Source organism: Streptomyces prunicolor NBRC 13075 (assembly GCF_000367365.1).
In the GTDB taxonomy this organism is placed as follows: Bacteria; Actinomycetota; Actinomycetes; order Streptomycetales; family Streptomycetaceae; genus Streptomyces; species Streptomyces prunicolor.
In genome coordinates this window covers 1-57,671 of the sequence record NZ_BARF01000102.1, presented here as the reverse complement: position 1 = coordinate 57,671, position 57,671 = coordinate 1, and the positions used below count along the sequence as shown (strand labels likewise).

General features: G+C 69.7%; 51 protein-coding genes and 2 tRNA genes (1 of these 53 running past the window's edge). 9 read left to right on the top strand and 44 right to left on the bottom strand.

Annotated features, from left to right (window positions below; genetic code table 11):
- A protein-coding gene (gene leuS, locus SPR02S_RS43175) for a leucine--tRNA ligase (protein ID WP_019063268.1) crosses the window boundary here: on the bottom strand, positions 1–1,827 show its 5' portion. Its footprint begins 1,053 nt before the window's first position; 1,827 of the gene's 2,880 nt are visible here — the first part of the coding sequence; its start codon is at positions 1,825–1,827; the stop codon falls past the left edge of the window.
- Positions 1,828–2,271: 444 nt separating this feature from the next.
- On the opposite strand from leuS, the gene SPR02S_RS43170 reads away from it, so the two are divergent.
- On the top strand, positions 2,272–3,594 hold the full coding sequence (locus tag SPR02S_RS43170) for a ferric reductase-like transmembrane domain-containing protein (RefSeq protein WP_019063267.1): 1,323 nt from the start codon (positions 2,272–2,274) through the stop codon (positions 3,592–3,594).
- The gene (locus SPR02S_RS43165; RefSeq protein ID WP_019063266.1) at positions 3,591–5,204 is read left to right on the top strand and encodes an NADH-quinone oxidoreductase subunit NuoF family protein; all 1,614 of its coding nucleotides are present in this window, start codon (positions 3,591–3,593) and stop codon (positions 5,202–5,204) included. Before SPR02S_RS43170 ends, SPR02S_RS43165 begins: the two co-directional genes overlap by 4 nt.
- Before the next feature lie 125 nt (positions 5,205–5,329).
- On the opposite strand, the gene SPR02S_RS43160 is transcribed toward SPR02S_RS43165, so the two are convergent.
- From SPR02S_RS43160 to SPR02S_RS43145, 4 genes are all read right to left on the bottom strand, one after another.
- Positions 5,330–5,402 (bottom strand) — tRNA-Ala (locus tag SPR02S_RS43160).
- A 133-nt stretch (positions 5,403–5,535) separates the two neighbouring features.
- Positions 5,536–5,769: a hypothetical protein gene (locus SPR02S_RS43155; RefSeq protein WP_003976229.1), complete on the bottom strand. Its 234-nt coding sequence runs from the start codon at positions 5,767–5,769 to the stop codon at positions 5,536–5,538.
- A 3-nt stretch (positions 5,770–5,772) separates the two neighbouring features.
- Positions 5,773–5,946 carry a hypothetical protein gene (locus SPR02S_RS64175; protein ID WP_019063265.1) on the bottom strand — a complete coding sequence of 58 codons (174 nt, stop codon included), beginning with the start codon at positions 5,944–5,946 and terminating at the stop codon, positions 5,773–5,775.
- A gap of 69 nt (positions 5,947–6,015) precedes the next feature.
- Positions 6,016–7,392, bottom strand: coding sequence for an MFS transporter (locus SPR02S_RS43145; protein ID WP_019063264.1), 1,377 nt, complete (start codon positions 7,390–7,392; stop codon positions 6,016–6,018).
- 208 nt (positions 7,393–7,600) lie between these two features.
- On the opposite strand from SPR02S_RS43145, the gene SPR02S_RS43140 reads away from it, so the two are divergent.
- Positions 7,601–8,446: a helix-turn-helix transcriptional regulator gene (locus SPR02S_RS43140; protein ID WP_020684273.1), complete on the top strand. Its 846-nt coding sequence runs from the start codon at positions 7,601–7,603 to the stop codon at positions 8,444–8,446.
- A gap of 70 nt (positions 8,447–8,516) precedes the next feature.
- Here the strand turns inward: SPR02S_RS43140 and SPR02S_RS43135 are convergent.
- From SPR02S_RS43135 to SPR02S_RS64165, 7 genes are all read right to left on the bottom strand, one after another.
- Positions 8,517–8,589 (bottom strand) — tRNA-Ala (locus SPR02S_RS43135).
- Between the two features lie 94 nt (positions 8,590–8,683).
- Positions 8,684–9,349, bottom strand: a complete 666-nt coding sequence (locus SPR02S_RS43130; RefSeq protein ID WP_019063262.1) for a histidine phosphatase family protein — start codon at positions 9,347–9,349, stop codon at positions 8,684–8,686.
- On the bottom strand, positions 9,346–9,789 hold the full coding sequence (gene rsfS / locus SPR02S_RS43125) for a ribosome silencing factor (RefSeq protein WP_019063261.1): 444 nt from the start codon (positions 9,787–9,789) through the stop codon (positions 9,346–9,348). The genes SPR02S_RS43130 and rsfS overlap by 4 nt, the downstream gene beginning before the upstream one ends.
- Before the next feature lie 169 nt (positions 9,790–9,958).
- Positions 9,959–11,674 carry an LCP family protein gene (locus tag SPR02S_RS43120; protein ID WP_019063260.1) on the bottom strand — a complete coding sequence of 572 codons (1,716 nt, stop codon included), beginning with the start codon at positions 11,672–11,674 and terminating at the stop codon, positions 9,959–9,961.
- A 16-nt stretch (positions 11,675–11,690) separates the two neighbouring features.
- Positions 11,691–12,380: a nicotinate-nucleotide adenylyltransferase gene (gene nadD, locus SPR02S_RS43115; RefSeq protein ID WP_026151393.1), complete on the bottom strand. Its 690-nt coding sequence runs from the start codon at positions 12,378–12,380 to the stop codon at positions 11,691–11,693.
- A gap of 67 nt (positions 12,381–12,447) precedes the next feature.
- On the bottom strand, positions 12,448–12,609 hold the full coding sequence (locus SPR02S_RS64170; protein WP_019063258.1) for a hypothetical protein: 162 nt from the start codon (positions 12,607–12,609) through the stop codon (positions 12,448–12,450).
- Between the two features lie 131 nt (positions 12,610–12,740).
- Entirely contained in the window at positions 12,741–12,902 is a 162-nt protein-coding gene (locus tag SPR02S_RS64165) for a hypothetical protein (RefSeq protein ID WP_019063257.1), read from the bottom strand.
- Positions 12,903–13,003: 101 nt separating this feature from the next.
- On the opposite strand from SPR02S_RS64165, the gene SPR02S_RS43100 reads away from it, so the two are divergent.
- On the top strand, positions 13,004–14,128 hold the full coding sequence (locus SPR02S_RS43100) for a M48 family metallopeptidase (protein ID WP_019063256.1): 1,125 nt from the start codon (positions 13,004–13,006) through the stop codon (positions 14,126–14,128).
- 85 nt (positions 14,129–14,213) lie between these two features.
- Here SPR02S_RS43100 and SPR02S_RS43095 read toward each other — a convergent pair whose 3' ends face one another.
- The 17 genes from SPR02S_RS43095 to SPR02S_RS43015 form a co-directional block, all read right to left on the bottom strand.
- Positions 14,214–15,302, bottom strand: a complete 1,089-nt coding sequence (locus SPR02S_RS43095) for an SCO2583 family membrane protein (protein WP_026151392.1) — start codon at positions 15,300–15,302, stop codon at positions 14,214–14,216.
- A gap of 100 nt (positions 15,303–15,402) precedes the next feature.
- On the bottom strand, positions 15,403–15,984 hold the full coding sequence (locus SPR02S_RS43090; RefSeq protein WP_019063254.1) for an SCO2584 family spore wall biosynthesis protein: 582 nt from the start codon (positions 15,982–15,984) through the stop codon (positions 15,403–15,405).
- A 120-nt stretch (positions 15,985–16,104) separates the two neighbouring features.
- Positions 16,105–17,391 (bottom strand): glutamate-5-semialdehyde dehydrogenase, encoded by a 1,287-nt coding sequence (locus SPR02S_RS43085; RefSeq protein ID WP_019063253.1) that lies wholly within the window; start codon positions 17,389–17,391, stop codon positions 16,105–16,107.
- A 103-nt stretch (positions 17,392–17,494) separates the two neighbouring features.
- A complete protein-coding gene (locus SPR02S_RS43080) occupies positions 17,495–17,953 on the bottom strand; it encodes a DUF8830 family protein (RefSeq protein ID WP_019063252.1) in 459 nt (152 codons plus the stop codon).
- 235 nt (positions 17,954–18,188) lie between these two features.
- Positions 18,189–19,295 (bottom strand): glutamate 5-kinase, encoded by a 1,107-nt coding sequence (proB, locus tag SPR02S_RS43075; RefSeq protein ID WP_019063251.1) that lies wholly within the window; start codon positions 19,293–19,295, stop codon positions 18,189–18,191.
- 266 nt (positions 19,296–19,561) lie between these two features.
- A complete protein-coding gene (locus SPR02S_RS43070) occupies positions 19,562–20,752 on the bottom strand; it encodes a glycosyltransferase family 2 protein (protein ID WP_026151391.1) in 1,191 nt (396 codons plus the stop codon).
- 177 nt (positions 20,753–20,929) lie between these two features.
- A complete protein-coding gene (locus SPR02S_RS43065) occupies positions 20,930–23,014 on the bottom strand; it encodes a CDP-glycerol glycerophosphotransferase family protein (protein ID WP_026151390.1) in 2,085 nt (694 codons plus the stop codon).
- Between the two features lie 59 nt (positions 23,015–23,073).
- Positions 23,074–24,567 (bottom strand): bifunctional cytidylyltransferase/SDR family oxidoreductase, encoded by a 1,494-nt coding sequence (locus SPR02S_RS43060; RefSeq protein ID WP_019063248.1) that lies wholly within the window; start codon positions 24,565–24,567, stop codon positions 23,074–23,076.
- Positions 24,568–24,715: 148 nt separating this feature from the next.
- A complete protein-coding gene (locus tag SPR02S_RS43055; protein WP_026151389.1) occupies positions 24,716–25,879 on the bottom strand; it encodes a hypothetical protein in 1,164 nt (387 codons plus the stop codon).
- 125 nt (positions 25,880–26,004) lie between these two features.
- Positions 26,005–27,555, bottom strand: a complete 1,551-nt coding sequence (locus SPR02S_RS43050) for an alkaline phosphatase D family protein (protein WP_026151388.1) — start codon at positions 27,553–27,555, stop codon at positions 26,005–26,007.
- Positions 27,556–27,780: 225 nt separating this feature from the next.
- Positions 27,781–29,217, bottom strand: coding sequence for a GTPase ObgE (gene obgE, locus SPR02S_RS43045; protein ID WP_019063245.1), 1,437 nt, complete (start codon positions 29,215–29,217; stop codon positions 27,781–27,783).
- 185 nt (positions 29,218–29,402) lie between these two features.
- Positions 29,403–29,657, bottom strand: a complete 255-nt coding sequence (gene rpmA / locus SPR02S_RS43040; protein ID WP_019063244.1) for a 50S ribosomal protein L27 — start codon at positions 29,655–29,657, stop codon at positions 29,403–29,405.
- 14 nt (positions 29,658–29,671) lie between these two features.
- Complete coding sequence (gene rplU / locus SPR02S_RS43035; RefSeq protein ID WP_006374708.1) at positions 29,672–29,992, bottom strand: 50S ribosomal protein L21; 321 nt, start codon at positions 29,990–29,992, stop codon at positions 29,672–29,674.
- Positions 29,993–30,222: 230 nt separating this feature from the next.
- Positions 30,223–34,242, bottom strand: a complete 4,020-nt coding sequence (locus SPR02S_RS43030) for an Rne/Rng family ribonuclease (protein ID WP_026151387.1) — start codon at positions 34,240–34,242, stop codon at positions 30,223–30,225.
- Positions 34,243–34,505: 263 nt separating this feature from the next.
- A complete protein-coding gene (locus SPR02S_RS43025; protein ID WP_019063242.1) occupies positions 34,506–35,273 on the bottom strand; it encodes a TIGR03936 family radical SAM-associated protein in 768 nt (255 codons plus the stop codon).
- A 46-nt stretch (positions 35,274–35,319) separates the two neighbouring features.
- Positions 35,320–36,429 carry a hypothetical protein gene (locus SPR02S_RS43020; protein ID WP_019063241.1) on the bottom strand — a complete coding sequence of 370 codons (1,110 nt, stop codon included), beginning with the start codon at positions 36,427–36,429 and terminating at the stop codon, positions 35,320–35,322.
- 15 nt (positions 36,430–36,444) lie between these two features.
- On the bottom strand, positions 36,445–36,984 hold the full coding sequence (locus tag SPR02S_RS43015) for a GNAT family N-acetyltransferase (RefSeq protein WP_019063240.1): 540 nt from the start codon (positions 36,982–36,984) through the stop codon (positions 36,445–36,447).
- 294 nt (positions 36,985–37,278) lie between these two features.
- Here SPR02S_RS43015 and SPR02S_RS43010 point away from each other — a divergent pair, with 294 nt between their 5' ends.
- Entirely contained in the window at positions 37,279–37,830 is a 552-nt protein-coding gene (locus tag SPR02S_RS43010; RefSeq protein ID WP_019063239.1) for a cysteine hydrolase family protein, read from the top strand.
- A 142-nt stretch (positions 37,831–37,972) separates the two neighbouring features.
- Complete coding sequence (locus SPR02S_RS57595) at positions 37,973–38,857, top strand: hypothetical protein (RefSeq protein WP_019063238.1); 885 nt, start codon at positions 37,973–37,975, stop codon at positions 38,855–38,857.
- 13 nt (positions 38,858–38,870) lie between these two features.
- On the opposite strand, the gene SPR02S_RS43000 is transcribed toward SPR02S_RS57595, so the two are convergent.
- A complete protein-coding gene (locus SPR02S_RS43000) occupies positions 38,871–39,635 on the bottom strand; it encodes an SDR family oxidoreductase (protein WP_052347138.1) in 765 nt (254 codons plus the stop codon).
- A 161-nt stretch (positions 39,636–39,796) separates the two neighbouring features.
- On the opposite strand from SPR02S_RS43000, the gene SPR02S_RS42995 reads away from it, so the two are divergent.
- Positions 39,797–40,645 carry a helix-turn-helix domain-containing protein gene (locus SPR02S_RS42995; protein WP_019063236.1) on the top strand — a complete coding sequence of 283 codons (849 nt, stop codon included), beginning with the start codon at positions 39,797–39,799 and terminating at the stop codon, positions 40,643–40,645.
- Between the two features lie 5 nt (positions 40,646–40,650).
- On the opposite strand, the gene SPR02S_RS42990 is transcribed toward SPR02S_RS42995, so the two are convergent.
- Positions 40,651–41,388 carry an SDR family oxidoreductase gene (locus SPR02S_RS42990; RefSeq protein WP_019063235.1) on the bottom strand — a complete coding sequence of 246 codons (738 nt, stop codon included), beginning with the start codon at positions 41,386–41,388 and terminating at the stop codon, positions 40,651–40,653.
- 156 nt (positions 41,389–41,544) lie between these two features.
- On the opposite strand from SPR02S_RS42990, the gene SPR02S_RS42985 reads away from it, so the two are divergent.
- The gene (locus tag SPR02S_RS42985; RefSeq protein ID WP_019063234.1) at positions 41,545–42,030 is read left to right on the top strand and encodes an RrF2 family transcriptional regulator; all 486 of its coding nucleotides are present in this window, start codon (positions 41,545–41,547) and stop codon (positions 42,028–42,030) included.
- A gap of 662 nt (positions 42,031–42,692) precedes the next feature.
- Here SPR02S_RS42985 and SPR02S_RS42980 read toward each other — a convergent pair.
- From SPR02S_RS42980 to SPR02S_RS66005, 3 genes are all read right to left on the bottom strand, one after another.
- The gene (locus tag SPR02S_RS42980) at positions 42,693–43,217 is read right to left on the bottom strand and encodes a P-loop nucleotide/nucleoside kinase family protein (RefSeq protein ID WP_019063233.1); all 525 of its coding nucleotides are present in this window, start codon (positions 43,215–43,217) and stop codon (positions 42,693–42,695) included.
- A 76-nt stretch (positions 43,218–43,293) separates the two neighbouring features.
- A complete protein-coding gene (locus SPR02S_RS66010) occupies positions 43,294–43,431 on the bottom strand; it encodes a S1 RNA-binding domain-containing protein (protein WP_306305758.1) in 138 nt (45 codons plus the stop codon).
- Between the two features lie 131 nt (positions 43,432–43,562).
- Positions 43,563–43,832, bottom strand: a complete 270-nt coding sequence (locus SPR02S_RS66005) for a hypothetical protein (protein WP_306305757.1) — start codon at positions 43,830–43,832, stop codon at positions 43,563–43,565.
- A 239-nt stretch (positions 43,833–44,071) separates the two neighbouring features.
- Here SPR02S_RS66005 and SPR02S_RS42970 point away from each other — a divergent pair, with 239 nt between their 5' ends.
- The gene (locus SPR02S_RS42970; protein WP_019063231.1) at positions 44,072–44,770 is read left to right on the top strand and encodes a DUF899 domain-containing protein; all 699 of its coding nucleotides are present in this window, start codon (positions 44,072–44,074) and stop codon (positions 44,768–44,770) included.
- Positions 44,771–44,783: 13 nt separating this feature from the next.
- Here SPR02S_RS42970 and SPR02S_RS42965 read toward each other — a convergent pair whose 3' ends face one another.
- From SPR02S_RS42965 to folC, 10 genes are all read right to left on the bottom strand, one after another.
- A complete protein-coding gene (locus tag SPR02S_RS42965; protein ID WP_019063230.1) occupies positions 44,784–46,751 on the bottom strand; it encodes a TIGR03960 family B12-binding radical SAM protein in 1,968 nt (655 codons plus the stop codon).
- Between the two features lie 86 nt (positions 46,752–46,837).
- The gene (locus SPR02S_RS42960; RefSeq protein WP_019063229.1) at positions 46,838–48,409 is read right to left on the bottom strand and encodes a CYTH and CHAD domain-containing protein; all 1,572 of its coding nucleotides are present in this window, start codon (positions 48,407–48,409) and stop codon (positions 46,838–46,840) included.
- Between the two features lie 106 nt (positions 48,410–48,515).
- Entirely contained in the window at positions 48,516–49,712 is a 1,197-nt protein-coding gene (gene rodA, locus SPR02S_RS42955; protein WP_019063228.1) for a rod shape-determining protein RodA, read from the bottom strand.
- Positions 49,709–51,973 carry a penicillin-binding protein 2 gene (mrdA, locus tag SPR02S_RS42950; protein ID WP_019063227.1) on the bottom strand — a complete coding sequence of 755 codons (2,265 nt, stop codon included), beginning with the start codon at positions 51,971–51,973 and terminating at the stop codon, positions 49,709–49,711. Before mrdA ends, rodA begins: the two co-directional genes overlap by 4 nt.
- A gap of 151 nt (positions 51,974–52,124) precedes the next feature.
- Entirely contained in the window at positions 52,125–52,793 is a 669-nt protein-coding gene (gene mreD / locus SPR02S_RS42945; protein ID WP_019063226.1) for a rod shape-determining protein MreD, read from the bottom strand.
- A 12-nt stretch (positions 52,794–52,805) separates the two neighbouring features.
- Positions 52,806–53,747, bottom strand: a complete 942-nt coding sequence (gene mreC / locus SPR02S_RS42940; RefSeq protein ID WP_019063225.1) for a rod shape-determining protein MreC — start codon at positions 53,745–53,747, stop codon at positions 52,806–52,808.
- A gap of 184 nt (positions 53,748–53,931) precedes the next feature.
- On the bottom strand, positions 53,932–54,951 hold the full coding sequence (locus SPR02S_RS42935) for a rod shape-determining protein (protein WP_019063224.1): 1,020 nt from the start codon (positions 54,949–54,951) through the stop codon (positions 53,932–53,934).
- 276 nt (positions 54,952–55,227) lie between these two features.
- Positions 55,228–55,641, bottom strand: a complete 414-nt coding sequence (ndk, locus tag SPR02S_RS42930) for a nucleoside-diphosphate kinase (RefSeq protein ID WP_019063223.1) — start codon at positions 55,639–55,641, stop codon at positions 55,228–55,230.
- Positions 55,642–55,755: 114 nt separating this feature from the next.
- A complete protein-coding gene (locus tag SPR02S_RS42925; RefSeq protein WP_019063222.1) occupies positions 55,756–56,121 on the bottom strand; it encodes a DUF4233 domain-containing protein in 366 nt (121 codons plus the stop codon).
- Between the two features lie 6 nt (positions 56,122–56,127).
- On the bottom strand, positions 56,128–57,615 hold the full coding sequence (folC, locus tag SPR02S_RS42920; RefSeq protein WP_019063221.1) for a bifunctional tetrahydrofolate synthase/dihydrofolate synthase: 1,488 nt from the start codon (positions 57,613–57,615) through the stop codon (positions 56,128–56,130).
- Positions 57,616–57,671: the final 56 nt, after the last annotated feature.

The following is a 57,671-nucleotide window of genomic DNA, read 5'->3' as shown; positions in this document are numbered from 1 at the left end:
ACCCGCCCAGTTCGGCATGGTGTTGGTCTCGCGGCGGTACTTCTGGGGGCCGCGGCCGTCGCCCAGGTCCAGGGTGACGGCGACCCAGTCCTCGTTGCGGGACAGGGGCGTCTCCGGGGACGTGTTCGCGTCGTCCGGGTCGAAGGTGCGCGGCGAGTAGTCCTCGACCTCCGGCAGCTCCAGGGGCAGCATCGACTCGGGCAGCGAGTGCGCGATGCCGTCCTCGTCGTAGACGATCGGGAAGGGCTCGCCCCAGTAGCGCTGGCGGCTGAACAGCCAGTCGCGCAGGCGGAAGTTGACGGTGCCCTCGCCGATGCCCTTGCGGGCCAGCCACTCCGTGATGCGGGCCTTGGCCTCGGCGACGGGCAGGCCGTCCAGGGAGATGTCGCCGTTCGAGGAGTTGATGATCTTCGCGTCGTACGACCCGAAGGCGTTCTCCCATGTCGACGTGTCGGTGCCGCGGCCGTCGGTGGGCTCGACGATGCAGTGGATCGGCAGCTCGAAGGCGCGCGCGAAGTCGAAGTCGCGCTGGTCGCCGCAGGGGACGGCCATGATCGCGCCGGTGCCGTAACCCATCAGTACGTAGTCGGCGATGAAGACGGGCAGCCGCTCGCCGTTGACCGGGTTGGTCGCGAACACGCCGGTGAAGACACCGGTCTTGTCCTTGGCCTCGGCCTGCCGCTCGATGTCGGACTTGGTGCCGGCCTGCGCGCGGTACGCGGCGACGGCCTCCGCCGGGGTGGCGTGCCCCCCGGTCCACACGTCGTGCGTGCCCTCGGGCCAGGCGGCCGGCGTGAACTTGTCGACCAGCGGGTGCTCGGGCGCCAGCACCATGTAGGTCGCGCCGAACAGGGTGTCGGGGCGGGTGGTGAAGACGGTGATGTTCTCGCCGTCCACGGGGAAGTCGACGCGGGCACCCTCGGAACGGCCGATCCAGTTGCGCTGCTGCAGTTTGATGGCCTCGGGCCAGTCCAGCCCGTCCAGGTCGCCCAGCAGCCGGTCGGCGTAGGCCGTGATGCGCATGTTCCACTGGCGCAGCTTGGCCTTGAAGACGGGGAAGTTGCCGCGCTCGGAGCGGCCGTCGGCGGTGACCTCCTCGTTGGCCAGGACGGTGCCCAGGCCGGGGCACCAGTTGACCGGCGCGTCGGAGGCGTACGCCAGGCGGAACTCGCCCAGGACGTCGGCACGTTCGGTGGCGCTCAGCTCGGGCCACGCGCGCGTGTGCCCCGGTACGGCTCGCTCACCGGTCTCGAACTGGGCGATCAGCTCGGCGATCGGGCGGGCCCTGTCGGCCTCGTCGTCGTACCAGGAGTTGAAGATCTGGACGAAGATCCACTGGGTCCACTTGTAGTACTCGGGGTCGATCGTGGCGAACGACCGGCGCTTGTCGTGGCCCAGGCCCAGCGCGCGCAGCTGGGACGTCATGTTCGCGATGTTGGCCTCGGTGGACACGCGCGGGTGCGTGCCGGTCTGCACGGCGTACTGCTCGGCGGGCAGGCCGAAGGCGTCGAAGCCCAGGGTGTGCAGCACGTTGTGGCCGGTCATCCGCTGGTACCGGGCGAAGACATCGGTGGCGATGTAGCCCAGGGGGTGGCCGACGTGCAGGCCCGTACCGGAGGGGTACGGGAACATGTCCATGATGAACTTCTTGGGGCGGGCCGCCAGTTCGGGGTCGCCGGCCAGGTCACCGGTCGGGTTCGGCGCCTCGTAGGTGCCCTGGGCTTCCCAGAAGTCCTGCCAGCGTGCCTCGATGTCCGCGGCCATGGCGGCCGTGTAGCGGTGCGGGGCGACCACCTCGGCGGCGGCAGCGGGGTTCGTCTCGCTCATGATCCTCAAAGCTCCATCGATCGTCTCTGCCGGCGGCTGCGACTTTCAGGCTGTGACATCCACCATGTGACATCCAGCAAATGAAAAATCCCCTCGCACAGGAGGGGACGCCGCGCCGATTCCGACCTCACCGTTCGCCGGTGGTCGGGACTGATCAGCGCGGCTCGCTAAGCAGAAGGCGTACAGCACGCATGGCATGAGGGTACCGCAGCCCTTGAGCACAACGCGACGCGCTTCCGTATCACCCTTGGCACCCTGTCCACAGCGGCGTGGACCGACCCCAGTTCGAGGATTACCTTCGCGTACCACCCACTACAGGACATGACAGCAAGCGCATAGTCGTTTGATAACAACGCAATAACTCAAACCTCGTACCCACCGGTATGGAGCCACTTAGAGTTCGGCAGCGGGACCGCTTTCCCGATACTGCTCGGAGTTGCCCCCATGAACCCTCGTCGTAGTACCAGTTCGCTCCCCAAGCCGGGCCGCTCGGCCTATGGCGTGGTGAGCCTCGTCGTCCTGATCTTCATACCCGTGTTCGTGCTGGCCGGAGGCAGCCAGGTACAGGACTTCCTCAACTTCGGTGCGGGCGTTCTCTCGCTCGTCTCCCTCTCCTGCTCGGTGATCTGGGGGCTCGTCGCCCAGGACCGGGTCATCCTCAACATCCGCCAGCGGATCGTGGCGCAGGGCATCCACCGGGTGACCGCCGTCGGCTCGATCGCGTTCCTCGTGATCCACATCACGGTCAAGCTGGCGCTCGACCACACCGTCCTGATCGCCGCGCTGATCCCGTTCAGCCTCGGTGTGAAGGGCAGCGCCGGGCTGATCGGCCTCGGCTCCCTCGGCGGCCTGCTGATGATCTTCGTGGGCATCACCGGCGCCCTGCGCAACCAGTTCGCGTCCCCCGCGCCGGTCGCCGCCCGCTGGCGCGCGATGCACATGCTGGCCTACCCGGCCTGGTGCGCGGCGCTGATCCACGGCCTGTTCGCGGGCCGCGCGGCGAAGCCGTTCTTCATGATCTCGTACGAGCTGTGCCTGGTCGGGGTCGCCGCCGCCCTGGCCCTGCGCTCGGCGCCCCGCCCGTTCAAGCGCAAGTTCGCCGACAAGGTCGCCAGGCTCCTGGGCAACGAGGAGCGGCCGGGTCTCGACGAACTCGACGCGAGCCGCGGTCGCGTGGGCGAGTCGTCGCTGCCGGGCTTCGAGAAGCGCGAGAGCCGGCGGCCGGCGCAGCCCTCGTTCACCGAGACCGGGTCGATCCCGCGCGTGGACTCCAACGCCATGTACGAGACGAGGTCGATGACCCCGGAGGCGGCCAAGAACGATTTCGCCGCCGCCTACCGCACCGCCGACCCGTCCACCGGTCAGATGCCGTTCGTCACCGACCAGACCTCGCGCATGAACATGCCGATGGACATGCAGAACACGCAGGCGGCCCCCCGCGCGGACAACGGCGGCAGCACCTCCGGCAGCTGGCCGGTCCCCTCGCCCCCGCCGGTCGGCGAGGCGCCCGCGTCGGCGTACGACCCGCTCCAGGACACCGGGTACAACAACATCCCGACGTACAACAACAACGCGAACACGGGCGGGTACGGCGAGGGATACGTGTACGACACCGGTGAGTCGAACGGTGCCTCCGGTACGTACAACCCCAATGACACGTACAACAGCGGTCCCGCCACTGATCAAACGCCCAACGCTTCGTACGACTTCGACGCGCAGGGCGGCTCGGGCGAACCTTGGAACACGCCTTCCGGAGGCTATAGGTGAACGAGGCCCTGCCCGACGTCCCAGAAGTCCGCGTGGTCGGCCTTCCGCAGCTCACGTCTGGCTTCGACCTTGTCGAGAGACTCGACCTGCCCATGCACCTGAAGGTGCACGGGCCACTCGAACCGATGGGCGGGGAGCAGCTCGCGAAGCTCTCCGAGGCCATCAACCTGAAGGGCCGCGGCGGCGCGGGCTTCCCCTTCCACAAGAAGCTGCGGTCGGTCGCCGAGGCGGCGATCAAGCGCGGCGTACGACCGGTCGTCGTCGTCAACGGCAGCGAGGACGAGCCGGCCTGCCGCAAGGACACGGTGCTCATCAACCGTGCCCCGCACCTCATCCTGGACGGCGCCCTCCTGGTCGCCGAAGCTCTGGGTGCCCGCACGCTCGTGGTGGGGGTCACCCGTGAGTCGACGCAGCGCTCCATGGAGGCCGCGCTCTCCGAGCGCGGCCTGAGCAACACCCGCCGCTCGGCACTGAAGGCGTTCGTCCAGCGCAACCCGATCCGCATGGTCACCGGCGCCGCCGCGTCGCTGATCCGCTCGATCGACGGCGGCCCGGCGATCCCGCCCGGCCGCAAGGTCAGCGCCTCCCAGAACGGCGTCGGCGGCGCCCCCACCCTGCTCTCCAACGCCGAGACCTTCGCCCAACTCGCCATCGCCGCCCGCATCGGCCCCGAGCGCTACGGCAACACCGGCCTCTACGACGAGCCCGGCACCGTCATGCTCACGGTCTCCGGGGCGGTCGCCCGCCCCATGGTGATCGAGGTCCCGACAGGTGTACCGCTGCGCTACGTCCTGCAGTTGGCCGGTGCCCCGCCGGTCCCCCAGGGTGTGCTGACGGGCGGTTACCACGGCAAGTGGATCGACGCGGCGACGGTCAACGAGGCGATCGTCTCCCGCAACTCCCTGGACGCGGTGGGCGGTGCGCTCGGCGCGGGCGCCATCATGCCGATCACCCAGGAGACCTGCCCGCTGGGCGAGTCACTGCGCGTGGCCCAGTGGCTGGCCGACGAGAGCGCGGGACAGTGCGGTCCCTGCTACCTCGGTCTGCCCGCCGCCGCGCGCGGCATGGAGGACATCCTCAACGGCGGCGGCCCGGCCGCCCTGGAGGCGCTCAAGCAGGTCGCCAAGGCCGTGAAGCGACGCGGCGCGTGCTCCCACCCGGACGGCTCCGCGATGTTCCTGGAGTCGACCATCAAGGCGTTCACGGACGACCTCGCCGCCCACGTCCTCGGAAACGGCTGCGGAAGGCCCGTGGAGGGCGTTCTGCCGCTCTTCGAGGCCGGCCAGCTCCCTGCGGGCATCACGAGTGGCGCGGAGGCCGAGGAGAGCGGTCCCAGCCGTCAGAAGATCTACGTCGACTGGACACTGTGCCGGGGCCACGGTCTGTGCGCGGACATCCTCCCGGAGGTCTTCGAACTCGGCGCCGACGGCTTCCCCACCGTCGCGCAGGCCCAGGTGCCGCGGTACGCAGAGGCGAAGGCGCTCCGCGCGGTGCGCCGTTGCCCGGCGCTCGCCCTGCGCCTGGAGGAGGAGACGGCGCGGGACAAGGGCCCGTCCCGCAACCTGCCGGTCCTCTCCCAGGGCCGCGGCCGACGGGCTCTGGGCCGCTGAGCACACGAGCAGCGGGCCGCCCCTTCTTAAGAAGAGGGCGGCCCGCTGCTCCATGAACGGCATCAACTGCCCCTGAACACACCGAAGGCGGGTCATCCTCTCGGATGACCCGCCTTCGACTTCTGTGGAGCTAAGGAGAATTGAACTCCTGACCTCCTGCATGCCATGCAGGCGCTCTACCAACTGAGCTATAGCCCCGCGCAGGGTGCTACCGGGTCTCCCCGGTGGCGACGCCAACATTACCGGTGGACCCGGTGCACCACCAAATCGTTTCCGTCGGCGTGACGGTGACCGTGATCGCCGGGACCTCCTCGCGGGGTCCCGGCCTCGGTCAAGCGGTGACGAACGAATAGAACCGTTTCAAAGTGCAGTGCTCTTCCAGGAGTCGACCGTAGATCGGCTCACCCTCGAGCTCGCGGTACGTCTCGATCGGATCGCCTTTTATGATCAGCGCCCGCGCGCACTCCTCGCACCAGTACTGGTAGTCGGGATTCACCGGTTCCATGTCACGGACGATCGGCGTCCCACTGCCGCACCAGTCGCACTTTCGCCTGTGTGCACCCATCGATCAGCTCCAGCTGTGGCCGCAGGCCGTGCACACGTAGGAAACTCCGCCGTTGTCACCAAGGACTTGGGCCACGTGGGCGGAACCGCAGGAAGGGCAGCTCAGGCGGGTGATCGTATCCCGTATCAACGCCGCATCGAAGAGGTGGTCGACCTCCTCGATGATGCTCGCAGGCATCGCTACTCCCTCCCGTCGGGCCGCGCCCCCTTCCGGCCGTTTGATTCTGCCACGGCCGGACCAATACGGTCAGCGACGCCTCAGTACCAGTCCGGACACGGCACCCACCGCGGCCGTCCCCGCCAGCGCGAACACGCACGCCAAAAGCGCCTTCGCAGAGGTATACGCCCCCGGGGCCCCAAGTGACTCAAGCCGGTTCAAGAACAGTGTGCCGAAAACCGCGACCCCGATCAGCTGACCCAGCTGCGCGACCGTGGACAGCAGCCCGCTGGCGTCCGCCGCGTCCTCGGGCCGCACGGTCGCCAGGGCCCGGGTCAGCGTCGGACTGAAGGCGAGCGCGAGCCCGGCCCCCACGCCGACGTACGCCACGTACAGTACGGCCCCGCCGCGGTCGCCGCCTTCGAACGCCAGGCCGACTCCCACGACGGCCGGCACCGTGATCACGAAGCCGAGCGGGGTCAGCGCCCGCTGCCAGGCCGCCGGCCACCTCCGCCAGGTCAGTCCGACCGCCCCGAAAACGACCGCGGTCGGCGCGAAGGTGAGACCGGCGCGCAGCGCGCTGAAGCCGAGGCCGCCCTGGACGTGCAGGGTGAGCGCGAACAGGAAACCGGCGTTGATGGCCATGACTGCCAGGATCCGGAAGACGGCGAGACCCATGCCCGGGTGACGCAGCACACGCGGTGCGATCAGCGGAGCTCCACCGCGCCGGGCGAGCCGGGACTCGTACACGCAGAACGCGGCGAAAAGCACCGCCGACGCGATCAGCGACAGCCACGACCACAGCGGCCAGCCCTCCTCCTGCCCCAGCACCAGCGGCACCGTCAGCAGCGAGACGGCCGAGGCGAGCAGCACAAGACCCGGCACGTCGAAGGCCCGTGCGCGCTCCGGCTCCGCCCCGGCGTCCCTCGGCAGCACGCGCCTGCCGAGGAACAGGAGTACGACGCCCACGGGCACGTTGACGAGGAACACCGGCCGCCAGCTCGTACCGAACAGGTCAGCGCTGACGAGGACACCGCCCAGGATCTGTCCGGCCGCGGCGCCGACGGCGATGACCGCCGAGTAGACGCCGAGCGCCCGCATCCGGGCCTCGCCGACGAAGTGCCGCTGGATCAGGCTGAGCACCTGGGGGATCATCAGCGCCGAGCCGGAGCCCTGGATCAGGCGGAACACGATCAGCTCGGTCGAGCCCTGGGCCAGCCCGCAGGCGAGCGAGGCGGCGGTGAACAGGGCGAGCCCGGCGAGGTGGACCCGGGCGTGACCGAGCCGGTCGCCGAGCCGGGCGCCGGTGATCAGCAGCACCGAGTACGTGATGGTGTATCCGGCGATCACGAGCTGCAAGTCGGCGCCGGACGCGTGGAGTTCGGTGCCGATGGTGGGGGCGGCGACGTTCACGATGAACACGTCGAGCAGCGCCATGAACAGGGCCGCGAGCAGCACGGCGAGCATCGGCCCACGGCGATTGTCAGTGCCAGGGTCTTTACTGGTGGCAGGAGTTGGAGCGGGGGCGGAATCCGGTTCCGTCCGGGGTGATGTCGTCATGCGGTCGAGCGTGAGGGCGCTCCGGTACGGGTGCCGAGAGCCCGCTGATGCTGGTACTGGCAGCACCTGGCAGGGACCGGGTCGGGCGTCGAACATGGGGGATGTGACGATGGGGATGGGGACGACACAGCGCCGCCGGCCCGAGCTGGCCGCGTTTCTGCGCAGCAGGCGCGCCCGGGTGACACCGCACGACGTCGGCATGCCGCCGGGCTTTCGACGGCGTACGCCGGGGCTGCGCCGCGAGGAGGTCGCGCAGCTCTCCGGAGTGGGCGTCACCTGGTACACGTGGCTCGAACAGGGGCGCCCGATCAACGCGTCGGCGCAGGTCCTGGATGCCGTGGCGCGCACGCTCCGGCTCGACGCGCCGGAGCGCGAGCATCTGTATCACCTGGCCGAGGTGCCGTACGCGCATCCGCCGGAAGTGATCGCGCGGTCCGTGGGGCCGGAGATCCAGGGCATCCTCGACGCCCTGGAGCCACGCCCGGCGGTGGTCTACAACTCGCGGTACGACATCCTCGCCACCAACTCCCCCTACCGGACGGTGTTCTGGCCGGAGCCACTGCCGTCTGGCCCGATGCCGAACGTGTTGTGGAAGCTGTTCACGGTGCCGGAGGAGGAGTGTCCGCTGCTGTACCGGGAGAGGGAGCTGCCGGTGATGGTGGCGACGTTGCGCTCGGCCTACGGGGTGCATACCGGCGAGCCCGTCTGGGAGGAGTTCATACGCGGGCTGTCCGCGTCGAGTCCGCTCTTCGCGCGACTGTGGAAGAGCGGGGACGTGGCGGAGCCGGGGCGGCGGGTGAAGACGTTCCGGCACGAGGAGGTGGGCGAGATGCGGATGACCTCGGTGTCGTTGTCGGTCAACGGCATGCCGGAGTGCCGGATCGTGGTCTACACCCCGGCCGACGAGGAGACTCGGCTCCGCGCGGAGGCGCTGACAGCGACGAAAAAATCCCACCCCTGAAAGGGATGGGATTTCATCGATTCGATCGTGGACGACTCTCGATCCTTGACAACTCAAGAGTGTCGATCTGTGGAGCTAAGGAGAATTGAACTCCTGACCTCCTGCATGCCATGCAGGCGCTCTACCAACTGAGCTATAGCCCCTTGCGTTCTTCCCGCTCGGCGGGGCGAACAAGAAGAACTTTAGCCTGCGACCTGCCGGAAAGTGAAATCCGGGGTCGGGGCCCTGGAGGGCCGCTCAGTCGTCGTCGCCGAGCACCGGTTCCGGGAGCGTGCCGGCGTTGTGTTCCAGCAGGCGCCAGCCGCGGGCGCCCTCGCCGAGCACGGACCAGCAGCAGTTGGAGAGGCCGCCGAGACTCTCCCAGTGCTGGGACTCCAGACCGAGGAGACGTCCGATGGTGGTGCGGATCGTGCCGCCGTGGCTGACCACCACGAGGGTGCCGTCCTCGGGCAGCTTCTCGGCGTGCCGCAGCACGACGGGAGCGGCCCGGTCGGCGACCTCGCTCTCCAGCTCGCCGCCGCCGCGGCGCACCGGCTCCCCGCGCTTCCACGCGGCGTACTCCTCGCCGTGGCGGGCGATGATCTCCCGGTGCGTCAGCCCCTGCCAGACGCCCGCGTAGGTCTCCCGCAGGCCCTCGTCGTGCGTGACGTCGAGGTCGGTGAGGGCGGCCAGCTCGGCGGCCGTGTTCGCCGCCCGCTTCAGGTCGGAGGCGACGATCGCGTCCGGCTTGAGGGAGGCCAGCAGCCGGGCGGCCCGGCGGGCCTGTCCGATGCCGGTCTCGGTGAGCTCGACGTCCGTGGTGCCCTGGAAGCGGCGCTCCACGTTCCACGCGGTCTGCCCGTGCCGCCACAGGATGACGCGGCGGCCCCGGCCCGCCTTGCGGCCGTCGGCCCCGGCGCTCACCGCACCTCCCCGAACTCGGAGGCGTCCTCCTCGGCCTGCAGCTTGGCATGCTCGGCAGCCTTGCCGCGGGTGGCCTTCGCCTCGACGGGGAGGTCCAGCTCGGGGCAGTCCTTCCACAGCCGCTCCAGGGCGTAGAAGACGCGCTCCTCGCTGTGCTGGACGTGGACGACGATGTCGACGTAGTCGAGCAGGATCCAGCGGGCGTCACGGTCGCCCTCGCGGCGCACCGGCTTGGCGCCGAGCTCCTTGCTCAGCCGCTCCTCGATCTCGTCGACGATCGACTTGACCTGACGGTCGTTGGGAGCGGAGGCCAGCAGGAAGGCGTCCGTGATCGACAGCACATCGCTGACGTCGTAGGCGATGATGTCGTGCGCGAGCTTGTCGGCGGCCGCCTGGGCGGCGGCGGAGATGAGCTCGATGGAGCGGTCAGTGGCGGTCACTACGCGGCTTTCGGTCGGCGGTCAACAGACCTCAAGGGTCTCACGGACCGCGGACGGCCCCCCACGTGAATAACGGATCATGCCCCGGAGGCCGGTAGGGACACCGGCTCCGGCCTCCGGGGCATGCTCTCCGTCACGACCACACCGCTACGACGGCACGGCTACGGCGTCACGAGGACGACGACGGCTTGTAGTCGGTGCCCAGGATCACCGAGACGTCCGCGTTCGCCGAGACTGTGCCCTTGATCACGGTACTGGTGGGCAGGCCCAGGGTCTTGGCGACCTCGGTGGCGTTCTCCTTGTCGGCCGCGTCGGAGTACGTGATCTTGGACGTGGCCGAGGTTCCGGACGGCGTGCCGGCCTCCAGGAAGGTGAAGCCGCCGTTGAGGAGGACGACGCGGGCCTTCTCGGTGTCGTCCTTGACGCCGGTGGCGTTCTGGACGGCGACCCGGACCGCCGAACCCTCGTCGGGGCTCTTCGCGGTGCCGCCCAGGATGTCCTTGACGACGCTGGCGGAGGCCTGCGCGGTCAGGGTGCCGTCGTTCTGGACGGGCAGCAGGGCGGTCTTGTAGTCGCCGCTCTTGGCGAGGTCGGCGAGCTTGGCGAGGAAGGTGCCGAGGTCCTTGTCGGTGAGCGGCGGATCCAGGATCTGGGCCAGGGTCTGCACGGTGGTGGTCGCCGCCGTCGGGTCGGAGGTCAGCTGGCGCAGCACGCCCTGCATGACCTGGCCGAATCGCTCCAGCTGGGCGTTCTGGGCCTCACCGGAGGCGCGGTAGGTGGCGTAGGCGACGGCCATCTTGCCGCTGAGGGTCTGGTCCTTGCCCTTGTGGACGAGGGGCGCGGCGTTCTTCTTCGTCGCGGCCGGGTCGGGCACGTCGGCGTTGGTGTCGAGGTCGATGTTGCCGACGAGGTCGACCAGGTTCTGCAGGTAGGGGGTGTCGAGGCGCCAGGTGCCCTCGATGTCGGTGCCGAGGACGGTGTTGAGCTGGTCGACGGTCCCGGAGGTGCCGTCGTCGTCGACCGACTTGGCCAGCGTCGTCGTGTTGCCGTCGTCGTCCGTGAGGGCCAGGGAATTGGGCAGCAGCACGGTGGTGCCCTGCTTCAGGGTGGTGTTGTCGACGAGCAGCACCGAGGAGGTGCCGCCCTTCGAGGTGTTGTGCAGGTGGACGACGATCACGTCGCGGTTCTGGGCACCCGCGGCCGTGGTGGTGCCCGTCTTCGAGGCGGACGAGGACACTCCGGGGAGCTTCCCGGCGTACCAGAGGTAGCCGACACCGCCGGACGCGACCAGCGCGAGGACCACGACGAGGGCGACCATACGGCCGCGGGCACGGCGCTTGGCCTCCTCGCGGCGCTCGGTGCGGTTCTCGGTGAAGTTCAGCCAGTCGATGACGTCCTCGGAGTCGTCGGTCGGCTCCTCCACGAAGGCGAACTGCTCGGTGCGGTAGTCCCGTTCACCCGTCTCCGGGGTCTTCGGGGCTTCGGCTTCCGTGTCCTCGGCCGGCCCGGCCTGTTGCGGGATGTAGGCGGTCTGCTCGGCGACCCGGGGCTGCTGTCCGCTGCTCGCGGTCTGCCCGTAGGGGTCGTAGGCCGTCGTCGTCCCGGTGGCGTACGGGTCGTAGCCGGACTGGGGCGCCTGTTGGCCGGTGTCGTAGGGCTGCTGGGTGCCCGTGTCGTACTGGGGCGGCTGCTGCTGGGTGCCGGTCGCGTACGGGTCGTAGGCGTAGCCCTGTTGCTGCTGCCCGTACGGGTCGTACGGCTGCTGCTGCGGGGGCTGTTGGGTCTGCTGGGCCGGGACCTGCCGGTAGACAGGCTGGTTGTACTCGTCGTAGCCGACGAGTTCGTACTGGTCGCCGCCGTACCCGGCGTCGTATCGGTCGTTCACCGGTGCCCCTCTCGGCTCACTCGCCGCGGTACAGCTCACGCTTGTCGATATAGCGCACGACTCCGTCGGGCACCAGGTACCAGACGGGGTCTCCCTTCGCGACTCTCGCACGGCAGTCTGTTGAGGAGATGGCCAGCGCGGGAACCTCGATCAGCGAGACGCCGCCCTCCGGGAGGCCCGGGTCGGTCAGCGTGTGGCCGGGGCGGGTGACCCCGATGAAGTGCGCGAGGGAGAACAGCTCCTCCGCGTCCCGCCAGGTAAGGATCGCGCCGAGGGCGTCGGCGCCTGTGATGAAGAAGAGGTCCGCGTCCGGGTTGAGCGCCCGCAGGTCGCGCAGGGTGTCCGTGGTGTAGGTGGGGCCGCCGCGGTCGATGTCGATACGGCTCACCGAGAACTGGGGGTTCTCGGCGGTCGCGATGACCGTCATCAGGTAGCGGTCCTCGGCCAGCGCGACCTTGCGGTCGGTCTTCTGCCACGGCTGACCGGTCGGGACGAAGATCACCTCGTCCAGGTGGAACTGCGCGGCGACCTCACTGGCCGCCACGAGGTGCCCGTGGTGGATCGGGTCGAACGTTCCGCCCATGACGCCGAGACGGCGCTTGCCGGGGTTCGACGGGCCGTTGTTGCGCGGGCCGTTCGCCATTCGGATCTCCGTGCCGCGCGTCGTGTCGTTCGCCGGACCGGTAGGCATGTCCTGCTCTCCCATGCGTGCAGACCCTACCGGCCCGGTGTGAAGGCCCCGAGACCCGTCCGGCGGACAGAAGGGACAGACCCTAGCGGTCCCGGTTGAAGCGGGTGGTGATCCACAGCAGGAGCATGAGGAGGAGGAACGCGCCGCCACCAGTGATGATCGGCTGGAGGCTCTCGTGGTTGCCCCCGCCCTCCCCCTCGGCGGCAAGAGTGACCAACTGGGCAGCAGTGCCGTGGAAGCTCATCTTCAGCAGAACCTATCCGGTGGGCGGGATAAAGACGTCGGCCCATGGTAAGCGGGCGCCCCGGCGGCGATCACGCCGACTCCGCCATTGGGAACGCGACATGGGCGTCGGCAGGGAACTCGACGGGCGTCTCAGTCGTCCTTCTGTTTGTACCCGCGCAGCAGGAACCACGCGGTCAGGATGCAGCCGAGGAACATGACGATCAGTACGACCTTGAGCAGGTCCCCCGATCCTTGCCGGGGGGCGGCGTTCGCGGCCTCTGCGAGCCAGGCGGCTGCGGAATGGGGCTCCATGCGTTGACTCCTTCGCTGTACTGCCCGTCAACGGTATCTCCGCCTAGGCTGGGCTCTGCTTCGGGGGCACTCAGGGCACTCACACGCACATGGGGGACCACATGTCCGAAGACGGCCACGAGCAGAACGCGCACGAGAACGTGCCGAGCAGGCAGCGCAGGCGCTTCCCGGGGATCTCCTCGCGTGCGTACGAGCACCCGGCCGACCGCTCCGCCCTGGTGGCGCTGCGCAAGCTGACCGGGTTCGACACGGTGTTCAAGGCGCTCAGCGGGCTGCTGCCCGAGCGCAGTCTGCGGCTGCTGTTCCTGTCCGACTCGGTGCGCGTGTCGGACCAGCAGTTCGCGCACCTCAACGACATGCTGCGGGACGCCTGTTACATCCTGGACCTGGAGAAGGTCCCACCGATGTACGTCACCCAGGACCCGCAGCCCAACGCGATGTGCATCGGGCTGGACGAGCCGATCATCGTCGTCACCACCGGCCTGGTCGAGCTGCTCGACGAGGAGGAGATGCGGGCGGTCGTCGGCCACGAGGTGGGCCACGCGCTGTCCGGCCACTCCGTGTACCGCACGATCCTGCTGTTCCTGACCAACCTGGCCCTGAAGGTCGCCTGGATCCCGCTGGGCAACCTCGCGATCCTGGCGATCGTGACGGCGCTGCGCGAGTGGTTCCGCAAGTCGGAGCTGTCCGCCGACCGCGCGGGTCTGCTGGTCGGCCAGGACCTGCGGGCCTCAATGCGCGGCCTGATGAAGATCGCGGGCGGCAACCACCTGCACGAGATGAACGTGGACGCCTTCCTCAAGCAGGCCGAGGAGTTCGAGTCGGGCGGTGACCTGCGCGACTCGGTGCTGAAGATCCTGAACGTGCTGCCCCGCTCCCACCCGTTCACCACCGTGCGGGCGGCCGAGCTGAAGAAGTGGGCCGCGTCCCGCGAGTACCAGCGGATCATGGACGGGCACTACCCGCGGCGCAGCGAGGACAAGGACACCTCGGTCTCGGACTCGTTCCGCGAGTCGGCGGCGAGCTACGCGAGCAACGTCAAGAACTCCAAGGACCCGCTGATGAAGCTGGTCAGCGACTTCGCCGGCGGCGCGGGCGACCTCGGCGGCCGGGTGCGGCGCGGCTTCGGCGGCTTCGCGAGCTCGACCCCGCAGGACGGACCGCCGTCGGACTCGGCCAACGGCACGGAGCAGCCGCCGACGGACGACACCCCGCCGCGCGACTGAGGACCGACCTCGCTCATCCATCACGCTACGGGGGCCGTGCACGGCCACTACCGTGCACGGCCCCCGGCGTGGAAATTCAGGAAACTCACACCTTCGGCTGCGCGCTCGTCGCCAGTGAGCCGCACAGTGCCGTCGCGCTGCCCGTCGCGTACGGGTCCGTGCCGGCCGGGCCGCCCGCCTTGGCGGTCTGGCCGGCGAGCAGGGGGCGCAGATGGGTCACGGAGTCCTCGGCGCAGGACAGCGGCCCGGCCTGGACGTAGGAGACGACGAGCTGGGCCTGGTGCATGCGCAGGTCGTCGCGGTCGAAGCGGAAGTGCAGTTCGCGGCGGACGGTGAACAGGGACACCTGGGCCTGGCCGCCGGAGCCGACCGAGGCCGCCGAACCGGTGGACCGTAGGGCGTAGACGAAGGTTCCGTCGGCGGTGACTTCCAGGGTGGACGAGTCGATCTCGGTGGCTTGCAGGGTGCCCTGGACGCGGATCTTGCTGTCGGCCAGCTGGACGCGGGAGGGGTCGAAGCGAACCAGCCATCCGGTGGGCTCGTGGCGGCCGTCGGCGGTCGGGTGCTCGAAGCTCTGGTCGAACTGGTCGAGCTGGTCCGGGTCGACGAGGACGCGCGCGGGGCGGATCTGTCCGCCGGTGAGGACGGCCGGGTAGAGCGAGGACTCCACGATGTAGTCCTTGGCGGTGCTGAGGGCGGCGATGACCTGGCTGTCCGAGAAGTGCGAGGTGCGCCGCGCGGCCGGCAGCGGTAGGCCCTCGGCGCCGACGCTGAACTGCGCGGCGGGGCTGTGCGCGTAGAGGTCCTCGGCGTCGGCCGCCCCCGGCACCTTGCCCTGGGGGGACAGCGGGATGACGGTCATCCGCAGCGGCTCGGCGGGCTGCTGGGCCGTGGGGGTCGTGTAGGGGTGCCGTACGCCCATGTAGATCGCGGTGCCGAAGGCGACGGCGATCAGCATGACCAGGATCAGGGCCTGGCGGGAGAGACCGCGGCGCAGGGCCGGGCGGCGGCGGACGGCGGGGGCGTGGTCGGCCATGCGCTCCTGCGCGGAGAACTCCTGGAGCCGGGCAGCGCGGACGAACGACTCGTCGAAGACGACGGATCGGTACTCGTCCTCACCACCACCGGGAGCGCCCTCGGGCATCCCCTCGGGTGGGTCTCCTGGACCGCCCATACTTTCAGAGTAGGTCTCTGGAGCCTCAGGTAAACGCCCTGCTACACGACAAGTTCTGACAGGTTCTCACCCAGGGCCTGTCCGGCGGGTCGTGGCTCGCTCAGGGCGTGCGCGGGACCGCGGACAGCGGTGGCTGGGAGTTGTCGGCGGAAGCGGAGGGTGCCGCCGCCGTCGCCTGCTCCACGCCGGTGGAGGCCGGGGGCGGGACGCGGTCCCGGCCGCCCGAGGACGCGCCGCGGTAGACCGCCGAGAAAGCCAGGGCGACCATGCCGATGCCCATCACGAGGGCGAGCAGCCAGGCGACGGGGCGGTGCCAGCGGACCTGCCTGCCGTAGGTGCCCGGGGCGCCGTAGCGGCCCTCGACGAGATCGGCGTCGTCCAGGTCGTCGAGTTCCGGATCATGGCCGAATTCACGGCCGTAGGCGTCCTCGAAGGGGTCGTCGTCGCCCCGTGCGCGTCTGCCGTACTGGGCGCGGCGGGATTCGGCCTCGGAGGCCTCCGCTCTCGCCTGCGCGGCGGCAAGGAGGCGCTCGACCGCGGTCGGCTCGTGTACTACGGCCGCCCGTATGAAGGCCTCGTCAAAGACCACGGATGCGAACTCTTCGTCCGACATTCCGCGGTCGTGGTCGTCGTCGGGCTCCCAGCCGTCAGGAAACGGCCTGCCCCCCACGTCCTCCGGCACCTCTCCAGAGTAGACCTGGGGGGTCAATTTGGGCAGGCGGTAGGGAAATTCATCCGTTGTGTGAGACGTCTCTCCCCCGACGAGGCGTTATGCCCACCGCATATGCCGAACGGCGGGGCCTCAGCGGCGGATGTGCCCGTCGCCCGTGACGATGTACTTGGTGCTCGTCAGCTCCGGCAGGCCCATCGGGCCCCGTGCGTGCAGCTTCTGGGTGGAGATGCCGATCTCCGCGCCGAAGCCGAACTGGCTGCCGTCCGTGAAGCGCGTGGAGGCGTTGACGGCGACGGTGGTGGAGTCGACCAGCTGGGTGAAGCGGCGGGCGGCCTGCTGGGAGCTGGTGACGATCGCCTCGGTGTGGCCGGAGCTCCACAGCCGGATGTGCTGGACGGCCTTGTCGAGCGAGTCGACGACGGCGGCGGCGATGTCGTAGGAGAGGTACTCGGTGTCCCAGTCCTCCGGGGTGGCCTCGACGACCGTGGCCTCGGAGTCCTTGGCGTAGGCGAGCACGCGCTCGTCGGCGTGCACGGTGACGCCGGCCTCGGCGAGGGCGTCCAGGGCGCGCGGCAGGAACTCGGGGGCGATGTCCTGGTGGACGAGGAGGGTCTCGGCGGCGTTGCAGACGCTGGGCCGCTGGGCCTTGGAGTTGATCAGGATGTCGATCGCCATGTCGAGGTCGGCGTCGGCGTCGACGTAGACGTGGCAGTTGCCGACGCCGGTCTCGATCACGGGGACGGTCGACTCGCTGACGACGGTCTGGATCAGGGAGGCGCCGCCGCGGGGGATCAGCACGTCGACGAGACCCCGGGCGCGCATCAGTTCGCGGACGCTCTCGCGGTTCTCGCCGGGCACCAACTGCACGGCGTCGGCGGGCAGTCCGGCGCCGCCGACGGCGTCGCGGATGACGCGCACGAGGGCGGTGTTGGACTCGTAGGCGGAGGCGGAGCCGCGCAGGAGGACCGCGTTGCCGGACTTGAGGCACAACGCGGCGGCGTCCACGGTGACGTTCGGGCGGGCCTCGTAGATGATGCCGACGACGCCGAGGGGGACGCGGACCTGGCGCAGGTCGATGCCGTTCGGGAGGGTCGAGCCGCGGACGACCTCGCCGACCGGGTCGGGCAGCGCGACGACGTCCCGTACGTCCGAGGCGATGGCCCGTACGCGCTCGGGCGTGAGCGTCAGCCGGTCGATGACCGTCTCGCTGGTGCCGGCGGCGCGGGCCTTGGCGATGTCCCTGGCGTTGGCCTCGACGATCTCGCTCGTACGGACCTCCAGCGCGTCCGCGATGGCGAGCAGCGCGTCGTCCTTCTCGGCGCGCGGCAGCGGCGCGAGGTCGGCGGCGGCGGACTTGGCGCGGTACGCGGCCTGCGTGACCGGGGACAGGGAGTCGTACGGCGAGAGCGTGGTCATGAGGGAAGGGTAGTGCGCCCTGCGGGGGCGTCCACCGGCTATCCCAAAGCGCGAGACAAGCGCGGAAGGCGCCGAGGACGGCTCAAAAAAGACCCTGCGGGTCTTAGAACGGGTGTACGCCCACCGGGGTCGCGGGCAGCGGGCCGTAGCCCTCGGAGATGCGCTGGTGGTAGGTCTCGCGGTCGATGACCTCCAGGCCGACGATCTCCCACGGCGGCAGCTTGGCGGTCTGGCGGTGCTCGCCCCACAGGCGCAGCGCGACGGCGGCGGCGTCGTGCAGGTCGCGGGCCTCTTCCCAGTAGCGGATCTCCGCGTGGTCGTTGGCGTAGCGGCTGGTCAGCAGAAAGGGGTGGTCGTGGGCGAGCTGTTCCAGACCGCGCCGCACCTCCTTCAGCGGGGCCTCGCCGCCGGAGACGCTGAGGGTGACATGCCACAGCCGGGGCAGGTCCTTGGGTTCCTCGCCCTCGTACCGGGCGCCGGCCGCGACGCTCGTCAGCGTGCGCTCCTCGCCGGGCGCGCGGGAGGTGGCACCACCGCGGGACGCCGCCGCCCCAGGGCGCACTCGTCTCACGACGGCCTCCTTACGCAAGGGGCGAGCTGCAGTGCTCGCGCGGAATTTGTCCCTGGGACAAAGTTGAGCAGGCCGAAGGCGTCCGCGTGGCGCTTTTACGGAAGGTCCACCTCACGGCTGTCGCCGGGGACGGGCGTTCCCGCCCTTTTCGACCCGGAGGGCCCGGAAGCGCCCCCGAAGGAGGCGGACGTTCGGTCGTTCTACGGCTGCAGGACCACCAGGTGTCCTACGGGTGCAGGATCACCAGGTCGTCCCTGTGCACGACTTCCCTCTCGTACGACGGTCCCAGCTCCCGCGCCAGTTCCCTGGTGGAGCGGCCGAGCAGCTGGGGGATCTCCTTGGCGTCGAAGTTGACGAGACCCCGGGCGACCGCGTGCCCTTCACTGTCCCGGAGTTCGACGGGGTCGCCCGCGCTGAACTCGCCCTCGACGGCGGCGATTCCGGCCGGCAGCAGTGACATGCGGCGCTGTACGACCGCGCGTACGGCACCGTCGTCGAGGGTCAACGAGCCCTGGGGCGTGGACGCGTGCTGCAGCCAGAGCAGCCGGTCGGCGGACCGCTTCCCGGTGGCGTGGAAGTACGTCCCCGTGTCGCCGCCGCTCAGCGCGTCGGTGGCGTGCACCGCGCTGGTCAGTACGACGGGGATGCCCGCGGCGGCGGCGATCCGCGCGGCCTCGACCTTGGTGACCATGCCGCCGGTGCCGACGCCGGCCTTGCCCGCGCTGCCGATCTCGACGTGCGCGAGGTCCTGCGGTCCCCGGACTTCCGCTATCCGCGAGGTGCCCGGCTTGCTGGGGTCGCCGTCGTAGACGCCGTCGATGTCGGAGAGGAGGACCAACAGGTCGGCGTGGACGAGGTGGGCGACGAGGGCGGCGAGCCGGTCGTTGTCGCCGAAGCGGATCTCGTCCGTGGCGACGGTGTCGTTCTCGTTGACGATCGGGAGGGCACCCATGGCGAGGAGTTTGTCGAGGGTGCGGGAGGCGTTGCGGTGGTGGGAGCGGCGGCTCATGTCGTCGGAGGTGAGCAGGACCTGTCCGACGCGGATGCTGTACCGGGCGAAGGAGGCGGTGTAGCGGGCGACCAGGAGTCCCTGGCCCACACTGGCGGCGGCCTGCTGCCGGGCGAGGTCCTTGGGGCGGCGGCGGAGTCCGAGCGGGGCGAGGCCGGCGGCGATGGCACCGGAGGAGACGAGGACAACCTCTTTCTCTCCCCCGCTGCGGCTCTTGGCGAGGACGTCGACGAGTGCGTCGACGCGGTCGGCGTCGAGGCCGCCGGCCGCGGTGGTCAGTGAGGAGGAACCCACCTTGACGACGATCCTGCGGGCCTCGGTCACGGCCTGCCTTGCCCCTGCCACGTGCGCGTTCCCCTCGGGTAGGTCAGGCTGGCAATCTACGCGAACCGGGTTGCCCTGTGCACGTTGGTCCAGGTCTCGGACAGGAGGGTTGAGTTCCGGGTGCGAGTGCGTCGTGGCTGGTCGCGCCCACGCGGCGGAGCCGCATATCGACACAGCCCCGCGCCCCTAAAAGACACCGGCCGGCCTGCGCTTTTAAGGGGCGCGGGGAACTGCGCGACCAGCCCCCACCGGGCCGCACTGTGAACTCAAGCGGCTCTCAGCACCCGTCGCGCCTTCCGCGTCACCCGCCGCAGGAACACGCTCGCCGCCCCTTCCCGGTAGCCCTCCACCTCACGAGCCTCGCGAGGTTCGGCCAGGTAGATGGAGTCAGGCAGCCCCGCCTCCCCAGTGCGGAAGTGCGGATACGCCAAGTACACCCGCCGCCCCCGCTTCTCCACCACCGCATCGGGGCGCTTCTTCGACTTGACGAACTCGGCCACCTCCAGCAGGAGTTCAGGGCGCTCCTCCGCCACCAACTGCAGTCGCAGCCGCTCGTCGACCTTGAGGCGTACGGCCACCTCGGGCGTCCAGTGCGCGTCCATCAGCGGCTTGGCCAGCTCGAACTTGTGGCGCCGTACCCGCTCGCTGTCCCCCACGTACTTCGGGCCGAACTGCGGGAGCAGGGTGACCAGGAAGGGGCGGACCATCAGCTTGTCCCGCTCCACCCCCGGCGGGACCATCTCCGCGATGAGGTTCATCAACGCGCGCGCGGAGTCGAAGCGCAGGGTGTAACTCCCGCTCTTCGTCACGTGTTTGCCGTCGTCTCGGCCGACCAGGTAGTAGCAGGTGTGGTCGGCGATGACGGAGACCCCGTCGGCCCGGAGATACGCCTCCATCGTGAACAGCGCGTCCTCGCCGGTGAACAGCGACTCGTCGAACCGCATGCTGTGCCGCTCCAACAGCGCCCGCCGGAACAGCTTCTGGGCGCTCAGCGTGAACTTGATGTTGGAGTGGAAGACGTCGGTGCGCTCCAGTGTCTGGACCCACGCCGCCTTGGGCGGGACGCGGTTGATGCCCTCGACCTTGCCGAGCACCACGTCCGTGCCGTTGCGGTCGGCCATCGCGACCATGCGCTCCAGCGCCTCCGGGGCGAGCCGGTCGTCGGCGTCCAGGAAGAAGACGTAGCGCCCGCTCGCCTTGCCGAGGCCGACGTTGCGCGGGGAGCTGGGGCCGCCGGAGTTCGCCTGGTGGAGCACGGTGACGTGGGTCGCGGCGCGGGCCGCGAACTCCTCCAGGTACTCCCCCGTGCCGTCCGTCGAACCGTCGTCCACGGCGATGACCTCGATGCGGGCCGGGTCCAGCGTCTGCGCCTCGACCGAGCGCAGGCACTCGACCAGGTACGGCATCGCCTCGTACGCCCCGACGACCACGGTCACATCGGGCTCCGTCACGGTCACGCGTCCCCCTTCGTCCATGGAGTGTTCCCCCCGCATCTGCTGAAGCGCCATCTGGAAGACGGCCGACCCTGTGGATCGGTTGTGCTCCATCAGCAGGGGATACGCAAAAGAGCCCGGTTTTCGAGGATCACTCCCCAAAAACCGGGCTCTTCTTGACCAAGTTCTGACTCGCGCGGGTCAGCCGACCGTGGGGTCCGCCGACAGATGGGCCTCGGCCGAAGGCGGACTCATCGCGTCACCGCTCGCCGCCGCCCGCTCCTGCCCGACGTTCCGCGTCTCGGACTTGAGCGCGAGGTTCTCCACCGCGGTGTTGAACTGCTCGATGGATGTGGGCTCGTCGGGACCGAGCAGGTACTCCTTGAGTTCCTTGCGGTCCTCGGCCATCGGGTCGGCGTCCGGGGTGCGGACCGCCGCGAGCAACTCGCCCAGTTCCGTAGCCTTGTTGGAGAGGATCACGGCCGCGCGCACCGCCGTGTTCTGCCGCTTGAACTCCTCCACGCCCAGCTTCGCCGAGTCGGTGACCGCGTACGGCTTGCCGCTCGCGATGAAGTCGGAGACCACGCTGGAGATGTCGGAGACCATCGCGTCGGACACGTTGAAGCAGTCGTACAGGCGCGGCTCGGCACCCGAGATGACGCGGTGCTCGAAGGTGCCGACGGAGGTCCAGTACGCGTCGTTCCACTCGGCGCGCAGCCGGGCGATCTCCTCGTACTTGGCCAGGTCGACCACGCCGTCACGGGTCAGCTCGGCCTCGTCGCCCTTGTCGGCGGGGCCGCCGGACAGTTCGCTGATCCGGGCCTCGATGCGGGCCAGGTCGGCCTTGGCCTTGGTCCGGGCAGCCGTGTCGGCCTGGAAGCGCGGGTCGCTCGCGCGCTCGATCGCGGCCTTCTCGACCAGCGCGGTGACCTTGCGGTGCGCGGAACCGGCCGCGGAGCTGACCGTGCCGGTGAAGGGGTGCGGCTTGTACAGCACGCGCACCGGCGGGTCGGCCTTGAGCAGCTTCTTCACGATGTTCTCGCCGGCCAGCAGGAGGGAGGTGTTGCCGGGGTCGTTGTCCCAGCCCTCCCAGGTCGGCGCGTAGAGCACCGTGGGGATACGGCCCTCGGGGACGCCCTGCCAGGTCTGGATCGGGGCGAGTTGGGGGCGGCCGACCTCGACGATGTCGTCGTCGCGGACACCGACGTCGGCGATGGCGTAGCGGTCGCGGCCCGCGCGGCCGGCGGTCCACACCTCGTCGTAGACCTTGCTGAAGGGGTTGACGCTGGCCAGCTTGTCGCTGTCGCCGTGGCCGATGAAGACGTGCTTCATGGTGGGGACGCGCAGCAGGTGGATGTTCTTGCCGACGTTCGCCGCGTACAGCGCGACGCGCACGCTCGACAGGTCCATGTTCATCAGGTGCACACCGCCGGGCACGCAGATGACGGGGGCCTTGGTGGGGGCGAGGTTCTGCAGTATCACGCGCTCGCGGAGCAGGACCAGCGGCCGGGTGTCCAGCTGCTCCATGGTCTCCAGCCACATGTTGACCTGGTACGCCGAGTCCTTGGAGCCGGAGAAGCAGAGCACCGTCTGCGGCTTGTACTCGTGCAGCCAGTCGTCGACGGCTTCGAGAATGACCTCGGGCGTCGGCGGGATCTTCGTACCCCTTATGTACGGCAGCAGCGCGACGACGTAGAGGGTGCCCAGGAACAGGGTGACGCCGATGCCGATGAAGGCGGCGACGGCCGAGTCCAGCTGTGCGGAGATCAGCAGGCCCACGACGGCGAACAGGTCGAGGTGGAGCATCTTCTCGGCGGAGCGCTCCAGCAGGCCGAACGGCGGGGCGTCCGGGATGTTGATGCGTGCGCCGAGGTCGACGTTGCGGGTGGCGACCGGCATCCGGCGGCGGTTGCGGATCAGGGTGACGACGGCGCCGTGCGGGGCCTGGAGGCCGTAGAAGGCGATGAAGCAGGCGATCGCGCCGTAGAAGATCAGGTGGTCCGAGAGGTCCATGCGGGCCAGCAGCAGGATCAGCAGCAGCTGGCGGATCAGGAAGCGGATGGAGAGGCCCGCTCTGACCTTGCTGAGGCGGTTGATCAGGTAGCTGGCCTGGCGGTGGAGGTAGTGGTCCGCGACGTACGTCACGACGGTCGCGGCGGCGAAGGCGGGGACGCTCGGGATGAGGGCGGCCAGCATGAGGGCCGGGTATCCCAGCATCATCAGGGCGGCGGCGGCCAGCTCAGCCGCGCTGCCCACCCGGGCCACGCGAATTGCGGTGGAAATCACTGATAAACCTGCTCTTGGGGGTTTCGAGTAATTTACCGGGATCTCAGAAGCAGGCTTAATTAAACGCCGTCCTGGACGTCCAGGACCGAGGCGAGGGCGGCCTCGAAGCCGGACGCCTTGGCCGCGCCGGCCGTCGGGTCCTGCTGGCGGACATCGATGACGTGGCCGGTCAGCTCGGACAGCAGCACGTCGAGCGAGGTACGGGCCACGGCCTCGGAGGAGAGCAGCGTGCCGGTGGGCTCCTGGCCGAAGGCCTTGGTGCGCATCGGGGTGGCGGTGCGCTCCGGGTTGATGCAGTTCACGCGGATGCCGTCGCCGGCCCACTCGTCCGCCAGGGCCTGCGTGAGATTGACCATCGCGGCCTTGGTCGAGGAGTACAGGCTGTACTCGGCGCGGCCGCGCGTGTAGCTGCTGGAGGTGTAGAGCAGCAGCTGGCCCTTGGTCTCGGCGAGGTACTTGTACGCGGAACGGGCGATCTGCACGGGCGCCAGGTAGTTGACCTTCAGCGCCTCCTCGATCGTCGCGTTGTCCGTCTCGGCCAGCTTGCCGATGCGCAGCACGCCCGCGGTGTTGATGACGTAGTCGATGCGCCCGGTCTCGCCGTACGCCTTGGACAGCGCGTCGTCGACCTCCTCGGGGTTCTCGACGTGCGTGCCAGTGGTCGAGCGGCCCAGCGCGTACACCGTGGCGCCGTAGCCCTCGGCGACCTCGGCGATGTCCTTGCCGATGCCGTACGAGCCGCCGAAGACGACCAGCGTCTTGCCGGTGAGCAGCTCGCGGTAGGCGGCCTCGTCGACCTGCTCGGGCGCGGCCGTGGAGGCGAGCTGGAAGAGCTTGTCGGCGATGAAGACGTCGACGGGCTGGGTGACCTTCATGTTGTACTCGTCGCCCGCGACGACGTGGATCGGCACGTCCGGCAGGTACTTGAGTACGACCGAACAGTCGTCCGTGGCCTGGAAGTTGGGGTCCCCGGCGGCGACCTCGTAGGCGCGGCGGATCGTGGACAGCTTGAACGCCTGGGGCGTCTGGCCGCGGCGCAGCCGGGAGCGGTCGGGGATCTCGGTGATGAACTCGCCGTCGTCGCCGTGCGTGCGGGTCACGATGATGGTGTCGGCGGACGGGATGGCCACGTCGACGGCCTGGAAGCGCTCCAGGGCGATCACGCAGTCGTCGATCACGCGCCGCGAGAGCAGGGGGCGCACGGCGTCGTGGAAGAGGACGTTGCGGTCCTCGCCCTCGGCCAGGCCCTCACCGAGCGCGGCGATGGCGCGCTCGGTGGTCTCGTTCCGCGTCGAACCGCCCTCGATGATCCGGGTGACCTTCTGGAAGCCGGCCTTGGCGACGATCTTCTCGATGTCCGGGACGTAACCCGGCGCCATCAGGACGATGATGTCGTCGATCGAGTCGGCGTTCTCGAAGGTGGTCAAGGTGTGCTCGATGACTGCCTTGCCGGCGATCTTCAGCAGCTGCTTGGGGATCGAGAGACCCACCCGCTGGCCGGTACCGCCGGCCAGGATCACTGCGGTGGTGCGGGGCTTGGCTATGTGCGACACAGGTGACCTTGACCTACCTCGGGACAATGGGGAACTCGCAAATGGTCCCACTCGCGGTTACCGCAGTGCAAGGCGAGTGACCTCCACCGCATATGTGCGCGACACCTGTCATTCATCTTGCACTGCCGGTAACCGAACGATGACGCGCTCAGCGGCGCCGCAACTTCTTCAGGCAACGGTGACCGAGAACCCGTACGAGTTCCTTCGACGAGGTCTGGTGAACCGTCCGCGCCTTCGCCGGCGTGGTATGCCGCACGGGCGCCGCCGCGACCGCCGCGAGCGCCCCGTAGAGCGCCTGCGCGGCCACGTCGGGCGCGATCCGCGGCGCCCCGGACACCTTGGCCACAGCCTCCGGTACGGCCGAAAGCAGTGACGTGTCCCCTACGACCCGTACGCCCGTGGCGGCGATCGTCCCGGCCATCTCGGCGCCGATCGCGCCCGCGGCCTCGATCGCCCACTGAGGCGTGGTGATCTTCACGTCCTGCGGAGTCGGGCTGCACGCATTCTTCATATGCATGACCGCGCCGTTGCGCACGAGCTTGGAATACAGCTCGTCGGGGAGCCCATTGCCGCGGAATTCGACGTTGAGCTTCCGCAGCATTTCGGTCTCGGCGAGGGTGAGAGAACGGTTCGCCGCGTCCGGAACCGGCCGCAGGAGATTCGCGGGCAGTCCGAGCAGCGCCTCGAAGGTGCGCAGCAGCCCGTCCCGGTCGCTGTCGTCGACCACGACGACGGTCATGCGCTCGGGACCCACGGCCCGCGTCCAGCGCTCCACCAGCCGGTCGTGCCGGTGACGGCGCCAGAAGCTGGGGTTGGGCTGCTCGTAGGGCGCCTTGCGGAGCATGTGCTCCAGCCAGTTGTCGTAGCCCATGCGCAGGCCGTTCTGCACGTACTGCTGCCACTGCGAGGGCATGATCCGCGCCAGCGGGCGCAGGGTGATCAGGATGTGCACGCGCTCGCCGCCGAGCTGCTCCACGATCCGGGCGACCGTCTCGTCGTCCTCGGCGTCGGCGAAGAACTCGCTGCTGATCACCGAGGTGCGGTCGCCGGTGGCCCGCACCGCGTCGAGGAGACGCGTCCAGTGTTTGTCGGTGGGCGCGGTGTCGCCCATCATCGCGGGCCGGGCGCAGGCGGCGAGGGCCGCTTCCATCGGGTGCCTGCTGTGCGCGGGGAAGTCGACACCGTGCGCGGGCATCGTGTCCTTCGCGGCGAACAGCGCGCCCTGGATCGCGGTGGTCCCGGTCTTGTGCGGGCCGATGTGCAACAGCCGGGTGCCGGCGGGCAGCGCTTCCTTAATACAATCCGTCTCCATGGTTAACGGACGGTAAGAGTTGTTCCTGAGTTTGACCTGAGAGGAGCCTGGGACACAGATGAGTCCCAGGCTCCGGCCACACAGGGTTCACAAACCTCGCTACGACAACTTCTCCACGACAGCCTCTATACGACGCTGACGCCCGGGTCGTCCGACTCCACCCGGAGTGAGGCGTACGTGCTCGGCGTCGCCGTGGGCTTGAGCACGGTGTCCACGACCCGCACCTGCGCGTCGATGCCGTCCTTGCGGATGTCGAACAGGTGGTAGCCGCGGTGGGCGTCGATCACCTTCCAGTGCGGGTTGTCCGCCATCAGCGGGTCCCACTGGGCGTGGAAGGCGGCCTGGTCCTGGTCGCCGTTGCTGGAGATGGACGTGCCGACGAACTCGGCGCCGACGACGTCGGAGTCCGGATCGGCGAAGTCCTCCTTCAGATCGCTGATCATCGTGAGGTGCCGGTCGCCGCTGAGCACCACGGGGTTGCGGATCGACTTGAAGTCCTCCAGCAGGGCGTTGCGTTCGACCTGGTAGCCGTCCCAGGCGTCGTAGAACCACTGCTTGCCCGCACCGAGCAGGATGTCGGTCTCGGCCATCATGATCTGCGAGGCGATGACGTTCCAACGGGCGGGCGAGTGCCGCAGCCCTTTCAGCAGCCACGCCTTCTGCTCGGCGCCCATCATGGTCATCGCCGGGTCCTCGGCGCCGGCCTGCGTGGTCGCCTGGTCGCTGCGGAACTGCCGGGTGTCCAGGACGTTGAGCCGCATCAGCCGACCGAATTCGAGCCGCCGGTACATCTGGATGTGCGGCCCGTTCGGCACGGCGCTCGCGCGCACCGGCATGTGCTCGTAGTACGCCTGGAAGGCCGCGATCAGCCGCGCGACGAACGCGTCGTGCGACTGCTGGGCGGGGTCCTGCGGGATCTCCCCCGCCCAGTCGTTGTCCACCTCGTGGTCGTCGAAGGTCACGACCCAGGGGGTGTTGGCGTGCATGGCGAGGAGGTCAGGGTCGGTGCGGTACTGCGCGTACCGGTTGCGGTACTGGACCAGGCTGTACGGCTCCCCCGCCCCCTCGTGCCGACGCGGCCCCGCGTTCGACGGCGCCGACTCGTAGATGTAGTCGCCGACGAAGAGCACGAAGTCGGGGTCCTGGGACAGCATGTCGGCGTACGGCGTGAAGTAGCCGTTCTGCCAGTTCTGGCAGGAGGCGAGCGCGACGCGCAGTCGGCCGCCGGAGCTGTTCGCGTGGGGCGCGGTGCGGGTGCGTCCGGTGGCGGAGAGCTGCCCGCTGACGCGGAAGCGGTACCAGTAGTCACGGCCCGGGCGCAGTCCCCGTACATCCACGTGAACGCTGTGCCCGTACTCGGGCCGGGCGGGCGCGATTCCGCGGCGCACGTGCTTTCTGAAGCGTTCGTCCTCCGCGATTTCCCACTCCACGGAGACCACCTGGTCCGGCATCCCGCCGCCGTTCAGCGGGTCCGGGGCGAGCCGCGTCCACAGCACGATGCCGTCGGGCAGCGGGTCGCCGGAGGCGATACCGAGGCTGAACACCCCGTCGGGCAGCGGGGTTTCGGCAGCCCGGGCGGAGGTCGGCAGCCAGAGCTGGGCGGAGGCGGCGGCCCCCAGCACCGCCGCACCGGCCGCGAGAAAACGTCGTCGATCGGGTGATACGGCTCCGGTCATCGGTGAACTCCCTTGCGACGTTGGCCTCTTGGGTCACTTGGAAGCCTCACAGTGCGCGGAGTCCCGCCCGTTGAACAGTAAGTATCGCGTCCATGACAAATGAGCGCACAGCAAGAGACCCGTTACTCCGAGAGCAACGGGTCTCAGCCACTTTGGTCACGCCGACGAATGATCTTCACGCCGAACGGACGAGCACCGGCGCGGGCAAGGCGCCGGGCGGGTCTGTCAGAACGGCTTGAAGTCGTTGAACTCCTGGGTCGCGTCGTCCCGTTCGGCCTGCTTGTCCCGACGCCGCTGCGTCGCCGGCCGCGGCTCGTCGAGCCGGTGGTCCTCGCCACGCCGGCCCAGCATCTCCGCGCCCGCCATCACCGTCGGCTCCCAGTCGAAGACGACCGCGTTGTCCTCGGGGCCGATCGCGACGCCGTCGCCGGAGCGGGCGCCCGCCTTCATCAGGGACTGCTCGACGCCGAGGCGGTTGAGGCGGTCGGCGAGGTAGCCGACGGCCTCGTCGTTGCTGAAGTCGGTCTGACGGACCCAGCGTTCGGGCTTCTCGCCGCGCACGCGGAAGAGGCCGTCCTCCTCCTGTACGACGGTGAAGCCGCTGTCGTCGACCGCCTTCGGGCGGATGACGATCCGGGTCGCCTCCTCCTGCGGCTTCGCGGCACGCGACGCGGCGATCAACTCCGCGAGCGCGAAGGAGAGTTCACGCAGTCCCGTGTGCGCGACCGCCGACACCTCGAAGACGCGGTAGCCGCGGGATTCCAGGTCCGGCCGCACCATCTCGGCCAGGTCCTTGCCGTCGGGTACGTCGATCTTGTTGAGGACGACCATGCGCGGGCGCCGGTCGAGACCGCCGTACTGCTTCAGCTCCTCCTCGATCATGTCGAGGTCGGAGATCGGGTCGCGCTCGGACTCCAGCGTCGCCGTGTCCAGGATGTGCACGAGAACGCTGCAGCGCTCCACGTGGCGCAGGAACTCCAGGCCGAGGCCCTTGCCCTGGCTGGCGCCGGGGATGAGGCCGGGGACGTCGGCGATCGTGTAGACCGTCTCGCCGGCCGTCACCACGCCGAGGTTCGGAACGAGAGTCGTGAACGGGTAGTCGGCGATCTTCGGCTTCGCCGCGCTCAGCACGGAGATCAGCGAGGACTTGCCGGCGCTCGGGTAGCCGACCAGGGCCACGTCGGCGACCGTCTTCAGCTCCAGGACGATGTCCTGGAGGTCGCCGGGGACGCCGAGGAGTGCGAAGCCCGGCGCCTTGCGGCGGGCCGAGGACAGCGCCGCGTTGCCGAGGCCGCCCCGGCCGCCCTGCGCGGCGACGTACGACGTGCCGTGGCCGACCAGGTCGGCCAGCACGTTGCCCGCGCCGTCCATCACGACCGTGCCGTCCGGGACCGGCAGGACCAGGTCCGTGCCGTCCTTGCCGGAGCGGTTGCCGCCCTCGCCGGGCTTGCCGTTGGTGGCCTTGCGGTGCGGGGAATGGTGGTAGTCGAGCAGCGTGGTCACGGACTGGTCGACGATGAGGATGACATCCCCACCCCTTCCACCGTTGCCGCCGTCCGGGCCGCCGAGCGGCTTGAACTTCTCACGGTGGACGGAGGCACAGCCGTGGCCTCCGTTACCCGCGGCGACATGCAGCTCGACGCGGTCCACGAAGGTGGTCATGGGATGTGCCTCCAGTTACGTACAAGAAAGTCTTAGGGGCGCAGCTACGTGCTGCTACCAGTAGAAACACGCGAAAGGCGGACCCGCTTCCCGGAAGGGAAGTGAGGTCCGCCTCGCGAAAGCTTCCGATCAGTTGCCTGAATCAGCCACCTGATGCCAGTTGCCTGAATCAGCTACCTGATGTCTCAGGCGACCGGAACGATGTTCACGACCTTGCGGCCACGGTGCGTACCGAACTCCACCGCACCGGCGTTCAGCGCGAACAGCGTGTCGTCGCCGCCACGGCCGACGCCCGAACCGGGGTGGAAGTGGGTGCCGCGCTGGCGGACCAGGATCTCACCAGCGTTGACGACCTGACCGCCGAAGCGCTTCACGCCGAGCCGCTGGGCATTGGAGTCGCGACCGTTCCGGGTGGACGATGCGCCCTTCTTGTGTGCCATCTCTCCTCAGTCCCTTACTTCGCAGCCGCGGGGATCTCAGTGACCTTGATCGCCGTGTACTGCTGGCGGTGGCCCTGACGACGGCGGTAACCGGTCTTGTTCTTGTACCGAAGGATGTCGATCTTGACGCCCTTGTGGTGGTCCACGATCTCGGCCTGGACCTTGATGCCGGCCAGTACCCACGGGTCGCTGGTCACAGCGTCGCCGTCGACAACGAGCAGGGTCGAGAGCTCGACCGTGTCGCCAACCTTGGCAGTGGAAATCTTGTCAACCTCAACGATGTCGCCGACAGCAACCTTGTGCTGGCGACCACCGCTGCGCACGATGGCGTACACGCTGATCTCACTCTCTAACTCAGGGACGGCACCCCCGCAGTCCAGCCGCCCTGCAGAGCAGACGGCCTCTCCCGACGGAACACGCCCGGGAGGAAGAGGTTTACGGGGATGTGGCGTGTCACCAGTGGACACGCCGACAGTCAAGGTTACGGGGCCGCAGCCGAACGGGTCAAACCGGGCCCGGTGGGGAGTGCGACTGGTCACATGGACCAGCCGCACCCGCCCGGGGTTCAGCCCTCGTCGGTGGAGGCGGTGACGGAGGACGGGCTCGTCTGCTCCGCCGCCGCGGTCTTCTTCGACGTGGTCTTGGCGGCCTTCTTGGCCGTCGTCTTCTTCGCGGCCGTCTTCTTGGCCGCGGTCTTGGTGGCCGCCGTCTTCTTGGCAGCCGCCTTCTTCGCCGGGGCCTTCTTGGCCGCCTTACGAGCGGCCGTCTTCTTGGCCGGAGCCTCGCCCTCGACATCAGCCGCTACGGCTGCCTCGGCGACCGGGGCCTCCTCCACCACGGCCGACGGTACGACCGTGACGGCCGCCTCCTCGGACGCGGTCGGTGCGGTGGCCTTGCGCACGGCACGACGCCGCGGGCGGGCCGGAGCCGCACTCTCAGCAGGCACCTCGGGCTGCTCGACGGGCGCGGGCGTCTCGACGACGACCGGCGCGGCGGCCTCGGTGACCGTCACGACGGCGGCCTCCTCGGACCCCGCCGGAGACCCGGCGGGCGCGGTCGCCTTACGGGTCGCACGACGGCGCGTACGCCCCTTGGGCGCGGCATCGTCGACCACCGGAGCCTCGACGGCCACAGGCGCTTCGACAGCGACCGGAGCCTCGACGACCGGGTCCTCCACGGCGACGGGCGCGGCCTGCGCGACAGCGGCCGGCTCGGCCTCCTCGCGGACCTCGCGCGACTGCCGCGCCTCACGGGCCTCGGCCCTCGGCGCACCGGCCGGAGCCGACGCCCGCCGGCTCGTCCGGCGCCGCGAACGCCCACCCCGGGTGGCCGCGGCCTCCGCCTCGGCGGCGCTGCTGTACAGGTCCTCGTCGGGCCTGAACTCGGTCTCCGTGAACGGCACCGGCATGGCGACCTCGGCCGCCACCTCCGCCTCGGTCTCGACCTCGTCGGACTCGTGGTCGTGCTCGTGCGTGTCGTGACCGTCGTGCGTGTCGTGGGCGTCCTGCCCACTCCCGTCACCACCGCGCCCGCGCCGCTTGCGCTTGCCGCCGCCACCGACCGAGGTCGGCTGCTCCATGTGCACGATGACACCGCGGCCGTTGCAGTGGACGCAGGTCTCGGAGAAGGACTCAAGGAGGCCCTGTCCGACGCGCTTGCGGGTCATCTGGACCAGGCCCAGCGAGGTGACCTCGGCGACCTGGTGCTTCGTACGGTCGCGGCCCAGGCACTCCAGGAGCCGCCGCAGGACCAGGTCCCGGTTGGACTCCAGGACCATGTCGATGAAGTCGATGACGACGATGCCGCCCAGGTCGCGCAGCCGCAGCTGGCGCACGATCTCCTCGGCCGCCTCCAGGTTGTTCCTGGTCACGGTCTCTTCGAGGTTGCCGCCCTGACCGGTGAACTTGCCGGTGTTGACGTCGATCACGATCATCGCTTCGGTCTTGTCGATGACCAGCGAACCGCCGCTCGGCAGCCAGACCTTGCGGTCCAGCGCCTTCATCAGCTGCTCGTCGATGCGGTACGTCGCGAAGACGTCCACCTCGGAGGTCCACCGGGAGAGCCGGTCGGCGAGGTCGGGGGCGACGTGCGAGACGTAGCCGTGGATGGTGTCCCACGCCTCGTCACCGCTGACGATGACCTTGGTGAAGTCCTCGTTGAAGATGTCGCGCACGACGCGGACGGTCATGTCCGGCTCGCCGTACAGCAGCGTCGGCGCGTTCGAACTGCCGCCGCTCTTCGACTTCTTCTGGATGTCCTCCCATTGCGCCTGCAGCCGCTCGACGTCACGGCTCAGCTCGTCCTCGCTCGCGCCCTCGGCCGCGGTGCGCACGATGACGCCCGCGTCCTCGGGGACGATCTTCTTGAGGATGGTCTTCAGCCGGGCCCGCTCGGTGTCGGGCAGCTTGCGGCTGATGCCGGTCATGGAGCCCTCGGGGACGTACACGAGGTAGCGCCCCGGAAGGGAGACCTGGCTGGTCAGACGCGCGCCCTTGTGCCCGATCGGGTCCTTGGTGACCTGCACGAGGACCGACTGGCCGGACTTGAGGGCGGACTCGATGCGGCGCGGCCCGTTGGCCATGCCGAGCGCCTCGAAGTTGACCTCACCGGCGTACAGGACGGCGTTGCGTCCCTTGCCGATGTCGATGAACGCGGCCTCCATGGAGGGCAGCACGTTCTGGACCTTGCCCAGGTAGACGTTGCCGACGTACGAGGTCGACTGCTCCTTGTTGACGTAGTGCTCGACGAGCACGCCGTCCTCCAGGACGCCGATCTGCGTGCGCTCACCGCTCTGCCGGACGACCATCACGCGCTCGACGGCCTCGCGGCGGGCCAGGAACTCGGCCTCGGTGATGATCGGGACGCGTCGGCGGCCCTGCTCGCGGCCTTCGCGGCGGCGCTGCTTCTTGGCCTCGAGACGCGTCGAGCCCTTGATGGACTGCACCTCGTCGCTGGGGTGCTCGTCCTTCTTGGCGCGCGGCTCGCGGACCTTGACGACGGTGCGCTCGGGGTCGTCGGTCGACGCGGGCGTCTCGCTCTCGCCGCCCGAGTCACCGGCGCGACGACGCCGACGGCGCCGGCGACGGCTGCTGCTCGACCCGGAACCGCCCTGGTCGTCGTCAGCCTCCTCGGCGTCCTCCTCGACCTGCTCGGCGGTGTCCTCGGCATCCTGGGCGACCTGCTCGGCGGCGTACTCCTCGCCGTCCTCGCCCTCGTCCTCACCGGTGGCGGACTCGCCACGGCGACGACGCCGGCCACCACGGCGACGGCGGCGGCGCGAACCGGTCTCCTCGGCCTCGTCACCGTCGGCGGAGTCCTCGGCCTCGTCGGCCTCTTCGGGCTCCTCCTCGACCACGACAGCCTCGACGACGGCGGGCGCATCGGGCTCGGCCTCGAAGGCGGCACCCCGGCGACGACGCCGACGACGTCCGCCGGTCTCCTCCTCGACGACCTCCACGGCCACGGGCTCGGCGACGACGACTTCTTCCTCGTCGTCCTCCACGGCCTCGGCGGCAGCGGCAGCCGCGGCGCGCTCCGGGGTCTGGAACATCGGCTCGGTGAAGACGGGCGCCTGGAACACGGCGACAGCGGGCCGCCGCGGCCGACGCGGACCGTCCTCGTCCTCGGCACTGTTCCCGTTCTTGGGCGCGGGCGCGGAGAACCCGCCGGCAGCGGTCCGCACGGACCGGCGCCGACGTCGCGGCCCCGAGTCCTCGGCGGGAACCTCGGCGGCGGTGTTCGTCTCCGCGGTGTCCGCGGGGGTCTCGTCGTTCACAGGGGCCTCCTCGCCCACGGGCGTCCCGGCAGGCGCGGACACACGGCGCGTGGCGCGACGACGGCTCCGGCGCGGCGCGGCATCCTCATCGGACACGGCAGCCGCGGAACCTTCGGTCACTTCTTCGGTCACTGCAACGCTCTCGGCGGCCTCGGGCACGTCACTCGCCTCGGGCGCACCAGCGGGTGCGGACACCTTCCGGGTGGCACGCCGACGCGTACGCCCAGCGGGCGCAGCAGCCTCTTCGGCCACGACGGGTTCTACGACGGCGGGCGCCTCGGCGACGACGGGCGCGGCCTCGGGCTCCTCCACCGGCTCGGCCACGGCAGCCGGGGCGACGGTCTCGGGCGCGGTGACCCGGCGCGTGGCGCGACGGCGGGTACGCGGCGGAGCGGCATCCCCGTCGGACTCCACGGGCGGCGCGGTCTCCTCGACGGCGGCAGGCGAGGCGGCGGCAACGGCCAGCACCACGATCCCGGCCGCCTCGGGCACCTCACTCGCCTCGGGCGCACCGGCGGGCGCTGACACCCGCCGAGTGGCACGCCGACGCGCACGCCCGGCGGGCGCGGCCTCTTCCGCCACAGGTGTTGCTACGGCAGCGGGCGCGTCGACGCTCTCGTCGGCCCCGCTCTTCTCTTCTGCTTCGCTGACCTCGGCCGGTATGGCCGGAGCGCTGTTCTCGACGGCGCCCTCGGGGGCGGCCGGCGGTCCCGCGGGTCGAGACGCGGCGCGGCGCCTACGGCGCGGCGGCAGCGTGTCGCTCGGGGTGTTGAGTTCGGAACCCTCTGCGGGTTCGGTCGGTTCGAGCATGCGGGGGTTTCTCCCGTCAGGCTCCCGGGCGCCGCGCCTGGTCCGGCAGGGATGCCGGTGACGTCCGCGGCTCGCGCGTTGCGCGGTGCCGCCGTCCGGGGCGCGGGCGCCGCACGGGAGCTCTCTGTGTCCTGTCTCGCCGGTTCCGTACGCCCAGATGCGGACGGCCTGGCGAAAGTCTTGTGGTCGGTGCGCTGCCCGACCCAGGTGGCTCCCGAGTCCGAGGGCGGCGCTACGACATCGGTCCCTACGCGGAACCTTCCCTACGCCGGCGCCTTCGCGGCGGCAGCTTCGGCGACCGTGTGATTCCCGGTCACTGCTGCCTCGCGGTCGGGCGCGAGCGGGTCGGTCACCGTGCCGGTCTCTTCATCGAACAGCCCCTGCGCCAGCCTGGTCACCGCTGCGGCGACCGGCGGCGCCAGGTCGGCCACGGCGCGAAGACCGGACAGGACGTCGTCGGGTCGAACGGCAGGCGTCACGTGCCGAACAACCAGCCGCAGTATCGCACAGGCCTGGTCGGTAGGCCTATCAGCCTGTGGACTGATCGTCTCGAGATGCGCTACGGCGGGGCGGGCGTCGAACGTCCGCATGCCGTTCTTGGCCATGCGCTGGACCTCGACGCTCTCGGCCGCGTTGAACGCGGCCACCGCGCGCTCGGCGTCCTCGGGCGCCACCCCGTCGAGCCGCAGCTCCCACACGGAAGCCGTGAGCCGGTCGGCGAGCCCGGAGGTCCGGGCCTCGACCGCGTCGATGATGTCGAGCCCGACGGGCATCGACTCGTCGAGCAGCTCGCGCAGCTTGTCGGGGTCGCGCTCGGCGGTGAGCGCGATCTCCAGGTATTCCGCCTCACTGCCCGTGCCGGTGGGTGCGGCATTGGCGTACGACACCTTCGGATGCGGCGTGAACCCCGCCGAGTACGCCATCGGCACCTCGGCGCGGCGCAGCGCACGCTCGAAGGCGCGCTGGAAGTCACGGTGGCTGGTGAACCGGAGGCGGCCGCGCTTGGTGTAGCGCAGTCGGATGCGCTGCACCGCGGGTGCGGGCGGCGGGCCTTCGGGCTGTCGCTTGCCCAGTGTCCTAGTCCTTCGTGAGAACGGTCGTACTTCTACCAAGAGTACGTGTGTCGTCGCCCATCGGTTCCCGCAGCTCCACCGGCTCGGGCTGCCGGGGCTCGCCGAAGACCAGCCGCCTGAAGTCGGCGCGCGCCTGCCGGGCGGACTCGCGCGCGGCGGTCAGCACCTGCCGGGTGACCCTCCCCACAGCGCGCGCGGCCTCGGCGACGGGCCGCAGCACCAGGTCCCGTACGACGTGTCCGACCGGGGTGAGCACGGTCCGGTAGACCCAGCTCACCGGCTCCACGAAGATCCACCGCAAGAGGGTCCCGAGCGCCCGCCCCACGGCGAGCGAGATGTGCCCGGCGATCCGCCAGGCGTGCCCGAGGGCGTCCCGCACCTCCCGCCCGACGACGACGAGCACCCGACCGACCGGTGTCAGCACCCAGCGCCACAGGGCGACGGCGGGCAGCACGAGCAGAATCCGGGCCGTCCAGTACAGGGCGACACCGATTCCCGTGCCGATCGCGCTCAGCAGCCACAGGAGTCCCCGCCCGCACCAGGCGACCGCGTGCCCGATCGGCGTGAGGATCCAGGCGTACAGCCACCCGGCGGGCAGGACGAGCAGATACCGCCCGAGCCAGGCCACACCGGCGGCCACCCCGCCGACGACCCACGCCACACCTGCGGCCGCTCCGCCCGCGACCCACGCGCACGCGTGCCCGACGGGAGTGAGCACGCGCGCGTAGACCCACGCCAGCCCGCCCCCGATCCGCCGGGCGCTCCAGGCGAGGCCGTGCCCGAGCGGGGTGAGCACGTACCGGTACAACCAGCCGAGCGGCACAAGGACAAGGAGGTGGGTGAGCCATGCGAGCGCCTTGGCGAGCGGCACGACGCCGTACCGCCACAGCGCCACCCACGGCCACACGAACACCGCGCGCCCCACCGGCCGCAGCACGGTCCGGTACAGGAACCGTCCGCCGACCACCAGCGCGTCCCACACCAACCGGACCGGCACGACCAGCACGAGCACGACGATCCGCACCGGGACGCGGATCGCGACGGCGAGACATCCCTCGGGCGGCTGCGGCGACGGCCGCGCGGGCGGCTTCTCGAATTTCCTGGGGGCGTCCATACCGGGCAAGACGCCTCAGCTCCCCGTCCGGGTCCGGATCCAGTACCGCAATTTCCCGTCCCGCTCGTCCTCGAACTTCCCGCCGCCGGCCTCGATCACCTTGCGGGACGCGATGTTGGTGGCGTCACAGGTCACGAGGACCGGATCCAGGCCGAGTTCACGAGCGTACGGCAGCACGTCACGGAGCATCCCGGTCGCGTGCCCGCGGCGACGGTGGGCCGGCCGGACGCCGTAGCCGATGTGGCCGCCGTAGTCGAGGAGCCACGGAGTGAGGCGGTGCCGTATCTGGATCCGGCCGAGGTAGGTGTCGCCGTCGACGTACCAGTACCAGGTGCTCGGCACGAAGCCCTCGGGGCGTCGCCCGTCCTCCAACTCCTCCTCGCGCACCGCCGCCACGTACCGCGCGAACCCGGCCGGCCGGTTCCAGGTGCCGCCGTGCTCCCGGAGTTCACGCGCGAGGGTGCCGCCGAAGAAGTCGTCCTCGACGATGTGCTCGTGCACGGCGTCCAGGAAGGAGACCCGGAACCGGGCGTCGGGCGGGATCAGTTCAGGCATCGGTCAAGGGTAGGGGTCGCCACTGCGGACACGGGTGTGCAGGAGCCGGGGCGAGGAGGCGAAGCCGCGGCGGGCGTAGGCGGGGATCGCCCGGGGCGCGGACAGGTGGTGACTCGGCGTCTCGGCGAGGCTGGCCCGGACCTGAGGGAATTCCTCATCCCGGCTCAGGAACCGGGGAGTTGGGCAACATCATGCGGTCGAACCCGGGCCGGGTGATCACAGGGCATAGTTACGTGAGGCAAGTAATTACCTGATGACTCAGCGACCGAGCACTCAGCTCGCGGAAGGACCGGCGTGTCCGAGCAAGCCCTCCTCGTCATGGACGTCCAGCGCATGATCGTGGACCGTTACCCCGACCCGGCCTATCTGCCGCGCCTGCGCAAGGCGATCGACACGGCCCGCGCGAACGGTGTCCGCGTGATCTACGTGACCGTCGGATTCCGCCCCGGCGCCCCGGAGATCAGCCCGCGCAACAAGCTGTTCGGCAGGCTCGCGGGCGCTCCCGCGTCGGCCGCCGCGGCCCAGGCCAACGACATTCACCCGGACGTGGCCCCCGGGCCCGGCGACATCGTCGTCACCAAGCGCCGGGTCAGCGCGTTCGCGGGCAGCGACCTCGACATGGTGCTGCGGGCGAACGACATCGACCACCTGGTCCTGACCGGCATCGCCACGAGCGGCGTCGTCCTGTCCACCCTGCGCCAGGCCGCCGACCTGGACTTCACCCTCACCGTCCTGTCCGACGGCTGCCTCGACAACGACCCGGAGGTCCACCGCGTCCTCACGGAGAAGGTGTTCCCGATGCAGGCCGAGGTGACGACGGTGGCGGACTGGGTGGCCGCGCGCTGAACTTCCTGTAGCTGAACTCCCTATATTGGTGGGCGTACTTGAGGCCTGTACTTGACTCCGTGCTTGACGGGACGGAGTCGACGTCGGTGCGATCCGGGGGGATTGAGCGTTCGTGGGACCAGTCAGAACACGCGGGGCGGCAGTGCTGGCCGCCCTCTGCGCCCTAGCCGCCGTACTGCTTCTCAGCGCCTGCGGGACGCGGGTCGCGGGCAGCACGGACGGAGCGACGCCGACCGGGTCGCTCCCCTGGACCCTGGCGTCGCCCTCCAGGGTCACGGGGGCCCAACTGGCCGACGACCAGCGCACGTTGACCGTGAGCGTCCGGGTGCCCGACGGCAAGCAGCCGTGCGTGCGGGCGCTCAAGGCCGCGGTCACCGACTCCGCGAACAACACCGTGTGGGTCCAGATCACCTTCTCCTCACCCTCGGGGGACAGGCACTCCGGATGCACCGGGGAACGTACGGCCTCGACGCGAGTCCGGCTGCCCGCCCCCTTGGGCAAGCAGAGACTGGTCGTCGACTACGACAACCAATTCACCACCGACGGCGCCAAGTTGCCCGCGCTGCGGCTGTGCGGGGAACTCGGCTGCCACCCGCCGGCCACCGGCTGCACCACCGCCTCCTACGAACAGGCGGAGATCGCCGCCGACGTCCCCGCGCACACCTACCGCGACGCGGAACACTGCGACGGCAAGTGGCTGGTCCTCGACTTCTCCTGGCGTACGGGCCCGGTCTGCGGCGATACGACCGCGTCCCCGGCCGGCTGTGCCTCCCGGCTCGGCGACCGCTGGTTCTTCCGTGCGAAGCCCGCCGGTTGGGCACCGATCACCTCAAGCGCGGCCGGCGGCTGCAAGGTTGTCCAGCGTGCGGAGCCCGCGTTCCCCACGTCGTTGTGCTCCGGGCTGGCCCCGCTCTCCGCTTCTCTGCACCCGAGTTACCCACCACCGTCGCCTTCGCCTTCGACTTCGACTTCGACTTCGACTTCGCCCTCGGCCTCGGCTTCGCCGACCCGCAGCCAACTGCCCTAGCCCGGCCGGGAGTTCAGCCCTGCGCCGTCGGCCTGATGACGATCTCGTTGACATCGACGTCCGCGGGCTGGTTGACGGCGTAGACGATCGCCTCACCGATCGCGGTGGCCGGGATCGCGATGCCCATCATGTCCTCGGTGGCCGCGCGCATGCCCAAGTCGCTGATGCTGTCGGTCAGTTCGCTGCGGGTGAGGCCGGGGCTGACCACGGTGACGCGCAGGTCGCGGCTCTCCTGCCGTAGCCCTTCGGAGATGGCGCGGACCGCGTACTTGGTGGCGCAGTAGACGGCCGCGGTGGGGTCGACGCGGTGCCCGGAGACGGAGGCGACGTTCACGATGTGTCCCGCGCCCTGCTCGCGCATCACGGGCAGCACCGCGGCGATGCCGTGCAGCACACCGCGGATGTTCACGTCGATCATGCGGTTCCACTCGTCGACCTTGAGGGCCTCCAGCATCGCCAGGGGCATCACGCCCGCGTTGTTGACGAGCACGTCGATCCGTCCGTACGACTCCTGCGCGGCCCGGACGAAGGCCTGCACGCTCTCCAGGTCGGTCACGTCCAGCTCGCGGTGGTCGGCCGTGCCGCCGTCCGCGCGGATCTCCTTGGTCAGGGCGGCGAGGCGGTCGGCGCGCCGGGCGCCGAGCATCACCCGGTGCCCCGCCCCGGCCAGCAACCTGGCCGTGGCCTCGCCGATACCGCTGCTCGCGCCGGTGACCAGGACGGTCTTGGCGGTACGGGGGCCGGTACGGGAGGTGGACCGGACGGTGGTGGCGGTCATGAGGAGCCCTTCGGAGAAGCCGATCGCACGGCGGTGATCCACCGTGTCGTTCGTGTCGTGTCGTTTCTTCCGAGCATCGGCGGGATCGGTCCGATGAGGCAGGACGGGGCTTCCGGGGTGCGCCACTCCTAGGAAGCGGGAGGGCGCCGTAGGGTTGAGGAATGGACGGTACGGACGGTTACGCGCTCGGTGGTTTCCTGCGTGCGCGGCGTTCCCGGCTGACTCCGGCGGAGGTGGGTTTTCCCGGTTCGGGGGCGCGTCGGGTGGCCGGGCTGCGGCGGGAGGAGGTCGCCGTGCTGGCCGGGGTCAGCGCCGACTACTACGCCCGGCTGGAGCAGGGCCGGGAACGCAGTCCCTCCGGCCAGGTGGTCGACGCCATCGCCCGCGCCCTGCGCCTCGACACGGACGCCCGCTGGCACGCGTACCGGCTGGCCGGCCTGGTCCCGAGGCCCGTCCCCGCCGAGCCGTCCGACGCGGTGGACCCGGCGCTACTCCAGCTCCTGCACGCGTTCCCGACGGCGGCGGCGTACATCATCAACCGGCGCCTGGAGGTCCTCGCGTCGAACCCTCTGGCCGACGCGCTCCTGGCGCCCCTGGGCGACCGCCGCAGAATGGTCCGCACGCTCTTCCTGGACCCGGCGGCCCGGGACCTCTTCGCCGACTGGCAGCACGTGGCCCGCTGCTCGGCCGAGGCGCTGCGCCTGGCGACGGGACACGACCGGGAGGACCGCGAGCTCAACTCCCTGATCGCCGAACTCCTCGGCGGGAGCGAGGAGTTCGCCGCGCTGTGGCAGCACCACAGCGTCAGCCGCCCCGGCCGCCAGTCCAAGACCTTCAACCACCCGGACGTGGGCCGCCTCACGCTCACGTACCAGACGTTCGACGTGCAGAGCGCCCCCGGCCAGTGCCTGCTGGTCGGCACGGCCGAGCCGGACACGGAGGACGCCGTGTCACTGGCTCGGCTGGGGTCCCTGCACGCGGCTGGAAGCCCGAAGGCACCGCTGCCGTAAGCGAGTTACCGCCCGGCGAGCCAGTCCGTGTAGTGGGTGGCGGTGATACGGGCGCCGTCCGGGGCGGTGAGGACGTCACCGGGGACGACGGCGAACATGCCGGCCGCGTCGTCGGTGACCACGGAGCCCGCGCGACCCTTGGCGGTCAGGGTGAGGCGGCCGAGTTCGTCGAGGGGGTAGACGTCCGGGCCGCTGATGTCGAGGACGCCGTTCAGCGGGGCGCCCGCGGCGACCTCGGCGACGACGGCGGCGACCTCGGCGGCGGCGATCGGCTGGATCGGCGTACGCGGCAGCCGGACGGTGTCGCCGTCGGTGGTCATGGCGAGGGTCGCGTCCATGAACTCCATGAACTGCGTGGCGCGGACGATGGAGTACGGGACCGGTCCGCCCTTGAGGAGATCCTCCTGGAGGACCTTCGCCCGGTAGTAGTCGAGTCCCGGCACCTGGTCCACACCGACGATGGACAGAATGACGAAGTGTCCGACCCCGCCCTTCTCGCTCGCGGCGAGCAGGTTGTCCATCGACGCCTGGAAGAAGCCGATCGAGGCATCGTCGAAGGTCGGTGAGTTCGTCAGATTGACGACGACCTCGGCGCCCGAGACGGCCTCCTCCAGCCCTTGACCAGTGATGATGTCCACGCCCGTGGACTGGGAGTGGGGCACGGCCCGATGCCCGGCCGCGTTCAGGTTCCGCACGACCTGCGACCCGATCAGCCCGGTTCCGCCGATGACTGCGATGTTCATGACCTACGCCTTCCGTAGACGACCGACGTCCGATATCTACCGGTACGCACCTCTAGCGGCATCCCGGCTCGAAACTCGGACACTTTCCATCCGAGATAATACCCGGACATTCAATGTCCGAGTCAACGGGAGTCTGAGTAAAATGAGGGAGTGAAGATGTCCGGCGGAGTCGAGTGGGCCCTGCACTGCTGCGTTGTCCTGACCTCGACCCAGGCCCCGGTCCCGGCCGCACGCCTGGCCGAGTTCCACGACGTGTCACCGACGTACCTCGCCAAACAACTCCAGGCCCTCTCCCGCTCCGGCCTGGTCCGCTCGGTACAGGGAAAGTCGGGCGGCTACGTCCTGACCCGCTCCCCGGCGACAATCACGGTGCTCGATGTCGTCGAGGCGATCGACGGCCCCGACCCGGCCTTCGTCTGCACGGAGATCCGCCAACGCGGCCCGATGGCCACCCCACCCGAAGCCTGTACGACGCCGTGCGCGATCTCCCGCACGATGGCCGCGGCCGAGTCGGCCCGCCGGGAAGCCCTCCGCTCCGTCACGATCGCCGACCTGGCACGCGACGTGGAATCGGACTCCGGGGAGGGGACGTTGGCGGGGGTTGGCGTGTGGCTGGCCTCGCCGGTGGGGCAGGACGGCTGAGCTTGGGCGGGCGGGGGGACGAGGCAGTGTTACGGGGCCAGGGGCGCCGTCACGGAGTCAGGTACGGCATGCCGAGCCGGGTGCGGTGGGCCGGACCGGTGTGGCGCCGCAGAGCCAAGTGCGGTGCAGCCCAGCCGACATGGCATAGCGACACCAGCACGGCGCCGCAGCCAGGTCACGTCCGAGAACCAAGTCCCGTGCCACCCAGCCGGCATGGCATAGCGGAACCAGCACAGAGCCGCAGCCGGTGCGCCGCCACGCAGCCGGGACGGCGTTGCCGAATCAGCGTCGGCGTCGCAGAGCCCGGGTCGATATGCCGACCAGGGGTCAACATGCCCAGCCGGGAGCGGTGTTGCTGAACCCGCGTGGCGTCGCAGAGCCGGCGCTTATGTGCAGAACCGGCGCCAATACGCCCGGCCAGGTGCGGTGTTGGTGAACCGGCGTGGCGTCACAGAGCCGGCGCCAATATGCCCAGCCGGGAACAGCGTTACCGAACCCGCGCGGCCTCCCAGAGCCAGGCGCCCTGTTGCCCAGAGCCTGTCCGGCGGACCTCTCCGGGCCCGGCACTCCTGGCACAGCTGGTACGCCTGGCACGGCTACATTGCCGAAGTGTCCAAGTGCGCCCCCACTGGTCCGCACCGACACCGACACCGGCCGGACAGTCACACGAGCGACGGCCATCGATCGGCGGCCCACTCCAGCCATCCTGACCACCCAGGAGGCGGACCTCCCACCACATGTCCATCAAGTTCCGTGGCGTCGGGCTCCTCGAACAGCGTCCGCCAGTGCAGGAGGTCCGTCTCGCTCATCGCGAAGGTCTGATCGGGGACAGTCGACCGGCGATGGGCGATCCGAGCCCGTTGGGTCTCTTGGTCCACCGGCACGTACACCAGTTGACAGGACGCGCCCACAGACATCACCAACCAGCGGATCGCGGACCTCTCGTCACGAGACCAGCAGCCGAAATCCAGGACCACGTTCGTTCCCAGCTTCAGCGCCTCCAGCCCCAGGCACAGCAGCCGTCCTTCGAGCACATCGCGCTTCCCGGCCGGCTGCGGATCACCGAACAGCGGGAGCATCCACTCGTCCGGCGTCAGCCGCAGCGCGCTGTGCTCCTTGGCCAACTGCCGGGCCCTCGTGGTCTTTCCGGCCCCTGGCAGGCCGACCGTCAGGAACAACGTCGTCACACCCGAACCCTGTCACGAAGGCCAGGTGGAGGACGACTGCTCTTTCTGTCGAGATCGCCGGGCCACGACCCGACCTTCACCCCGACCGTCGGGACAAGGTCAGCCTGCGTCGATCCCGGTCGATCTCCAGGACGCTCACGGAGATCTCGTCACCCACCCGCAGGACATCCTCCGGCTCCGGAACGACCCCTCGCGCCGACTCGAACTCACGCAGCGGCAGCAGGCCCCCGATCCCGCCCGCGACCGGACGAAGAAACCGAACGGAACCACCTTGGTCACCCGCCCAGGCAGTGTCCGGCCCACCGCGATACCCTCGACGACCTCGGTGACCGCCTCGAAACGCTTCTAGGAGAGTTCGGGATACGTGATGAACCCGACGCCGGGACAGATCGGATGGGCGGGTCCCTCGTCCACATTCTCGGTAGCCGCCATCGTCATCCGCACCCGCCCCGCCTCCAGATCCACGGCGACCACCTCACCGCTGATCCTCCGCCCGACCACGGCAACGTCAGCGAGGCTCCGAACCCAGGAACCGTCCAACGGCCCCACCACCCCGAGCGGTTGACCGGCGAAGCCGTCCAGGACCACCGACATCTCGGACCGGGAAACGGCCACGGCTGTCCCCTGACAAAGGTCACCGTCCTGGATCGAGGCCAGAAACCTCATGACAGCCTGATCGCCGGACACGCCGGACACGCCAGATGCTTCCCCCCATGCCGCTCACGCCCTCCCACCCTCACGTCGAGACGCCGGCCCGAACCGCCGCCCGACCGATGAGTTCCGGAGCCCGACGAGGTCTACCCCCGCACAAGGGCACAGCCACGCCCACAAGCTCCGTGAGGAACGAGGAACCAATGACGACCGCCGACGCCCTACCCCCCGTCGTGGACACCGCAACGTGGGAGAACCAGCTCGCATCCCTCCGCGCCCGCGAAAAGGCCGCGACCCGTGAACTCGACGCCATCGCCGCCGAACGGCGTCGCCTGCCGATGGTCGAGATGCCCGACTACACCCTCGACGGCGAGGACGGCCCCGTCCGGCTGGCGGAAGTCTTCGACGGCAAGCGGCAGTTGATCATCTACAGCCACATGTGGTTCGCCGGCAAAGAATGGCAGTGCCCCGGCTGCACCGGATTCACCTCGCAGTACACCCGCCTGGAGTTCCTCGACAACTACGACGCCCGGTTCGTCATCGTCACCCAGGGCCCGATCGACGAGGCCCTCGCCTACAAGCACCGGGTGGGCAACCGGATGCCCTGGTACTCGACCGCGAACAGCCCCTTCGGCACCGACGTCGGCGCGCCGCCCGACGGCGGATTCGCGGTCAACGTCTTCCTGCGCGACGGCGACACCGTCTACCGCACCTGGCACACCAACGGCCGGGGCACCGAGCAGCTCAGCCACAGCTTCGCCCTGATCGACCTACTGCCGTACGGCCGCCAGGAGGAATGGCAGGACTCCCCCGAGGGCTGGCCCCAGTCCCCCACCTACAGCCGGTGGGCGGGGTCCAAGGACATCGCCGCGGCCTACGGCCCCTCGGACCCCGTCAGTTGACCGACGCGCCCGCTCAGTGCGTGTGCCCACTCCCCGCAGGCTGCTTCACGGTCAGCGGGAGCAACTTCTTGCCCGTGGGCCCGATTTGAATGGACGTGTCCATCTGCGGACACACCCCGCAGTCGAAGCACGGTGTCCACCGGCAGTCCTCGACCTCTGTCTCGTCGAGGGCGTCCTGCCAGTCCTCCCAGAGCCAGTCCTTGTCCAGGCCCGAGTCCAGGTGGTCCCAGGGCAGGACCTCCTCGTACGTCTTCTCGCGGGTCGTGTACCAGTCGACGTCGACGCCGAACGCGGGCAGCGTCTTCTCGGCGCAGCGCATCCAGCGGTCGTAGGAGAAGTGCTCGCGCCAGCCGTCGAAGCGGCCGCCGTCCTCGTAGACCGCGCGGATGACCGCGCCGATCCGGCGGTCGCCCCGCGACAGCAGGCCCTCGACGATGCCGGGCTTGCCGTCGTGGTAGCGGAAGCCGATCGAGCGGCCGTACTTCTTGTCGCCGCGGATCTTGTCCCGGAGTTTCCCGAGACGCGCGTCCGTCTCCGCCGCCGAGAGCTGCGGGGCCCACTGGAAGGGGGTGTGCGGCTTGGGGACGAAGCCGCCGATCGAGACCGTGCAGCGGATGTCGTTCTGGCCGGAGACCTTGCGGCCCTCGGCGATCACCTTCATCGCCATGTCGGCGATCTGTAGAACGTCCTCGTCGGTCTCGGTCGGGAGGCCGCACATGAAGTACAGCTTCACCTGGCGCCAGCCGTTGCCGTACGCCGTCGAGACCGTGCGGATGAGGTCTTCCTCCGACACCATCTTGTTGATGACCTTGCGGAGGCGTTCCGAGCCGCCCTCCGGCGCGAAGGTCAGGCCCGAGCGTCGGCCGTTGCGCGTCAGCTCGTTCGCCAGGTCCACGTTGAACGCGTCCACGCGGGTGGACGGGAGGGACAGGCCTACCTTGTCCTCCGTGTAGCGGTCCGCCAGGCCCTTCGCGATCTCGCCGATCTCCGAGTGGTCCGCCGACGACAGCGACAGCAGGCCTACCTCCTCGAAGCCCGTCGCCTTGAGGCCCTTCTCGACCATCTCGCCGATGCCCGTGATGGAGCGTTCACGGACCGGGCGGGTGATCATGCCTGCCTGGCAGAAGCGGCAGCCGCGTGTGCAGCCGCGGAAGATCTCGACCGACATGCGCTCGTGGACCGTCTCCGCCAGCGGCACCAGCGGCTGCTTCGGGTACGGCCACTCGTCCAGGTCCATCACCGTGTGCTTGCTCACCCGCCACGGGACACCGCTCTTGTTCGGTACGACCCGCGCGATGCGGTGGTCCGGCAGGTACTCGACGTCGTAGAAGGCCGGGATGTAGACCGAACCCGTCTTCGCCAGGCGGAAGAGGACCTCCTCGCGGCCGCCGGGGCGGCCCTCCGCCTTCCAGACTCGGATGATCTTCGTCATGTCGAGTACGGCCTGTTCGCCGTCGCCGATGATCACCGCGTCGATGAAGTCCGCGATCGGCTCGGGGTTGAAGGCCGCGTGGCCGCCGGCCAGCACGATCGGGTCGTCGAGCGTCCGGTTCTTCGACTCCAGCGGGATGCCCGCCAGGTCCAGGGCGGTGAGCATGTTCGTGTAGCCGAGTTCGGTGGAGAAGGAGAGACCGAACACGTCGAACGCGCCCACCGGGCGGTGGCTGTCGACCGTGAACTGCGGGACCTTGTGCTCCCGCATCAGTGCCTCCAGGTCCGGCCACACGCTGTACGTGCGCTCGGCGAGGACGCCCTCCTGCTCGTTCAGGACCTCGTAGAGGATCATGACGCCCTGGTTGGGCAGGCCGACCTCGTACGCGTCCGGGTACATCAGCGCCCAGCGGACATCGCACGACTCCCACGGCTTGACCGTGGAGTTGAGCTCGCCGCCGACGTACTGGATCGGCTTCTGCACCTGCGGGAGCAGGGCTTCGAGCTGCGGAAACACGGACTCTGCGGCCGCAGCGACTTCGGCAGGCATCTCGCGAACCTTCGTGAGCGGGACTGAACGGACGGGTGACCATCCAGACTAACGCGATCCCGGACCTCACCCGTACGCACCAGCGGTCACACCTGGACGGATCCCTCCGCCACGATCTCCTCCCACGCCCCCGGCAACGCCGCCTCCACCCCCGCCGCCCGCTGCTCCTCCCGCCCGTGCAGCACCCCGTACGTGAACGAGCTCTCCCCCACCGCGTGCGCCACCGCGGACAGCTCGCGCAGGATCTCGCGGACCATGACGCTGTCCTGGTGCTCGCCGAGCAGGCTGGTCAGCGACTTCATGGACTTGGCGAGCGTGCGGGCCGGGGTGCCCAGGGGCGGAGTCGCCGCCTCCGCCGCGTACCGGGTGCGCTTGGCCCTCTTGCGGGCCTCGTGCAGGGCGAAGTCGCGGTCCGGGCCCGGCGGCGCCTCGATCGCCTCCTCGACGAGCGCGGAGACCTTTCCGAAGTCCTTGCGTACGGCCTTGCCGATCACCTTGGACGGGTCGCCGGCCGCGGCCTCCAGGAGGGGCGGGTCGGCGATCACCGCGTCCAGGGTGTCGAGGAGCGCGAGGTAGCGCGGGGAGTCCAGGACGCCGATCAGTCGGCCGCGTGATCCGCCGCGCCGGGCGTTCGCCCAGGTGTCCAGGCGGGTGCGGATCGGGCCGGAGATCAGGGTGTCGGGCAGTTCGCCGAGGACCGTCGTCAGGCGTTCGGTGACCACTTCCCGGTCGCGGTCCACGCCCAACTCGCCCGCCAGCCACTTCAGTTCATCGCCGATCGGGTCGGTGACCGTACGGTCGAGGACCTTGCCGTAGGAGCGGAAGGCGCTGCGCAGCCGACGGGTGGCGACGCGCATGCGGTGCACGGAGTCGTACGCGTCCTGCCGTACGGCGGGGTCGAGTTCGAGGATCGCGTCGCGCTGGGCGCGGACGTAGGCGAGGACATGGTCGCCGGCGGTGACCGCAGCCGCGGGCTCCTCGGGCACGGGCGGCGCCTTGCGCTTCTTTTTTCCCGACCCCGACGAGTTTCCCGACCCCGATGGATTTCCCGACCCCGACCGGCGGGACGTCTCCGCCATCGCCCGCGCCAGCTTCGACGCGGACAACGACGGTCGTACGCCCGCCTTGCGCAACCGTTTCTCCACCTGGTCGAGGAAGTCCGGGTCGCCGTCGTCGGCGAGTTCGACCTCGATCTCGGTCCACTGGGCGGTGCCACCGCCGTCGGTCAGGCGCTCCGCGCGCACGGCGTCCACGCTGACCTCGGCGAGCAGCGCGCCGTCCGCGTCCACGAGGTGCCGTACGTCGCGGTCGGAGCGCAGCCGGACCAGGGGCCGCAGCTCGGCCTCGCGGACGCGGGAGCGGACCAGCGCGGCGAGGCTGTCCGGCACGGTGTCGGAGAGCGGTTCCCGGATCTCGTCGCGGACGCCGGGCGCGACCGGCACCTTGAGGTGCCAGCCCGCGTCGGAACCGCCGGTGCGGCGGCGCAGGGTCAGTGCGGCGGCGGCGAGGCGTTCGTCGGCGGTGTCGTAGTAGACGGCGTCCAGATGCGCGACGCCCTTGTCGATGACGGCCTGCACCCCGGCGACGCCGGTCAGATCGGGCAGACCGCTCTCGTCGGACTCGTACTTACGCTCGATCTCGCGCTTTGTGTCCGCCATGACCTGAATCTAGTTGCCCACGAGGCGGAACGGCAGGGGGCAACCCACATGAACCCGAGGGAAACCCGGGTGAACATGCAGGTAGCGCCCCATGCAACGGCGGCGGTCAGGCGGACATGGGGCGCTGCACCCGGATCGACTGCAACAGCCCCACCGCGAGCCACACCGCGAACATCGACGTTCCGCCGTACGACACGAAGGGCAGTGGCAGGCCGGTGACCGGCATGATGCCGAGGGTCATGCCGACGTTCTCGAAGGCCTGGAAGGCGAACCAGGCGACGATCCCGGCGGCGACGATCGTGCCGTAGAGCTCGGTCGAGTCGCGGGCGATGCGGCAGGCGCGCCACAGGACCACGCCGAGGAGGACGAGGATCAGGCCCGCGCCCACGAAGCCCAACTCCTCGCCCGCGACGGTGAAGACGAAGTCTGTCTGCTGCTCGGGGACGAACTGGCCCGTCGTCTGGGAGCCGTGGAACAGGCCCTCGCCGGTGAGGCCGCCGGAGCCGATCGCGATGCGGGCCTGGTTGGTGTTGTAGCCGACGCCGGCCGGGTCGAGGCTCGGGTTGGCGAAGGCCGCGAAGCGGGCGATCTGGTACTCGTCCAGGAAGTGCAGCTGCCACACGGCGATCGCGCCCAGGACGCCCGCGCCGAGCAGGCCGAAGATCCAGCGGTTCGGGGCGCCGGAGGCCAGCAGCACGCCGAGCACGATGATGACCATGACCATGACCGAGCCGAGGTCGGGCATCAGCATGACGATCATCATCGGCACCGAGGCGAGGCCCAGGGCCTGGAGGACCGTGCGGTGGTCGGGGTGGGGCTTGTCGCCCGCGTCGACCCGGGCGGCGAGGATCATCGCCATGCCCAGGATGATCGTGATCTTCACGAACTCCGAGGGCTGGAGCGAGAAGCCGCCGCCGAGCACGATCCAGGAGTGCGCGCCGTTGACCGTGGAGCCCAGCGGGGTGAGCACCAGCAGGATGCCGAACACCGAGGCGCCGTACAGGAACGGGACGACGACGCGCAGGGTGCGGTGGCCGAGCCAGATCACGGCGATCATCAGGGCGATGCCGATGCCGGTGTTCATCAGGTGCCGGATCAGGAAGTAGTACTGGTCGCCCTGGTTGATCTCGGTGCGGTTGCGGGTCGCCGAGAAGACCAGCAGCGAGCCGATCAGGGACAGGCCGATCGCCGACAGCAGTATCGGCCAGTCCAGCCGGCGGGCCAGCGAGTCACGGGCGAAGACCCGCGTCCAGCCGGCCCGGTCGGGCCCGTATCCGGAGACGGAGAAGCTGTTGCCGGTCACGTGAGCATCCTCCGGCTACCCCTTCTGCGCGGACGCCTGCGGGTGTTGCTGTTGGTGGTGGACGGTGAGGGCGCGATGGCCGGCTGCTGGGTGTCGTCCGCAGGCGTGACGCCGCCCTCGGTCGCCTTCTCCTGCTGCTTCTCCAGCTCCTTGGCCGGGTCGGCGGTGATCTTCGGGGAGGCGATCGTGCCGTCGGCGCGGACCTTCGGCAGGCTTGTCTGCGGCGTGGGCAGCATCGCCTTCTTCTTGTCGATGGAACCGTCGGCCTGGACGCCGTACATCGCGTTGTAGATGTTGCGCACGGCCTCACCGGAGGCGCCGGAACCCGTACCGGCCTGCGCGATCGTCATGACGACCGTGTAGTCCTTGGTGTAGGTGGCGAACCAGGAGGTGGTCTGCTTGCCGTAGACCTCCGCCGTACCCGTCTTGGCGTGCAGCTCGATCTTGTCCTGCGGCCAGCCCTGGAACTTCCAGGCCGCGGTACCGCTGGTGACCACGCCCGCGAGGGCCTTGTCGATGCCCTTGTGGGTGGCCGCGCTGATCGGCAGCTTGGCCTTCACCTTGGGCTTGATCTCCGTGACGGTCTTGCCGTCGGCGCTGACGATCGCCTTGCCGATGGTCGGGACGTACTCGGTGCCGCCGTTGGCGAGGGCGCCGTAGATCATGGCCTCCTGGATCGGCGTGACGAGGGTGTCGCCCTGGCCGATGGAGTAGTTGATCGAGTCGCCCTCGCGCATCTTGTTGCCTTCGAGGCAGTTCTCGTACGCGATCTGCTGGACGTACGTGCCGCCCTTCTTGCCGGTCTTGCACCAGTAGGCCTTGTTGGCCTCCCAGGTCTCCTGCTTCCACTTGCGGTCCGGGATCCGGCCCGTGACCTCGTTGGGAAGGTCGACGCCGGTGGTCTTGCCGAGGCCGAACTGGTGGGCCGCCTTGTAGAAGTAGTCCTTCGGCTCACCCTTCTTCGGGTTGATGCCGCCGTCCTTCTTCCACTGGGAGTCGGCGAGACCGTAGAAGACGGTGTCGCAGGAGACCTCGAGCGCGCGGCCCAGCGAGATGGGGCCGAAGTTCTCGCCCTCGAAGTTCTTGAAGACCTGGCCGCCCACCGAGTACGAACTCGTGCAGGGGTAGCCGCCGTCCCACTTGTAGCCGGCCTCGACCGCGGCGGCCGTGGAGACCACCTTGAACGTCGAACCGGGCGCCGACTGACCCTGTATGGCGCGGTTCAGCAGCGGGTAGTCGGAGTTCTTGCCGGTGAGCTGCTTGTAGTCCTTGGCGGAGATGCCGCCGACCCAGACGTTCGGGTCGTACGTCGGCGCGGACGCCATGGCGACGATCCGGCCGGTCTTGGCCTCCATCACGACCACGGCACCGGAGTCGGCCTTGTAGTTCTCGCCGGTGATCTTGTCGAACTGCTGGCGGGCGGTCTTCATCGCCTTGTCGAGCTGGTACTCGGCGACGCGCTGCACGCGGGCGTCGATGCTGGTGACGAGGTTCGAACCGGGCTGCGCGGCATCGGAGTTGGCCTTGCCGATGACGCGGCCGAGGTTGTCGACCTCGTAGCGGGTGACGCCGGCCTTGCCACGCAGCTCCTTGTCGTACTCGCGCTCCAGGCCGGAGCGGCCGACCTGGTCGGAGCGCAGATACGGCGAGTCGGAGTCCTTGGCCTGGGTGATCTCGTCGTCGGTGACCGGCGAGAGATAGCCGAGGACCTGGGCCGCGTTGGCGTCACCGGGGGCCGCGTAGCGCCGTACGGCCTCGGGCTCGGCGGTGATGCCGGGGAAGTCCTCGGCGCGCTCGCGGATCTGCAGGGCCTGCTTGGCGGTGGCCTCGTCGGTGATCGGGATGGGCTGGTAGGGCGAGCCGTTCCAGCAGGGCTGCGGGGTCTTCGCGTCGCACAGCCGGACCTTCTGGATGACGTCCGCGGGCTTGAGGCCCAGCACGCCGGACAGCTTGGTGAGGACGGCCTTGCCGTCGTCGGCCTGCTTCAGCAGGTCGGTGCGGGAGGCGGAGACCACGAGCCGGGTCTCGTTGTCGGCGAGCGGCACACCGCGCGCGTCCAGTATCGAGCCGCGCACCGCGGGCTCGACGACCTGCTGGACGTGGTTGCCGGACGCTTCCTTCTGGTACGCGGCGCCCTCACGGATCTGCAGGTACCAGAGGCGCCCGCCGAGGGTGCCGAGGAGGGAGAGGACGAGAATCTGGATGACGACGAGCCTGATCTGAACCCGTGGAGTCCGACCGGTCTCGGGAATGTTAGTCATGGGCGAAGCCCATCCCTTTGAGGGTGGTGGTGGGAGACGGGTGGGCGTTGGTCATGTGGTGCTGCCTCCCCCTCTCAGTGCGTGTACGCGTCGATGCGTGTATGAGTCATATACGAACTACCTGTGAGGCCGTACGCCAACTCCCCTGCCCTCAAAGCCGCTTGACCCCCTTGATGCGCCCGGCCCGGGCCACCCGCGCGCGAGCCGTCTTCATCCGCAGGCCACCGCGCTGGCCGCCGATCTTCAGGCCGGTGCCCGAGGAGAGCCAACCCGAGGAGATGTCGGCCGACTTGGCGGCGTTGGTCTCCGCGAGCGGGTCGTTGTCGGCACGCCGGGCCAGCGCCATGACGCCGGGGACGACGAACGGGGCGAGCAGCAGGTCGTACAGGGCGGCCGTGAACAGCAGGCTGCCCAGGCCCACATGGCGGGCGGCGGTGTCGCCGACGAGGGCGCCGACACCGGCGTAGAGCACGGTGGCGCCGATCGCGGCGGCGACCACGACGGCCATCGGGCCGGTCGCCGACTTCAGGCGGCCGTTCTCCGGTTTCGCCAGGCCGGCGAGGTAGCCGATGACGCACAGGACGAGGGCGTAGCGGCCGGCCGCGTGGTCGGCGGGCGGGGCGAGGTCGGCGAGGAGGCCCGCGCCGAAGCCGATGAGGGCGCCCGCGACATGGCCGTAGACCATGGCCAGGCCGAGGACCGTGAGGAGCAGCAGGTCGGGGACGGCGCCCGGGAGGTGGAGGCGGGCGAGGACGCTCACCTGGATCACGAGGGCGACGACGACCAGCGGCACGGAGAGCAGGATCCGGTTGACACGCATGGGGAGGGGCTCCTACTGCTGTTGCTGGCCGTCGACCGGCGCGTTCGCGGACGGGGTGGCCGTGACGGTCACCGTCGGGATCGGGGTCGGCTTGGACTTCGCGGGCAGGACCGTGTCGCGCGGGTCCTTCTTCGGGGCTTCCACGACGACGCCGACGATGTCGAGCTTGGTGAAGTTCACGTACGGCGTGACGTACAGCGTGCGGGTCAGGCCGCCGCCGGAGGGGTCGACGCGCGAGACGACACCGACCGGGACGCCGGGCACGAACGGCTTGTCGGCCTGCGAGCCGAAGGTGACCAGCCGGTCGCCCTTCTTCACCTCGGCCTTGCCGTTGAGGAGTTCGACGCGCAGCGGGCCGTCGCCCTCGCCGGAGGCGAAGCCGAGTTCGTCGTTGCCCTCCATGCGGGTGCCGACGGTGAAGTCGGGGTCGTTGGCGAGGAGCACGGTGGCGGTGTCGGGGCCGACGGTCGTCACGCGCCCGACCAGGCCGTTGCCGTTGAGGACGGTCATGTCGCGCTTGATGCCGTCGTTGGCGCCGATGTCGATGGTGATCGTCCAGGAGAAGCTCTGGGCGGCTCCTATCGCGATGACCTGGGCGCCCTTGATGCCGTACTGGCCCTCGCCGGCCACCTTCAGCATCTTGTCGAGCTGGGTCAGGCGGCTGCGGTTGCGGTCGTCGCTGCCGAGCTTCGCCTTGAGGGCCGCGTTCTCCTTCTCCAGGACCGCGAGCCGGTCGTGCCGCTCACCGGAGTCGCGGACCGCGGAGACCGCGTCACCGACCGGGTCGACGGCGGACGACACACCGTTCTCGATCGGGCCGAACACGGTGGCCGCGGCCCGGCGGGCTCCGTCGACCGGTGAGTCCTGCCCTCCCCGGATGTCCACCGTGATCAACGCGAACGCTACGGCGATCAGCAGCACCAGGAGCAGCCGGCTCTCTCGTGTGTCCCTCACGTGCGGCGGCCGTGCCTTCCTCATAGAAATGTGCAGAGGTTCGGGTATGCAGGTGTGTAGGCAGGTGTGTGTACGGAGGCCCCGTCAGATGTGAATGGAGGCTTATGACGGAGCCTATGCCTCCGTATCAACGATCCGCCGCACGAGAGGAGATCATCCCGTACGGCGGAATCGAAGCGTTACGTCATCTGCGCGGCTGGGCGTCCAGCACCTGCTGGAGCGCCTCGAACTCCTCGACGCACTTTCCGGAGCCGAGCGCCACGCTGTCCAGCGGGTCCTCGGCGATGTGGATCGGCATGCCGGTCTCCCGGCGCAGCCGCTCGTCGAGACCCTGCAGCAGGGCTCCGCCGCCGGTCAGAACGATTCCGCGGTCCATGATGTCCCCGGACAGCTCCGGCGGGCACTTGTCGAGGGTCGTCTTCACCGCGTCGACGATCGCGTTGACGGGCTCTTCGATCGCCTTGCGGACTTCGGCCGCCGAGATGACGACGGTCTTGGGCAGGCCGGAGACCAGGTCCCGGCCACGGATTTCGGTGTGCTGGTCGTCGTCGAGGTCGTACGCGGAACCAATCGTGATCTTGATCTGCTCAGCCGTCCGCTCACCCAGAAGGAGCGAGTACTCCTTCTTGATGTGCTGGATGATCGCGTTGTCCAACTCGTCGCCCGCGACGCGGATGGACTGGGCGGTGACGATGCCACCGAGCGAGATGACCGCGACCTCCGTGGTGCCGCCGCCGATGTCCACCACCATGTTGCCCGTGGCCTCGTGGACCGGCAGGCCGGAACCGATGGCCGCGGCCATGGGCTCCTCGATGATGTGCACCTGGCGGGCCCCGGCCTGGGACGACGCCTCGATGACGGCACGGCGCTCGACGCCCGTGATGCCCGAGGGCACACAGACGACGACGCGGGGGCGGGCCAGATAGCGCCGCTTGTGGATCTTCAGGATGAAGTAGCGGAGCATGCGCTCGGTGATCTCGAAGTCGGCGATGACACCGTCCTTCAGCGGACGTACGGCAACGATGTTGCCGGGCGTGCGCCCGATCATCTTCTTGGCTTCGGAGCCGACCGCGAGAATGCCACCGGTGTTGGTGTTGATCGCGACGACGGACGGCTCGTTGAGTACGATCCCGCGACCCCTGACGTACACCAGCGTGTTGGCGGTCCCGAGGTCGACAGCCATGTCACGGCCGATGAACGACATTGAGTTCCCCATCAGGATTCGTCTGGCCTTCCTGGGAGCTTTTGAGGGCTTTTCAGGTCGGCGAAGTGGGTGCAGTGACGTGAAGGCTTCCATCGTAGACGCGCCATCACGAACACTGCGCGAGGGTCTTCGCCATTGTCAGCATGTGAGGCACGGCCTCGCTTGTGGAGACGGCCCAACGGGGGCACTCGTTCCCCCGATCGGCACGCATATGCCAAGAGACGGCCGGAAAAACGCGGCCGTCCCTGGTCAGGCATGTGGGTTACTGATGGAGATTCAGCCGCGCCCGGGGAAGAAGATCTTCACCTCGCGTTCGGCGGACTCCTCCGAGTCCGAGGCGTGGATCAGGTTCTCGCGCACGATGACTCCGAAGTCGCCCCGGATGGAGCCGGGGGCGGCGGCGATCGGGTCGGTCGGACCGGCCAACTGGCGTACGCCCTCGATGACCCGCTCGCCCTCGACGATCAGGGCGACGACGGGACCGGAGGCCATGAACTCCACCAGCGGCTCGTAGAAGACCTTGCCCTTGTGCTCGCCGTAGTGCTGCTCCAGGGTGTCCTGGTCCAGGGTGCGCAGCTCCAGCGCGGTGATCCGCCAGTCGGCCTTGCGCTCGATCCGGCTGATGATCTCGCCGGTCAGGCCACGACGTACGGCGTCGGGCTTGAGCAGGACGAGGGTGCGCTGGGTCACGACGGGGCTCCTTCTGATCATGATGGTGCGGGTCGACTCACGGTCGTCTCACGACAATCCCGAGGTTACAGGGCGTGTCCATGCGCCCATTACGCAACGTCAGGTGTAGTGGAGTCACGCCGCGCCGGGAGTGGCGGAGTCGGCCTGCGCGGCCTGTGCCGCGAACCGTGCCTTCGCCTCGTCGATCTTCCGGCCGTAGTGGACGGAGGCCCACCACAGGGCCGCGAAGATCGCCCCGAGGAAGAACATCGACGGCACGACCAGGCCCGACGCGATCAGCGCGATCTGCAGCGCCCAGCCGAGCGCGATGCCGCCCGGCCGGGTCACCACGCCGCACAGCGCGACGGACAGGAACATCGCGATCCCGCAGACCGTCCACACGGTGGAGGTGGCCAGGTCCGGGTCCTTCATGGCCACGAGCCCGGCGAAGCCGATCACGAAGAACTCGCCGATCAGCGTGGAAGAACAGAGCGTACGCACGGAAAGTCAGCCCCTCCCCAGGAGCAGTCGGGCCTCACCCACGGTGATGACGGAACCGGTGACGAGCACACCGCCGCCCGCGAACTCGCCGTCCTCCTCGGCCAGCGTGATCGCGGCCTCCAGGGCGTCGGGCAGCCGCGGCTCGACCTGCACGCGCTCGTCGCCGAACACCTCGACGGCGATCCCGGCCAGTTCGTCCACGTCCATCGCGCGATGACTGGAGTTCTGCGTGACGACGACCTCGGCGAACATCGGCTCGAACGCTTCGAGCAGCCCGCGGACATTCTTGTCACCGCTCGCGCCCACGACCCCGATCAGCTTGCTGAAGTCGAAGGCCTCCGCCACGGCCTCGGCGGTCGCACGGGCGCCCGCCGGGTTGTGCGCCGCGTCCAGCACAACGGTCGGCGACCGCCGCACCACCTCCAGCCGCCCGGGCGAGGTGACGGACGCGAAGGCCTTCCGCACGGTGTCGATGGCGAGCGGATCGGGCCGCTGGGCCCCGACACCGAAGAAGGCTTCTACGGCGGCGAGGGCGACGGCCGCGTTGTGCGCCTGGTAGGGCCCGTGCAGCGGGAGGTAGATCTCCTCGTACTCGCCGCCGAGGCCACGCAGGTTGATGAGCTGCCCGCCGACGGCAACATGCCGGGACACGACCCCGAACTCCAGACCCTCCCGGGCGACGGTCGCGTCCACCTCGACGGCCTTCTTCAGGAGCACCTGCGCCGCGTCCACCGGCTGCTGCGCCAGGATCACGGTCGCATCCTGCTTGATGATCCCGGCCTTCTCGGTGGCGATCTCGCCGGTCGTCTCGCCGAGGCGGTCGGTGTGGTCGAGATCGATGGGGGTGACTACGGCCACGGCCGCGTCGATCACGTTCGTCGCGTCCCAGCTACCGCCCATGCCGACCTCTACGACGGCCACGTCGACCGGCGCGTCTGCGAAGGCCGCGTACGCCATCCCCGTCAGCACCTCGAAGAACGACAGCCGGAACTCCTGCTGGGCGTCCACCATCTCGATGTACGGCTTGATGTCCTCGTACGTCTCGATGAAGCGCTCGGCGGAGATCGGGGCGCCGTCGAGGCTGATGCGTTCGGTGATCGACTGGACGTGCGGGGAGGTGTAGCGGCCGGTGCGCAGTTCGAAGGCGCCGAGCAGGGCCTCGATCATGCGGGCCGTGGAGGTCTTGCCGTTCGTGCCGGTGATGTGGATCGAGGGGTACGAGCGCTGGGGGTCGCCCAGGACGTCCATCAGGGCGACGATGCGGCTGACCGACGGCTCCAGCTTGGTCTCGCCCCAGCGGGTGGCGAGGTCGGCCTCTACGGTGCGGAGGGCCTTGTCCAGCGCGGGGTCCTCGGGGCGGCCGGGGACGTCGGCCTGCGGCCCGCTGGTGCCCTGGGTGCGGAGGGTGCGGCTGCCGGCCTCGATCACCGCGAGATCCGGGTCGCGGTCGGTCTCGGCGGCGACGATCTCTTCGAACGGGTCGCTGTCAGTCACGTGGGTCAGTCTACGGAGGTTGGGGTGGCCTTTCGTCTGCGGGCCCGGTGGGGGCT

Coding starts and splice junctions, on each gene's coding strand:
- SPR02S_RS43100 (WP_019063256.1), top strand. CDS start 13,004: ATGTCCGAAGACGGCCACGAGCAGAACGCGCACGAGAACGTGCCGAGC.
- SPR02S_RS43050 (WP_026151388.1), bottom strand. CDS start 27,555: ATGACCGGAGCCGTATCACCCGATCGACGACGTTTTCTCGCGGCCGGT.
- nadD (WP_026151393.1), bottom strand. CDS start 12,380: ATGGGAGAGCAGGACATGCCTACCGGTCCGGCGAACGACACGACGCGC.
- SPR02S_RS43085 (WP_019063253.1), bottom strand. CDS start 17,391: ATGACCACGCTCTCGCCGTACGACTCCCTGTCCCCGGTCACGCAGGCC.
- SPR02S_RS42985 (WP_019063234.1), top strand. CDS start 41,545: ATGTCCGGCGGAGTCGAGTGGGCCCTGCACTGCTGCGTTGTCCTGACC.
- SPR02S_RS43030 (WP_026151387.1), bottom strand. CDS start 34,242: ATGCTCGAACCGACCGAACCCGCAGAGGGTTCCGAACTCAACACCCCG.
- SPR02S_RS43095 (WP_026151392.1), bottom strand. CDS start 15,302: ATGGGCGGTCCAGGAGACCCACCCGAGGGGATGCCCGAGGGCGCTCCC.
- SPR02S_RS43055 (WP_026151389.1), bottom strand. CDS start 25,879: ATGGAGACGGATTGTATTAAGGAAGCGCTGCCCGCCGGCACCCGGCTG.
- mrdA (WP_019063227.1), bottom strand. CDS start 51,973: ATGACTAACATTCCCGAGACCGGTCGGACTCCACGGGTTCAGATCAGG.
- SPR02S_RS64175 (WP_019063265.1), bottom strand. CDS start 5,946: ATGCCTGCGAGCATCATCGAGGAGGTCGACCACCTCTTCGATGCGGCG.
- SPR02S_RS43015 (WP_019063240.1), bottom strand. CDS start 36,984: ATGCCTGAACTGATCCCGCCCGACGCCCGGTTCCGGGTCTCCTTCCTG.
- SPR02S_RS43000 (WP_052347138.1), bottom strand. CDS start 39,635: ATGACCGCCACCACCGTCCGGTCCACCTCCCGTACCGGCCCCCGTACC.
- SPR02S_RS42995 (WP_019063236.1), top strand. CDS start 39,797: ATGGACGGTACGGACGGTTACGCGCTCGGTGGTTTCCTGCGTGCGCGG.
- SPR02S_RS42960 (WP_019063229.1), bottom strand. CDS start 48,409: ATGGCGGACACAAAGCGCGAGATCGAGCGTAAGTACGAGTCCGACGAG.
- SPR02S_RS43155 (WP_003976229.1), bottom strand. CDS start 5,769: ATGGGTGCACACAGGCGAAAGTGCGACTGGTGCGGCAGTGGGACGCCG.
- SPR02S_RS42970 (WP_019063231.1), top strand. CDS start 44,072: ATGACGACCGCCGACGCCCTACCCCCCGTCGTGGACACCGCAACGTGG.
- SPR02S_RS43145 (WP_019063264.1), bottom strand. CDS start 7,392: ATGCTCGCCGTGCTGCTCGCGGCCCTGTTCATGGCGCTGCTCGACGTG.
- SPR02S_RS42990 (WP_019063235.1), bottom strand. CDS start 41,388: ATGAACATCGCAGTCATCGGCGGAACCGGGCTGATCGGGTCGCAGGTC.
- mreD (WP_019063226.1), bottom strand. CDS start 52,793: ATGCGTGTCAACCGGATCCTGCTCTCCGTGCCGCTGGTCGTCGTCGCC.
- SPR02S_RS43020 (WP_019063241.1), bottom strand. CDS start 36,429: ATGGACGCCCCCAGGAAATTCGAGAAGCCGCCCGCGCGGCCGTCGCCG.
- SPR02S_RS42935 (WP_019063224.1), bottom strand. CDS start 54,951: ATGTCGTTCATCGGCCGTGACATGGCTGTCGACCTCGGGACCGCCAAC.
- SPR02S_RS42965 (WP_019063230.1), bottom strand. CDS start 46,751: ATGCCTGCCGAAGTCGCTGCGGCCGCAGAGTCCGTGTTTCCGCAGCTC.
- SPR02S_RS43170 (WP_019063267.1), top strand. CDS start 2,272: ATGAACCCTCGTCGTAGTACCAGTTCGCTCCCCAAGCCGGGCCGCTCG.
- SPR02S_RS64170 (WP_019063258.1), bottom strand. CDS start 12,609: ATGAGCTTCCACGGCACTGCTGCCCAGTTGGTCACTCTTGCCGCCGAG.
- SPR02S_RS43140 (WP_020684273.1), top strand. CDS start 7,601: ATGGGGACGACACAGCGCCGCCGGCCCGAGCTGGCCGCGTTTCTGCGC.
- rpmA (WP_019063244.1), bottom strand. CDS start 29,657: ATGGCACACAAGAAGGGCGCATCGTCCACCCGGAACGGTCGCGACTCC.
- SPR02S_RS64165 (WP_019063257.1), bottom strand. CDS start 12,902: ATGGAGCCCCATTCCGCAGCCGCCTGGCTCGCAGAGGCCGCGAACGCC.
- obgE (WP_019063245.1), bottom strand. CDS start 29,217: ATGACCACCTTCGTGGACCGCGTCGAGCTGCATGTCGCCGCGGGTAAC.